The organism is Streptomyces sp. NPDC030991 (assembly GCF_055571235.1).
Genome location: NZ_JBVIFR010000017.1, coordinates 56535 through 110800 on the forward strand (window position 1 = coordinate 56535; position 54266 = coordinate 110800).

55 protein-coding genes (2 of these 55 cut by a window edge) are annotated in these 54266 nt (G+C 72.6%); 17 read left to right on the plus strand and 38 right to left on the minus strand.

The genetic code is table 11. The features are described from left to right. Window positions 1–2022, minus strand: the 5' portion of a protein-coding gene (locus ACZ45E_RS28360) for a penicillin acylase family protein (RefSeq protein ID WP_468225657.1). The gene continues 855 nt to the left of window position 1, outside the view; only the first 2022 of its 2877 coding nucleotides appear in the window; the start codon lies at window positions 2020–2022; its stop codon lies beyond the left edge, outside the window. A 267-nt stretch (window positions 2023–2289) separates the two neighbouring features. On the opposite strand from ACZ45E_RS28360, the gene ACZ45E_RS28365 reads away from it, so the two are divergent. After that, a complete protein-coding gene (locus ACZ45E_RS28365) occupies window positions 2290–2892 on the plus strand; it encodes a hypothetical protein (protein WP_468225658.1) in 603 nt (200 codons plus the stop codon). A gap of 184 nt (window positions 2893–3076) precedes the next feature. On the opposite strand, the gene ACZ45E_RS28370 is transcribed toward ACZ45E_RS28365, so the two are convergent. Next, window positions 3077–3487, minus strand: coding sequence for a DUF4180 domain-containing protein (locus ACZ45E_RS28370; RefSeq protein WP_468225660.1), 411 nt, complete (start codon window positions 3485–3487; stop codon window positions 3077–3079). Between the two features lie 40 nt (window positions 3488–3527). After that, window positions 3528–4040: a hypothetical protein gene (locus ACZ45E_RS28375; protein WP_468225662.1), complete on the minus strand. Its 513-nt coding sequence runs from the start codon at window positions 4038–4040 to the stop codon at window positions 3528–3530. A 92-nt stretch (window positions 4041–4132) separates the two neighbouring features. Here ACZ45E_RS28375 and ACZ45E_RS28380 point away from each other — a divergent pair, with 92 nt between their 5' ends. Further along, window positions 4133–4843: a 3-keto-5-aminohexanoate cleavage protein gene (locus tag ACZ45E_RS28380; protein WP_468225664.1), complete on the plus strand. Its 711-nt coding sequence runs from the start codon at window positions 4133–4135 to the stop codon at window positions 4841–4843. 75 nt (window positions 4844–4918) lie between these two features. Here ACZ45E_RS28380 and ACZ45E_RS28385 read toward each other — a convergent pair whose 3' ends face one another. Continuing rightward, window positions 4919–5176, minus strand: a complete 258-nt coding sequence (locus ACZ45E_RS28385) for a cupin domain-containing protein (protein WP_468225666.1) — start codon at window positions 5174–5176, stop codon at window positions 4919–4921. 119 nt (window positions 5177–5295) lie between these two features. Further along, window positions 5296–5769, minus strand: coding sequence for a redox-sensitive transcriptional activator SoxR (gene soxR / locus ACZ45E_RS28390; RefSeq protein WP_468225667.1), 474 nt, complete (start codon window positions 5767–5769; stop codon window positions 5296–5298). A 92-nt stretch (window positions 5770–5861) separates the two neighbouring features. Between soxR and ACZ45E_RS28395 the strand changes: the two genes are divergently transcribed. After that, window positions 5862–6323, plus strand: coding sequence for a MaoC family dehydratase (locus ACZ45E_RS28395; RefSeq protein WP_468225670.1), 462 nt, complete (start codon window positions 5862–5864; stop codon window positions 6321–6323). Here the strand turns inward: ACZ45E_RS28395 and ACZ45E_RS28400 are convergent. The 3 genes from ACZ45E_RS28400 to ACZ45E_RS28410 all read right to left on the minus strand — a co-directional run bounded on the left by ACZ45E_RS28400 (window position 6314) and on the right by ACZ45E_RS28410 (window position 8621). After that, window positions 6314–6961 carry a TetR/AcrR family transcriptional regulator gene (locus ACZ45E_RS28400; protein ID WP_468225673.1) on the minus strand — a complete coding sequence of 216 codons (648 nt, stop codon included), beginning with the start codon at window positions 6959–6961 and terminating at the stop codon, window positions 6314–6316. The two genes, ACZ45E_RS28395 and ACZ45E_RS28400, sit on opposite strands and share 10 nt — an antisense overlap. Before the next feature lie 88 nt (window positions 6962–7049). Then, window positions 7050–7340 carry a YiaA/YiaB family inner membrane protein gene (locus ACZ45E_RS28405; RefSeq protein WP_468225676.1) on the minus strand — a complete coding sequence of 97 codons (291 nt, stop codon included), beginning with the start codon at window positions 7338–7340 and terminating at the stop codon, window positions 7050–7052. 129 nt (window positions 7341–7469) lie between these two features. Further along, a complete protein-coding gene (locus ACZ45E_RS28410) occupies window positions 7470–8621 on the minus strand; it encodes an acyl-CoA dehydrogenase family protein (protein WP_468225679.1) in 1152 nt (383 codons plus the stop codon). Between the two features lie 81 nt (window positions 8622–8702). Here ACZ45E_RS28410 and ACZ45E_RS28415 point away from each other — a divergent pair, with 81 nt between their 5' ends. Then, window positions 8703–9353: a TetR/AcrR family transcriptional regulator gene (locus ACZ45E_RS28415; RefSeq protein WP_468225682.1), complete on the plus strand. Its 651-nt coding sequence runs from the start codon at window positions 8703–8705 to the stop codon at window positions 9351–9353. Window positions 9354–9751: 398 nt separating this feature from the next. Here ACZ45E_RS28415 and ACZ45E_RS28420 read toward each other — a convergent pair whose 3' ends face one another. The 7 genes from ACZ45E_RS28420 to ACZ45E_RS28450 form a co-directional block, all read right to left on the minus strand. Next, complete coding sequence (locus tag ACZ45E_RS28420) at window positions 9752–10834, minus strand: Zn-dependent alcohol dehydrogenase (RefSeq protein ID WP_468225684.1); 1083 nt, start codon at window positions 10832–10834, stop codon at window positions 9752–9754. Between the two features lie 25 nt (window positions 10835–10859). Then, a complete protein-coding gene (locus ACZ45E_RS28425; RefSeq protein WP_468225687.1) occupies window positions 10860–12248 on the minus strand; it encodes an aldehyde dehydrogenase family protein in 1389 nt (462 codons plus the stop codon). A 141-nt stretch (window positions 12249–12389) separates the two neighbouring features. Further along, a complete protein-coding gene (locus tag ACZ45E_RS28430) occupies window positions 12390–13610 on the minus strand; it encodes an MFS transporter (protein WP_468225690.1) in 1221 nt (406 codons plus the stop codon). Window positions 13611–13614: 4 nt separating this feature from the next. Continuing rightward, window positions 13615–15030, minus strand: a complete 1416-nt coding sequence (locus ACZ45E_RS28435; RefSeq protein WP_468225694.1) for a CitMHS family transporter — start codon at window positions 15028–15030, stop codon at window positions 13615–13617. 123 nt (window positions 15031–15153) lie between these two features. Further along, window positions 15154–17367 (minus strand): molybdopterin oxidoreductase family protein, encoded by a 2214-nt coding sequence (locus ACZ45E_RS28440; RefSeq protein WP_468225697.1) that lies wholly within the window; start codon window positions 17365–17367, stop codon window positions 15154–15156. Between the two features lie 126 nt (window positions 17368–17493). After that, the gene (locus ACZ45E_RS28445; protein WP_468225700.1) at window positions 17494–18102 is read right to left on the minus strand and encodes a TetR/AcrR family transcriptional regulator; all 609 of its coding nucleotides are present in this window, start codon (window positions 18100–18102) and stop codon (window positions 17494–17496) included. A gap of 10 nt (window positions 18103–18112) precedes the next feature. After that, window positions 18113–18619, minus strand: a complete 507-nt coding sequence (locus tag ACZ45E_RS28450) for a hypothetical protein (protein WP_468225703.1) — start codon at window positions 18617–18619, stop codon at window positions 18113–18115. 190 nt (window positions 18620–18809) lie between these two features. Between ACZ45E_RS28450 and hmgA the strand changes: the two genes are divergently transcribed. The 3 genes from hmgA (at window position 18810) to ACZ45E_RS28465 (ending at window position 22180) form a co-directional block, all read left to right on the plus strand. Beyond that, the gene (hmgA, locus tag ACZ45E_RS28455) at window positions 18810–20132 is read left to right on the plus strand and encodes a homogentisate 1,2-dioxygenase (RefSeq protein WP_468225706.1); all 1323 of its coding nucleotides are present in this window, start codon (window positions 18810–18812) and stop codon (window positions 20130–20132) included. Between the two features lie 62 nt (window positions 20133–20194). Next, window positions 20195–20944: a GntR family transcriptional regulator gene (locus ACZ45E_RS28460; protein ID WP_468225709.1), complete on the plus strand. Its 750-nt coding sequence runs from the start codon at window positions 20195–20197 to the stop codon at window positions 20942–20944. A 21-nt stretch (window positions 20945–20965) separates the two neighbouring features. After that, window positions 20966–22180, plus strand: a complete 1215-nt coding sequence (locus tag ACZ45E_RS28465) for a type ISP restriction/modification enzyme (RefSeq protein WP_468225712.1) — start codon at window positions 20966–20968, stop codon at window positions 22178–22180. A gap of 33 nt (window positions 22181–22213) precedes the next feature. On the opposite strand, the gene ACZ45E_RS28470 is transcribed toward ACZ45E_RS28465, so the two are convergent. Next, window positions 22214–22924, minus strand: a complete 711-nt coding sequence (locus tag ACZ45E_RS28470; protein ID WP_468225715.1) for a TetR/AcrR family transcriptional regulator — start codon at window positions 22922–22924, stop codon at window positions 22214–22216. Window positions 22925–22986: 62 nt separating this feature from the next. Between ACZ45E_RS28470 and ACZ45E_RS28475 the strand changes: the two genes are divergently transcribed. Together ACZ45E_RS28475 and ACZ45E_RS28480 are read left to right on the plus strand one after the other, a co-directional pair. After that, entirely contained in the window at window positions 22987–23958 is a 972-nt protein-coding gene (locus ACZ45E_RS28475; RefSeq protein ID WP_468225717.1) for an ATP-binding cassette domain-containing protein, read from the plus strand. Then, a complete protein-coding gene (locus tag ACZ45E_RS28480; protein ID WP_468225719.1) occupies window positions 23955–24740 on the plus strand; it encodes an ABC transporter permease in 786 nt (261 codons plus the stop codon). The genes ACZ45E_RS28475 and ACZ45E_RS28480 overlap by 4 nt, the downstream gene beginning before the upstream one ends. Before the next feature lie 155 nt (window positions 24741–24895). Here ACZ45E_RS28480 and ACZ45E_RS28485 read toward each other — a convergent pair whose 3' ends face one another. After that, a complete protein-coding gene (locus ACZ45E_RS28485; RefSeq protein WP_468225722.1) occupies window positions 24896–25165 on the minus strand; it encodes a hypothetical protein in 270 nt (89 codons plus the stop codon). Between the two features lie 419 nt (window positions 25166–25584). On the opposite strand from ACZ45E_RS28485, the gene ACZ45E_RS28490 reads away from it, so the two are divergent. Both ACZ45E_RS28490 and ACZ45E_RS28495 read left to right on the plus strand, forming a co-directional pair. Beyond that, window positions 25585–25917, plus strand: a complete 333-nt coding sequence (locus ACZ45E_RS28490; protein ID WP_468225725.1) for a hypothetical protein — start codon at window positions 25585–25587, stop codon at window positions 25915–25917. Continuing rightward, the gene (locus ACZ45E_RS28495) at window positions 25902–27599 is read left to right on the plus strand and encodes a serine/threonine-protein kinase (protein ID WP_468225728.1); all 1698 of its coding nucleotides are present in this window, start codon (window positions 25902–25904) and stop codon (window positions 27597–27599) included. Before ACZ45E_RS28490 ends, ACZ45E_RS28495 begins: the two co-directional genes overlap by 16 nt. A gap of 34 nt (window positions 27600–27633) precedes the next feature. On the opposite strand, the gene ACZ45E_RS28500 is transcribed toward ACZ45E_RS28495, so the two are convergent. Continuing rightward, window positions 27634–28443 (minus strand): SGNH/GDSL hydrolase family protein, encoded by an 810-nt coding sequence (locus ACZ45E_RS28500; protein WP_468225730.1) that lies wholly within the window; start codon window positions 28441–28443, stop codon window positions 27634–27636. A gap of 285 nt (window positions 28444–28728) precedes the next feature. Between ACZ45E_RS28500 and ACZ45E_RS28505 the strand changes: the two genes are divergently transcribed. Next, window positions 28729–29823, plus strand: a complete 1095-nt coding sequence (locus ACZ45E_RS28505; protein WP_468225732.1) for a DUF5925 domain-containing protein — start codon at window positions 28729–28731, stop codon at window positions 29821–29823. A 25-nt stretch (window positions 29824–29848) separates the two neighbouring features. Here the strand turns inward: ACZ45E_RS28505 and ACZ45E_RS28510 are convergent, their stop codons facing one another. Then, window positions 29849–30214, minus strand: a complete 366-nt coding sequence (locus tag ACZ45E_RS28510; protein ID WP_468225735.1) for a GntR family transcriptional regulator — start codon at window positions 30212–30214, stop codon at window positions 29849–29851. Window positions 30215–30420: 206 nt separating this feature from the next. On the opposite strand from ACZ45E_RS28510, the gene ACZ45E_RS28515 reads away from it, so the two are divergent. Beyond that, on the plus strand, window positions 30421–30915 hold the full coding sequence (locus ACZ45E_RS28515) for a ribonuclease FAU-1 family protein (protein WP_468225737.1): 495 nt from the start codon (window positions 30421–30423) through the stop codon (window positions 30913–30915). A 39-nt stretch (window positions 30916–30954) separates the two neighbouring features. Here the strand turns inward: ACZ45E_RS28515 and ACZ45E_RS28520 are convergent, their stop codons facing one another. Beyond that, on the minus strand, window positions 30955–31557 hold the full coding sequence (locus tag ACZ45E_RS28520) for a class I SAM-dependent methyltransferase (protein ID WP_468225739.1): 603 nt from the start codon (window positions 31555–31557) through the stop codon (window positions 30955–30957). 107 nt (window positions 31558–31664) lie between these two features. On the opposite strand from ACZ45E_RS28520, the gene ACZ45E_RS28525 reads away from it, so the two are divergent. Continuing rightward, window positions 31665–31802, plus strand: a complete 138-nt coding sequence (locus ACZ45E_RS28525) for a hypothetical protein (RefSeq protein WP_468225742.1) — start codon at window positions 31665–31667, stop codon at window positions 31800–31802. A gap of 8 nt (window positions 31803–31810) precedes the next feature. Here the strand turns inward: ACZ45E_RS28525 and ACZ45E_RS28530 are convergent, their stop codons facing one another. The 4 genes from ACZ45E_RS28530 to ACZ45E_RS28545 are packed head-to-tail and all read right to left on the minus strand — an operon-like array spanning window position 31811 to window position 35295. Next, window positions 31811–32275: a GNAT family N-acetyltransferase gene (locus ACZ45E_RS28530; protein ID WP_468225744.1), complete on the minus strand. Its 465-nt coding sequence runs from the start codon at window positions 32273–32275 to the stop codon at window positions 31811–31813. Next, window positions 32272–33780 (minus strand): tripartite tricarboxylate transporter permease, encoded by a 1509-nt coding sequence (locus ACZ45E_RS28535; RefSeq protein WP_468225747.1) that lies wholly within the window; start codon window positions 33778–33780, stop codon window positions 32272–32274. Before ACZ45E_RS28535 ends, ACZ45E_RS28530 begins: the two co-directional genes overlap by 4 nt. Window positions 33781–33784: 4 nt before the next feature. Then, window positions 33785–34315 (minus strand): tripartite tricarboxylate transporter TctB family protein, encoded by a 531-nt coding sequence (locus ACZ45E_RS28540; protein WP_468225749.1) that lies wholly within the window; start codon window positions 34313–34315, stop codon window positions 33785–33787. Further along, window positions 34312–35295 (minus strand): Bug family tripartite tricarboxylate transporter substrate binding protein, encoded by a 984-nt coding sequence (locus ACZ45E_RS28545; RefSeq protein WP_468225751.1) that lies wholly within the window; start codon window positions 35293–35295, stop codon window positions 34312–34314. Before ACZ45E_RS28545 ends, ACZ45E_RS28540 begins: the two co-directional genes overlap by 4 nt. 138 nt (window positions 35296–35433) lie before the next feature. Between ACZ45E_RS28545 and ACZ45E_RS28550 the strand changes: the two genes are divergently transcribed. Both ACZ45E_RS28550 and ACZ45E_RS28555 read left to right on the plus strand, forming a co-directional pair. After that, the gene (locus tag ACZ45E_RS28550) at window positions 35434–36123 is read left to right on the plus strand and encodes a response regulator (protein ID WP_468225753.1); all 690 of its coding nucleotides are present in this window, start codon (window positions 35434–35436) and stop codon (window positions 36121–36123) included. Window positions 36124–36339: 216 nt separating this feature from the next. Then, a complete protein-coding gene (locus ACZ45E_RS28555) occupies window positions 36340–37377 on the plus strand; it encodes a lytic polysaccharide monooxygenase auxiliary activity family 9 protein (protein WP_468225755.1) in 1038 nt (345 codons plus the stop codon). A gap of 79 nt (window positions 37378–37456) precedes the next feature. On the opposite strand, the gene ACZ45E_RS28560 is transcribed toward ACZ45E_RS28555, so the two are convergent. From ACZ45E_RS28560 to ACZ45E_RS28575, 4 genes are all read right to left on the minus strand, one after another. Next, the gene (locus tag ACZ45E_RS28560) at window positions 37457–38320 is read right to left on the minus strand and encodes an esterase/lipase family protein (RefSeq protein ID WP_468225931.1); all 864 of its coding nucleotides are present in this window, start codon (window positions 38318–38320) and stop codon (window positions 37457–37459) included. Window positions 38321–38459: 139 nt separating this feature from the next. Further along, window positions 38460–38654, minus strand: coding sequence for a hypothetical protein (locus ACZ45E_RS28565; RefSeq protein ID WP_468225758.1), 195 nt, complete (start codon window positions 38652–38654; stop codon window positions 38460–38462). Beyond that, window positions 38651–39646, minus strand: coding sequence for a DNA polymerase Y family protein (locus ACZ45E_RS28570; protein ID WP_468225761.1), 996 nt, complete (start codon window positions 39644–39646; stop codon window positions 38651–38653). The genes ACZ45E_RS28565 and ACZ45E_RS28570 overlap by 4 nt, the downstream gene beginning before the upstream one ends. A gap of 7 nt (window positions 39647–39653) precedes the next feature. Beyond that, a complete protein-coding gene (locus ACZ45E_RS28575) occupies window positions 39654–43115 on the minus strand; it encodes a DNA polymerase III subunit alpha (protein WP_468225763.1) in 3462 nt (1153 codons plus the stop codon). A 137-nt stretch (window positions 43116–43252) separates the two neighbouring features. Between ACZ45E_RS28575 and ACZ45E_RS28580 the strand changes: the two genes are divergently transcribed. After that, a complete protein-coding gene (locus tag ACZ45E_RS28580) occupies window positions 43253–44317 on the plus strand; it encodes a DUF3533 domain-containing protein (RefSeq protein ID WP_468225765.1) in 1065 nt (354 codons plus the stop codon). Between the two features lie 84 nt (window positions 44318–44401). Here ACZ45E_RS28580 and ACZ45E_RS28585 read toward each other — a convergent pair whose 3' ends face one another. The 10 genes from ACZ45E_RS28585 to ACZ45E_RS28630 all read right to left on the minus strand — a co-directional run. Beyond that, the gene (locus tag ACZ45E_RS28585) at window positions 44402–45484 is read right to left on the minus strand and encodes a S1 family peptidase (RefSeq protein ID WP_468225767.1); all 1083 of its coding nucleotides are present in this window, start codon (window positions 45482–45484) and stop codon (window positions 44402–44404) included. Window positions 45485–45763: 279 nt separating this feature from the next. Further along, window positions 45764–46666 (minus strand): slipin family protein, encoded by a 903-nt coding sequence (locus ACZ45E_RS28590; RefSeq protein ID WP_468225770.1) that lies wholly within the window; start codon window positions 46664–46666, stop codon window positions 45764–45766. 184 nt (window positions 46667–46850) lie between these two features. Beyond that, the gene (locus ACZ45E_RS28595; RefSeq protein ID WP_468225773.1) at window positions 46851–47753 is read right to left on the minus strand and encodes a S1 family peptidase; all 903 of its coding nucleotides are present in this window, start codon (window positions 47751–47753) and stop codon (window positions 46851–46853) included. A 251-nt stretch (window positions 47754–48004) separates the two neighbouring features. Then, entirely contained in the window at window positions 48005–48787 is a 783-nt protein-coding gene (locus tag ACZ45E_RS28600; RefSeq protein ID WP_468225776.1) for a DUF1684 domain-containing protein, read from the minus strand. Continuing rightward, entirely contained in the window at window positions 48784–50097 is a 1314-nt protein-coding gene (locus ACZ45E_RS28605) for an LLM class flavin-dependent oxidoreductase (RefSeq protein ID WP_468225778.1), read from the minus strand. The genes ACZ45E_RS28600 and ACZ45E_RS28605 overlap by 4 nt, the downstream gene beginning before the upstream one ends. Then, complete coding sequence (locus ACZ45E_RS28610; protein WP_468225780.1) at window positions 50094–51173, minus strand: LLM class flavin-dependent oxidoreductase; 1080 nt, start codon at window positions 51171–51173, stop codon at window positions 50094–50096. Before ACZ45E_RS28610 ends, ACZ45E_RS28605 begins: the two co-directional genes overlap by 4 nt. A gap of 56 nt (window positions 51174–51229) precedes the next feature. Beyond that, window positions 51230–52201: an ABC transporter substrate-binding protein gene (locus ACZ45E_RS28615; protein ID WP_468225783.1), complete on the minus strand. Its 972-nt coding sequence runs from the start codon at window positions 52199–52201 to the stop codon at window positions 51230–51232. Between the two features lie 84 nt (window positions 52202–52285). Next, window positions 52286–53065: an amino acid ABC transporter ATP-binding protein gene (locus ACZ45E_RS28620; protein WP_468225784.1), complete on the minus strand. Its 780-nt coding sequence runs from the start codon at window positions 53063–53065 to the stop codon at window positions 52286–52288. Next, on the minus strand, window positions 53062–53976 hold the full coding sequence (locus ACZ45E_RS28625) for an amino acid ABC transporter permease (protein WP_468225786.1): 915 nt from the start codon (window positions 53974–53976) through the stop codon (window positions 53062–53064). The genes ACZ45E_RS28620 and ACZ45E_RS28625 overlap by 4 nt, the downstream gene beginning before the upstream one ends. A 45-nt stretch (window positions 53977–54021) precedes the next feature. Next, a protein-coding gene (locus ACZ45E_RS28630) for an FAD/NAD(P)-binding protein (protein WP_468225788.1) crosses the window boundary here: on the minus strand, window positions 54022–54266 show its end. Its footprint extends 1546 nt past the window's final position; 245 of the gene's 1791 nt are visible here — the last part of the coding sequence; its start codon lies beyond the right edge, outside the window; the stop codon is at window positions 54022–54024.

Below are 54266 nucleotides of genomic sequence, written 5' to 3' on the forward strand. Positions count from 1 at the left end.
CGTCTGGGCCGCCGTGTTGTCGGCCGGGTCGAAGTCCTGCCATTCATAGGCCTGTTCGCCCTTGATCGGCAGCGACATGTCCACGTCCTTGGCGCGCACCGGGTTGTCGCCGCTGTTGTAGTACGCGATGGAGTGCGAGTCGGCGTAGAACCAGTTGAAGGCGTAGCTGATGTGCTCCGCCGCCTTCTCGAACGTCGCGGCGTCCTTGACGTACGACGGGTCGTTCAGCATCTGGAAACCGATGATCGAGTCGGCCTCGTGGCGGTACGTCGAGCGCAGCGACGTGTAGGCGACGGGTTTGCCGTCGACCGTCGCGCGGTGGGTGACGACGCCGTACTTGGTGCGCAGGACCTGCATCCGGTAGGAGCCCGCGGCGGTCGAGTCGGCGACCGTCGGTTTCCAGGCGTTCTTCTTCTCCAGCTTCTCCATCGGGGTGCAGGTGCCGCGGTAGAGGTAGGAGGTCGAGTCCTTGGTGGGCGTGGCCCCGCCCGGCTCGCACAGCGGTACCGCGTACGTGTCGGTGATGTCCTGGCCCGCGGAGGTCGCCGACCACGCGTAGTCCTGGCCGCGGCCGAGCTGGATGTACATGCCGACGCCCGCGAAGGAGACGCCGCGCGCGCTGATCCCGGGGCCCTGCAACTCCTGCATCATCAGCAGCTGTGGCGCGAAGTAGCCGGTCTGGGGTCCGAACACGGCGACCGGGTGGCCGGACGCGGTGTGCTTGCCGGAGACGAGGAGGGCGTTCGACATGCCCTTCTTGGAGGCCGGGTCCCGGAACATGTCGGCGGGCAGCACCCCATCGTCGTACATGCCCTGGAGCGGTTTCAGCTTCGCGGGGGCCTTCACCGGGTCCTTGGCCACGGTGCCGGACTTCGCGGCGGTCGCCGCGGAGCCCGTCCGGTCGTACACGAGCGGCTCCCTGGCGACGGAGCCCTTGTCGGGGAGGGCCTGGCCGCGCGCGTTCTGCGGCTTGGTGCCGTACGGGAAGCTCGTGCCGTCGTGGATGGTGGTGACGGCCTCGGGGTCGTTGCGGCCGCGGAAGGACTCCCAGACCTGGGTGCCCTTCTCGACGCCGTACTTCTCCTGGGACTTCATGAGGGAGAGGGCCGCGTCGACCTCTCCCCCGCCGCCGTTGCCGAAGAGGCCGCCGACCACCGAGGCCAGCGCGATCATGTCGGTCACCTTGAACGGCTGTATCTCGCCGATGTTGGTGATGGCGTCGATCTTGCCGGTGAGGACGTACTCGCCCGGGAAGTAGCGGCCGTTCTTGGACTTCTCGCGGTAGGCGTTGAGGCCGTCGATGTACGCCTGCGCGTCGGCCATGGCCTGTGCGCCGCGCTCGCCGCCGGAGCCCTTGATGAAGTCGACCTGCTTCTGCAGATCCGCCTCGGTGTACGGCGCCTGCGGCCAGAACTCCTGCTCGAGTCCCTGGTTCGCGAGGGCGCCGCCGGCGAACGACGTGAGCTCGCCGCGGCCGATGTGACGGAACAGGTCGATCAGCCAGAGGCGGTCCTGACCTGCGGCGAAGCCGGCGCCGAACTCGGTTCCGTAGCGCGTGGAACCTTTGATGTGGGGTACGCCGTTCTTCTTGTCACGGGTGATGGTCACGTCGTCGCGGGGACGGGTGACCGAGCTCACCTGATCGCCGGGGACCCCGAAGGAGGAATCGTTGAAGAAGTTCGTGAGCGTGTCATCCGTGAGTGAGGGGTAGCCGGACGAAAGGGCGTCATAGGGGCCGAGTTGATCGTCGGCGTGTGCGGGCTGGGTACCGAGCAGCTTGTTGGCGAGGATCTCGGCGAGCGTGGCGTTGCCGTTCGCTCCGGGCGGCAGGATGTCCGCGCACTGCCCCTTGCAGTAGTCGCTGACGGGTGCGGGTTCGTCGGCGGCCGTGGCCGTCGAGAGAGGGGAGAGCAGTCCCGCGGTGAGCACGAGCGCCGCGGCGGCCGTAAGTCTCCGCAAGGAGCCGCTGGACTTGTCGCTGGACTGTCGGTGCTGGGTGGTTCGTGGGATGCGTCGTCGCATGCCTGGTCCTCCCGACGATGGTGAGCCGGAGGTTACCGGCGGTTAGCCGACGACAGAAGATGAACATGCGTCACGTTTTCGGAATCATCACAGGGAACACTCGACGACTCCCCGGCCTCGGAAGGTGCCGGTGATGGGCCCCATCGGAAATCGAATGGGACCGACCGCCCCGAAGAGGGATCCGAATCGCGTGTCGATACGTCTACTCGGCGACGTCGCTTCATTGCTGCGGCGACGCCGACGTACGTGTGACGGAGGTGCAGGGCGATGGCTGGATTCCGGAGTCTGGCAAGACAGGTGCGCGACCCCATGAGCGACCTGGCACTGCGGCGCTACTCACTGCGCAAGTGCCTGGAGAGATTCGCTCCCTACGGCCACCGGGCCACCTGGGACCACCTGTGCTCCCGGGCCGGGTTCGGCCCCGAGGACCGCTCCCCCGACCCGGCCCGCCTGGTGGCGGCCCTGGAGGAGCTGGAGGAGGCGCGGGCCGTGTGGCTCGCGTACGAAGTCGCCTTCGCACAGCGTCGGCGCAAGGAGAAGCACGACGGGCTGCGCCGCCCGGGCAGCGTCGATGACTGGCACCGGCTGACCTGGGGCGGCTTCGGGGTCGCCTGGTGCGACGACCCGTCGGTGCACCCCGCCGGACCGCTCGCCGACGTGCTCCGCCGGCTGATAGCCGCCCTGGAGCGCGAACCCGGCGGGTGCTGCCCCGTGTGCATGGACACGGCGCTCGTCTGGAGGCACGACCTGGCGCACGAACCGTCGTCGGGCCCCGTCTGTTCCCACTGCGGCATCGTGGTGCCGCGCCCCGTCCTCACCTCCACCGCCCTGGCATCGGCCAGGCGCGCGCGGCTGCTGGTCACGGCATAGGGCGACGTACAGCGCGACGGGGGTGCGGGCCGGACACCGGGGCACCCCCGGATTCACCACTGTCCGGGAATCGCCTCAGGCGCTGCCGGTCGAGCAGCGCGCGACGCGGCACAGGCGCCCCAGTAGGTCCCGTGCTGCTCCAGAGCCCCGTCGGCGCGCGGCGGTGAGCGGGGACAGATGCGGGTCAGGCGCGTCGGGTGGTGTCACGCTCCGACTCTGCGAGGCGTGCGAGGCGTGCCTCCAACGCGGCGGTGTCGGGCAGGAACCAGAGCTGGCGGCCCCGGTTGCTCTCCCGCACGAAGTCGCCGAGTGCCGTACTGGCGGCGGTCCGCGTCCCGATGTCACCGATGATGGCGAGGCGCATCCGGTAGTTGACGAACTTCTGCACCACGTCGCCCGCGACGCGCGTGCGCAGCCGGAAGAAGTCCGCTCCGCACCGCGCGGCCGGGACGGCCACCCAGGCGGCGCCGCGGTATCCGGCGTCGCCGATCAGGTCGAGCGCGGCGCGCTCGCCGTCGAGGGGCGGGCCGTCGGGGGCACACACGAACACGGGAACGCCCGCCAACTCCATTAGTTCGTCGGTCGGTTCGGCCATCGGACGCCCTCCACCAGCGGATCGGACCGCCAGGGTAACCTCAGGGACTGAGCACGTCCGTCTGGATGGCCAGCTTGAGCTCGGCCAGGGTGAGCGCCACCGCGATCCCCCGGCCCCCGGCGCGCGCCGAGACCTTCAGGCCGACCGGCGTGCCCGGGTGCACGAACATCTGCCAGGTGTAGGAGCGGTACTGGCCGCCGCCGGTGGCCGAGATGTCCGTGGTGGCCGTCGAGTCGTAGCGGGTGGACAGGCTCAGCGGGTCGCGCACGAAGCGGGCGCGGTACTCGGTGGCCCGGCTGTCCGGGGCCCAGAAGACGAGCGCCGACAGGGTGCCCCAGCCGTCGTGGCTCGGCCAGATCAGCCCGGAGCGGGCGTCCGGGTAGGCGGAGGTGCCGCTGCCTGCGGCCGGGTCGTGCATGCGCCACGGGTCGTACGACTCCTCGGCCGCCTGGTACGGGAAGCGCACGAGGTGGTAGCCGTCGCTGTCGTAGGTGATCTTCTGCTTGCCGGAGTGCGCGGACTCGTACTTGAGTGAGCTGATCGCTACTGGCATGTCGTTCCCGGCCTCCCGGGGTGAGTGGCTGCGTGTCGGTGGCTCCGAGTGCCGGTGGCCGCTTGTCGGTGGCTGCTGGCACCATCGCGTCCATGGTCTTCGTGCAGGTATGTCTGAACGGTGCGCGTGGCGCGGACGACGGCGCGGTGGTTCCGCTGTCGCCCGGCGCGCTGGCCGAAGCCGCCGGGGCGGCGGTCGCGGCAGGCGCGTCGGATGTGCATGTTCACCCCAAGTCCCCATGTGGGCAAGACACGTTGTCGCCACGTTCGGTCGCGGCCACGCTCACGGCCGTCCGTTCCCGGGTCTCCGTGCCGGTCGGCGTGACCACGGGCGCGTGGGCCGAGCCCGACCCCGGGGCGCGGGTGGCCCGGATCCGGACGTGGACCACGCTGCCGGACCACGCGTCGGTGAACTGGCACGAGGCGGGCGCGGAGGCGGTGGCCGCCGCGCTGCTGGAGCGGGGCGTCGGGGTGGAGGCGGGGATCTGGTCGGGCACGGACGGGGCGGAGCGGTTCGCGGCGTCGCCGCTCGCGCCGCGGGTCCTGCGGGTACTCGCCGAGGTGACCGAGCCCGACCCCGGCCCGGCCGAGGAGGCGGCCCGCTCGCTGCTGGGCGAACTCGGCTCCGCGCACGGGCTCCCCGTGCTGCTGCACGGGGAGGAGGGCGGGGCGTGGCCGGTGCTGCGGCTCGCGCTGCGGCTCGGGCTCGCGACGCGGATCGGCCTGGAGGACACGCTGGTCCTGCCGGACGGGGTGCGGGCCCGGAGCAACGCGGAGCTGGTGGAGCGCGCCGTCGCTCCGTGAGGCGCCGCCCGGGCGGCGCCGGGTCCTCGTCGTGGCACGGCCGCGGGCCGGGGCGGTCACTCGCCCGCCCGCCCCCTACGGGCTCGCCACCCCTGCCACCAGGACTCCCGTCCCCGGCCGCGACGGGCGCCGGCGGTGCGGCAGTCGCGCTGTGCAGTAGAGCGCGTCGCCGCGCTCCAGGACGTAGCGCGTGCCGTCCACCTCCACCTCGGCCGAGCCGTCGGCCACGTAGAGGATCTCGCCACCGGCGTGCCGGTACTCGCGGTCCCGGTCGCGGTCGCCGGTGAACTCCAGGGCGTGCGGGCGCTGTTGCCCGCGCACGAACGGACGCACCCCGCCTTCCGTCGCGGCCGGGTCCGTGCCCCTGGCGGTGGCGGTCTTCCTCCGGATCGCGCGGGAGTACGGTCCGGCGACGGCGTCCGGCTCGGTCCTGGTCTCGGCCGCGCCGGCCGTCAGCGCGTCGGAGGGTCCCGGCGCTCCGCCATCAGACGCGAGCCGGTGAGGCGCTCACCGAAGACGTCGTCCGGGTTGGACAGCACGCAGGTCTCCAGGGAGAGGCAGCCGCAGCCGATGCAGTCGGTGAGGTGATCGCGCAGGCGGCCCAACTGCTTGATGCGCTCGTCCAGTTCGGCCCGCCACGCCTCCGAGAGGTGCGCCCAGTCCTCGCGGGTCGGGGTGCGCTCCTCGGGGAGTTCGGCGAGGGCGTCGCGGATCGTGGCGAGCGGGATCCCGACGCGCTGGGCGGCGCGGATGAAGGCGACCCGGCGCAGGGTGTCGCGGGTGTAGCGGCGCTGGTTGCCGGAGGTGCGGCTGCTGGCGATCAGGCCCTTGGACTCGTAGAAGTGCAGCGCCGAGACGGCGGCGCCGCTGCGCGCCGACACCTGGCCGACGGTGAGCTCATGGACCTTCTCCGGAATCTGCGGCACCCGGCCGAGCCTAGTGCCCCGGCATCCCGGGTTGTTAGCATGCCAGGAGTTCTGAGCAAGCGCTTAGACATGGGACTGGGAGGTCACTGGAGATGGCGGAGCCGCGGGTTTTCAAGGATGCCGACGAGCTGAAGGCCGCAGTCGGTGAGCAGCTGGGCCACACGGACTGGGTCACGGTCGAGCAGGAGCGGATCGACCGGTTCGCCGAGGCGACCGGTGACCACCAGTGGATCCACGTCGACCCGGAGCGCGCCAAGGAGGGCCCGTTCGGCACCACCATCGCGCACGGCTACCTGACGCTGTCGCTGCTGCCGCTGTTCGGGCCGCAGCTGATCGCGGTCGAGGGCGTGAAGATGGGCGTCAACTACGGCACGAACAAGGTGCGCTTCCCCGCGCCGGTGCCGGTCGGCTCGCGGCTGCGGGCGACGGCGAGGATCACGTCCGTGGAGGACGTGCCGGGCGGGGTGCAGGTGGCGGTGGCGTTCACCGTGGAGCGCGAGGGCGGGGAGAAGCCGGTCTGCGTCGCCGAGTCGGTCTCCCGCTACTACTTCTGAGCGTCCGCTCCCACCATCCTGAGCACGAGGTCGGCGTAGAGCGCGCCGACCTCGTCGGGGGTGCGGCGGCCCTCCGTGTTGAACCAGCGGGCCACGTCGATGCAGAGGGAGAGCACGGCGAGCGTCGTGCCGGGGACGTCCGGGACGTCGAACTCGCCCGCCTTCACCCCGTCGTTGATGATCTCGCGCACCGCGGCGTCGCTGCGGCGGCGCAGGGCCACGATGGCGGGGCGGTGCTCCTCGCCGAGCGAGTCCAGTTCGTACTGGACGACGCGGGCGGTCGTGTGGTGCCCGGCGTGCCAGCGCACGAAGGAGCGGACCGCCTCGGTCAGCCGGTCGGCGGCGCTGCCCTCCCCGTCGGCCGCGCGGCGCAGGATCCGCAGCGCCTTCTCGTGGCCGATGGTGCTGATCCGCAGGAGGAGCTCCTCCTTGGTCTTGTAGTGGATGTAGAGCGCGGCCGGGCTCATGCCGGCGCGGCTCGCGATGTCGCGGGTCGTGGTGGCGTGGTAGCCGCGCTCGGCGAACGCCTCGACCGCGGCGACCAGCAGTCGCCGGGCTGCGTCGGGGGTGACCTCGGCCCACGGCATCGCGTCGATGTCCTGGTCTGCCTGGTCAGGGGCCCGCTCGTGCTGCGTCATCGGTCCGCTCACATCCTCCCGGGTACGTGCGCCCACACCATACCCTCCGGGGTGAGCGGGCGCTTAGGCCAGGCGGCGGGACGGTGGCTCAGGCCACCGGCCTGAACGGGTCGTGCTCGGCCAGGATCTTCTCCAGGCGGGCCTGGTCCACCCGGCTGACGATCTGGCCGGCCTCCTGGCGGTCCCTGATCACCTTGGAGAGGGTGAAGGCCGACGTCGTGAGGTACAGGACCGAGATGGCGAGGAAGGCGCGGATCCAGCCGCTCGCGTCGAGGCTGTAGATGCCGATGCCCACCGCCGCGAGCGCCACCGCGAAGGAGGCGAGCGCCTGGCCGTAGAAGGCTGTGGTGTTCTGCTGCTTGACCGGTGTCTCACTCATACCGCACAGCATGGAGCGCATGTGGCCGCCGTCACCTCCGCTCCCCTACTCAGGTACGTACTCAGACCGGCGGTCGCGCGCCCCGGCGGGGGCCGGGGCTCGTCCGGGGATTCTCGGGCGGAGGCGGTCTCAGAACGCCGAGACCCCCGTGAGGGCGCGGCCGATGATGAGCTTCTGGATCTGGCTGGTGCCCTCGTACAGGGTCATGACGCGGGCGTCGCGGAGCAGCTTGCCGACCGGGTACTCGTCGATGTAGCCGTAGCCGCCGAAGACCTGGAGGGCGTTGTTGGCGGCGCGGACCGCGGCCTCGGACGCGAAGAGTTTCGCCTGCGACGCGGCGGTGGCGAAGGGTTCACCGCGGTCGATGAGGTCGGCGACGCTCCAGGTCAGCAAGCGGGCCGCGGCCACGTCGACCGAGATGTCGCTGATCAGTTCCTGGACGAGCTGGTACGAGGCGATCGGCTTGCCGAACTGCTCGCGCTCGCCCGCGTAGCCGACCGCCGCGTCGAGCGCGGCCTGGGCGATGCCGACGCAGCCTGCGGCCACCGACATCCTCCCCTTGGCCAGGGCGGACATGGCGATGGAGAAGCCCTTGCCCTCGGGGCCGAGCAGCGCGGCGGCGGGGACGCGGACGTCCTCCAGGACCAGTTCGGCCGTGGCCTGGCCGCGCAGGCCGAGCTTGCCGTGGATGGTGCGGCGGGTCAGGCCGGGGGTGTCGGTGGGGACCAGGAAGGCGGAGACACCCTTGTGGCCCGGCGCGTCGGTGGAGCGGGCGAAGAGGAGGACGACGTCGGCCCAGGTGCCGTTCGTGATGAACATCTTCGAGCCGTTGATCACGTACTCGTCGCCGTCGCGCACGGCCCGCGTCGTCAGGCTGCCCGCGTCGGAGCCGGTGCCGGGCTCGGTGAGACCGAAGCAGCCGAGCGCGTCGCCCGCCGTGAGCCTCGGCAGCCAGTGCCGCTTCTGCTCCTCGGTGCCGTACGACTGGATCGTCTTCGTCACCAGGCCGAGGGAGACCGAGACGATGCCGCGCACGGAGGAGTCGCCGCGCCCGAGCTCCTCGGTGACCAGGCAGTACGCGAGGTGGTCGCCGCCCGAGCCGCCGTACTCCTCGTCGATCGTCAGGCCGAGGAAGCCGACCTCGCCGAGCTTCTTGACGATCCCGCGGTCCACCTCTTCGGCCCGGTCCCACGCCACCACGTTCGGCGCGATCTCGCGGTCCACGAAGTCCTTGGCCAACCGCCGGACGGCCGTCTGCTCCTCGCTCAGCTCCAGATTCATGGACGACTCCCCAGGCACGCGCGGCAGATGCTCGTAAATTAGCACTGCTAGTTTTTGGCTGACAGCCCTACTATGTGCCGCATGGCCCGACCGCGCAAGCCCCTGCTGAGCACCGACCGCATCGTCGACGCGGCCCGCGCCCTCGTCGACGCCGAGGGGCTCGCGGCCGTCTCCACCCGGCGGCTCGCGGCCGAACTCGGCGTGAGCGGGCCCTCCCTCTACAACCACTTCCGCACGAAGGACCAGATCCTGGAGGCGGTCGCCGACTCGGTGAGCGCACAGGTCGATCTGTCGATGTTCGACGCCGGGGACTCGCGGGGCTGGCGGACCGCGCTGCACGACTGGGCCGTCTCGTACCGGGCCGCCCTGCGCGAGCATCCGAACATCGTGCCCGTGCTGGCCCAGGGCCCCGGACGGCGCCCGGCGGGGTTGCGGCTCGCCGACGCCGTGTTCGGCTCGATGGTCGACGCCGGGTGGCCGCCCGCGCAGGCCACCTCCATCGGGGCGCTCATGCGGTACTTCGTGATGGGCTCGGCGCTCGGCTCGTTCGCCGGCGGGTTCGTCGACGACGAGACGGCGTACGACCCGGCCGACTATCCGCACCTCGGACAGGCGCATCTGCTCGCGGAGCATCAGGATGTTGTGGACGACCGGGCGTTCGAGACGGGGCTTGCTGCGCTGCTCGATGGGTTGTCCGTGCAGTACGAGCGGGTCGTGGCCACGTCCCACTGAGCCCGGGCCGGGCCGGCGTGTGCGGGGTGCGTCCCTGGGACCCGGTGTCTGGTGTCGGCGCGGCTCACGTCGTGGCTGGTCGCGCAGTTCCCCGCGCCCCTGGGGGATTCGTCGAGCGCGGCTCACGTCGTGGCTGGTCGCGCCGTTCCCCGCACCCCCAGGGCTTGCGGCTTCGCCGCTGCCCCAGGGGGTGCTGAGATGGCGCACGTAGTGCGCATCTCAGGGGCGCGGGGAACTGCGCGAGCAACCACGACGGTGCCGCAGTCGACCAACGACCCAGGGGCGCGGGGAACTGCGCGACCAGCCACCACGGTGCCGCAGTCGGCGTACCGCCCAGGGGCGCGGGGAACTGCGTGGACGGCCTCCAGAGGGCAGCCGTGGTGATGGCGGGGCGGGGGTCAGAAGATGACCAGGGCCCGGCCGCCCTTGCCGGCCACCATGTTGTCGAACGCCGCCGGGATGTCGTCCAGGGTGATGTGCTCCGTCACCAGCGCACTCAGGTCCAGGCGCCCCGCACGGATGTGGTCCGCGAGGACCGGGAGGTCCCTGGCCGGGTCGGAGTTGCCGTAGACGCAGCCGGCGAGGGTGCGGCCCCAGTGGAAGATCTCCAGGGCGTTGAAGGTGACCTGCTGGTCCTTGCCGCCGATGCCGACGACCGTGGTGCGGCCACCGCGGCGGGTCGACTCCCAGGCCGTACGGATCGTCACCGCGCGGCCGACGCACTCGACGGCCACGTCCACGCCCTGCTTGCCGGTGAGGGCACGGATCTCGCGGGCCGTGTTCTCGGAGGCGACCACGTACTCCGTGGCGCCGGCCCGGCGGGCCAGCTCCTCCTTCGCCGGGGAGACGTCGACCGCGATGATCTTCGAGGCGCCCGCGATGCGCGCGGCCTGGAGGGTGGCGAGACCGACGCCGCCGACGCCGAACACCGCGACGGTCTCGCCCTCGCGGACCCGCGCGGAGTGGTGGACCGCGCCGTAGCCCGTGAGCACGGCGCAGCCGAGCAGCGCGGCGTCCGTGAGCGGGACGCCGGCCGGGGCGGGCAGGACGCAGTTGGCGGCGACGACGGTCTCCTCGGCGAACGCGGCGACGTTCAGGCCGGGGTGCAGGTCGGAGCCGTCGGAGGAGCGGTGCGCGTACACGTTCGCCGCGCCGGCCAGCGCGTCGACGCACAGCCAGACCTCGCCGAGCGAACACGGGTGACACCGTCCGCACGAGGGCGCCCAGTTGAGGACGGCCTCGTCGCCGGGCGCGATGTGCGTGACGCCCTCGCCGACGGAGACGACGGTGCCCGCGCCCTCGTGGCCGAGGACGGCGGGGACCGGCAGGCGCATGGTCCCGTCGGTCAGGGAGAGGTCGGAGTGGCAGACCCCGGCGGCGGCGAGCTTGATACGGACCTGGCCGGGCCCCGGCTCGGGCAGGTCGATGTCGGCGATCTCCAGCGGGGAGCCGACGGCGGGCAGTACTGCGGCGCGGACCATGATGGCGGAACTCCCTGGACTGGGCTCAGAACTGAAGGGACTTGGTCTGGAGGTACTCGGACAGGCCGTGCGAGCCCAGCTCCCGGCCGACGCCCGACTGCTTGTAGCCGCCGAACGGGGCGAGGGGGTTGAAGCGGCCGCCGTTGATGTCGACCTGTCCGGTGTCCATACGGCGCGCGAAGGCGACGGCCTCCGCCTCGTCCCCGGCCCAGACGGCGCCGGCGAGCCCGTACACGGTGCCGTTGGCGATCCGGACGGCGTCGGCCTCGTCCTCGTAGCGGATGAGCGAGACGACCGGGCCGAAGATCTCCTCCTGGGCGATGGCCATGTCGGGTGTGACGTCGGCGAAGACGGTGGGCTGCACGAAGTAGCCCTGCTCGCGCGGGGAGTCGGGGCCGCCCGCCACGATGCGGGCGCCCTGGGCGACGCCCTTCTCGATGTAACCGCGCACGCGCGCCTGCTGCTTGGCGTTGACGAGCGGGCCGATGCGGTCGCCGTACTTGGCGGCGGCCGCCGCGGCCAGCTCGACGGCCTCGTCGTACTGCGAGGTGTGGACGAGCATGCGGGTCCAGGCGCTGCACGTCTGGCCGGAGTTGCCCATCACGTTGGCGACGCCGACGTTGACGGCCTTGCCGAGGTCGGCGGAGGGCAGGATGACGTTGGCCGACTTGCCGCCGAGTTCGAGGGCGACACGCTTGACGGCCGCGCCGGCCGTCGCGCCGATCTGGCGCCCGACCGCGGTGGAGCCGGTGAAGGAGACCAGGTCGACGTCGGCGTGCTCGGCGAGGGCCTGGCCGGCGACCGCGCCGATGCCGGTGACGAGGTTGAAGACGCCCGCGGGGATGCCCGCCTCGTCGACCGCCTCCGCGAAGAGCTGGGCGGTGAGAGGGGTGTCCTCGGCGGGCTTGAGGACGACGGTGCAGCCCGCGGCGAGCGCCGGGGCGACCTTCGCGACGATCTGGTGGAGCGGGTAGTTCCAGGGCGTGATGGCGCCGACGACACCGACCGGCTCGGAGTAGACCGTGGAGTTGCCGACCTTCTCCTCGAAGGGGTACGTCGCGGCCAGTTCGGCGTACGAACCCGCGACCAGGACCGGTACGCCCGCGTGCACCGTCTGCGAGAACTTCAGCGGGGCGCCCAGCTCGGCGGTGACCGTCTCGGCGATCTCGTCCTTGCGGGCCACCAGCACGTCCCGCAGCGCGGCGATCCTCGCGGCACGCTCGGCGGGCGGGGTCGTGGCCCAGCCGGGGAAAGCGGCCCTGGCGGCGCGCACGGCGGTGTCGACGTCCTCGGCGGTGCCCGCGGGGACATGGCCGATCACCTGCTCGTCGGCCGGGTTGACGACGGCGATCGTCGCGCTGGTCGCGGCGGCTCGCCACTCTCCGCCGATGTACATCCCGTCGTGGGCCTTCATGGGTCTCCTCCCGGTGCTGCCGTGCCTACTGCGCGGTAATCCCGGGACCCAAACTAGCGGTGATAGTTTTCGGGCGCCAGAGACCTCGGTCACGTGGCCGGTAATTCCCCGGCGACGGCGCCCCGGACACCCGCCACGCGTTCACGGCCGGCAGCGGTGCGGGCGGGGCGACCTGTTCCGCCGCGCACGTTCCCGGCTCTCGGGCTCCGGCCCGCCGCGCACCCCCATGCCCGCCGCCGCCAGCAGCAGGCCCCCCAGCATCACGAACGGGGCCGCCGTGCCCGCCACCCCGGCGACCAGGCCCGCCGACGCGGGGGCCGCCACCTGACCGAGCCGGTTGCCGGTCAGCCGCAGCGCCAGCGCGGTGGAGCGGGCGCCGGGCGGGGCCGCCCGCACCACGGTCGTCATGGACAGCGGCTGGCCCACACCCAGGCAGAAGCCGAGCAGCACCAGCATCACGCCGAGGGCCCACACCGGCACGGGAAGCGCGATGCCCGCGCAGAGCACCGCCGCCAGCAGGCAGGTCGTGGTGATCAGGGCGGTGCGGCCGAGCCAGTCGATGAGCGGGGTCATGACGAGCCGGCAGGCGATCGTCGCGCCCGCGCGCAGGCTCAGCAGGACGCCGACGACGGACGGGGCGATACCCCGGTGCTCGCCGACGACCGGGAGGTACGCGGTGAGGATGTCGGTCGCGGAGAGCACGGCGAGGCTGATGAAGATGCCGCCCGGGACGCCGCGCGTGCGCAGGATGCGGTGGACAGGGACGCGGGGTGCCCCCGGGGCCGTGGGCGAACTCGTCGGCGCGGAACGGGACTCGATGCGCCACAGCGACGTGCACGCGACCGCGCACACACCCGCCGACACCAGCAGCGCGAGGGCGCTCGTGCCGGCCATGTCCGGGCCGCCGATCAGAGCGCCCGCCGCGACCGGGCCGATGAGCTGGCCGAGGGAGGCGCCGATGGTGAAGTGGCCGAAGTTGCGGTCCTGCTGGTCCGGGGCGGACTGCCGGGCCACGATCGACTGGGCGCCGATGACGAAGCAGAGGTGGCCGAGGCCCATCACGCCGCTCCAGGCGGCCATCGCCGCGAGGGAGTCCGCGAGGCCGCTGAGCGCGCAGCCGCCGGAGATCAGCACGACACCGGCCGGCAGCAGCGGGGCGCAGCGGCCGTGGTCCGTGCGCCGGCCCAGGGGGACCGCGGCGAACAGCGGCAGCAGCGCGTAGACCCCGGCGATGACGCCGACAGCCCGCTCGTCGGCGCCGAGGGCGAGCGCCCGGTAGGAGACGGCGGGGCGCGCCATCGACACCGCCGCCTGCGCGAAGGAGAAGGCGATGACGAGGCGCAGCAGCCACGTACGGTTCACGCGGTCACACGATTCCGAAGAGGAGGCCCGCGCCGAGGACCACCAGGGCGGTCAGCGCGGCCCATTTGACGGTGAATTTGGTGTGGTCGCCGAACTCGACCTTGGCCATGCCGACGAGCACGTACACGGCGGGCACCAGCGGACTCGACATGTGCAGCGGCTGGCCGACGAGAGAGGCGCGGGCGATCTCCAGGGTGGAGACGCCGTGCGCGTTCCCGGCCTCGGCGAGGACCGGCACGATACCGAAGTAGAAGCCGTCGTTGGACATGAAGTACGTGAAGGGGATCGAGAGGACGCCGGTGACCAGGGCCATGTGCGGGCCCATCCAGTCGGGGATGCCGTTCACGACCCACTCGGCCATGTGGTCGACCATGCCGGTGCCTTGCAGGACGCCGGTGAAGACGGCGGCGGCGAAGACCATGCCGGAGACGTTGAGGACGTTCTCGGCGTGCGCGCCGATGCGGGCCTTCTGCTCCTGCATGTGCGGGAAGTTGACGGAGAGGGCGAGCGCGGCACCGAGCATGAAGAGGACCGGGATCGGCAGCAGCTCCATGATCATCGCGGTGAGCAGGGCGACCGTGAGGAGCGCGTTGAACCAGTACAGCTTCGGACGCAGGGTGGCGCGGTGCGGGTCGAGGCCGGAGAAGGTCTCGCCGTCCTCGTTCGCGTACGCGGAGGCGTGGTCGCCGCCGGTGGCCGCCCTGCCGGTGCCGTCGCCCGCGCTGTCGCCGTGGCCCGCACGGACCAGGACCTTCTCGTCGGCGGTCTCGGTGACGGTCTCCTCGACCACGGAGTCCAGGGAGAGGTAGCCGATCCGCTTGCGCTCGCGGCGTCCGAGGACGTAGGCGAGGACGAGGACGAAGACGAGTCCGGCGCCGAGCGCCGGGATCATCGGTACGAAGATGTCGCTCGCGTCGACCTTGAGGGCCGTGGCGGCGCGGGCCGTCGGGCCGCCCCAGGGCAGGGTGTTCATGACGCCGTTGGCGGTCGCGGCGACGCCGGTCATCACGACGAGGCTCATCTTCAGGCGCTTGTACAGGGGGTACATCGCCGAGACGGTGATCATGAAGGTGGTGGAGCCGTCGCCGTCCAGGGAGACGATCGCGGCGAGCACGGCGGTGCCGACGACGATACGGACCGGGTCGGCCTTCGCGAAGCGCAGGATGGCCCGCACGATCGGGTCGAAGAGGCCGACGTCGATCATCACGCCGAAGTAGACGATCGCGAACATCAGCATCGCCGCGGTGGGCGCCAGGTCGCCGATGCCGGCGATGACGTAGTCACCGAGGTGGGCGCCCTTGCCCACCAGGACGCAGAAGAGCGCCGGGATGAGCACGAGCGCCGCGATCGGCGACACCTTCTTCATCATGATCAGCACCAGGAAGGTGGCGATCATGACGAATCCGAGGATTGTCAGCATGGAGAGGGTCCCTACGTTCGCCGTTGAACTGCCGCCCGGGGGTGGCGGTCAGCGCGACGTTAGGGGCGTTCCAATTGCGTTAACAAGATGTTGACGCGCGAGCAATAAGCGCAAAACTCCAGGTCACGACGGTACGGGTGCGACGGCTGTCACCTCGACGGGGACGGCGTTGAGGACGGCGGTGCCGGAGAGCGGGTCGAGGAGGCTGCCGTCGAGCAGCTGGTTCACGTTCACCCCGGGGTCCTGCGCGGCGACCCTGAGCCGGGTCCCGGGGCGGTCGTGGCCCCAGCCGTGCGGCAGGCTGACGACGCCGGGCCGCACCCCGTCCGTCACCTCCACCGGCGCCACGACCTCGCCGCCCGCCGCCTTCACGCGCGCGGGCAGCCCGTCGCGCAGGCCGAGCCGGGCCGCGTCGTCGGGGTGGACCTGCAGGGTGCAGCGGTTGGAGCCGCCGACGAGGGCGGGGATGTTGTGCATCCAGCTGTTGTTGGAGCGCAGATGGCGCCGTCCGACGAGGACGAGCCCCTCGTCCCGGTCCGTCAGGGCGCGGCGCAGGCGCGGCAGGTCGTCGGCGATCGGCCGCGGCAGGAGCTCGATCCGGCCGCCGCGGGTCTTCAGGAGGCCGGGCAGGCGCGGCTCCAGCGGGCCCAGGTCGATGCCGTGCGGGTGGGCGAGCAGCTGGTCGAGGGTGAGGTCGTAGGGGCCGAGGCGCAGCAGCATGTCGAGGCGCCGCTCGGGTCCGGTGCGGCCGGTGAGCTCGCGGGCGAGCTGCTCGGGGTCGGCGCCGAAGACGGGTGAGTGCGGGGTGGCGACGGCCTTGGCGAGGGCGGCGCGGACGACCGCCTCGTCCACGGAGTCGGCCGGCGCGCCGTGCTGCCCGCCCGCCGCGAGGACGAGGCGGGCGTGGACGGCGCACTCGTCGGGCCGGCCGTCCTCCAGGGGGACGGCGGCGGGGGTGTAGCGGGCCTGGTTGCGGACGGCGAAGCCGTTGAACGCGAAGTCGAAGTGGCCGCTGCGCGACGGCGGGGGCGGTGGCAGCACGACGTGCGCGTGTCGGGACGTCTCGTTCAGGTAGGGGTCGACGCTGACCATGAAGTCGAGGGAGTCCAGCGCCTTGTCGAGGCGGTCGCCGTCGGGGGCGGAGAGGACCGGGTTGGCGGCGATGGCGATGACGGCGCGGATCGCGCCCTCGCCCGGGGTGTCGATCTCCTCGGCGAGCGCGGCGAGCGGCAGCTCTCCCTTGGCCTCGGGGTGCCCGGAGACGCGGCTGCTCCAGCGGCCGAGCGCGAAGCCCTTGCCGGGGCCCGCGGGGCGCGGCGCCGGCGCGGTGGCGGAGAGCGGGAAGAGGGCGCCGCCGGGCCTGTCGAGGTTCCCGGTGAGGATGTTCAGGACGTCGACGAGCCAGCTGGCCTCGGTGCCGAAGGCGACGGTGGTGGAGCCGACGCGGCCGTAGACGGCGGCGGTGGGTGCCGCGGCGAGTTCCCGGGCGAGGACGCGGATGTCACCGGCGGGGACGTCGCAGCGCCCGGCGACGGCCTCGGGTGTGAAGTCCCGCAGGGCGTCGGCCAGTTCGTCCGTCCCGTGCAGGTGCTCCGCGAGGTGCGGTCCTACGTCGACGAGCTTCTCCTCGAAGAGGACGTGCGCGAGTGCGGCGAGCAGCAGGGCGTCCGTGCCGGGCCGGATCGCGACGTGCCGGTCGGCGAGCTTGGCGGTGCGGGTGCGCCGCGGGTCGATGACGGTGAGGGTGCCGCCGCGGGCGCGCAGCGCCTTCAGCCTGCCGGGGAAGTCCGGGGCGGTGCACAGACTCCCGTTGGACTCCAGGGGGTTGGCGCCGATGAGCAGGAGGTGGTCGGTGCGGTCGAGGTCGGGCACCGGGATGGCGTTCGCGTCGCCGAAGAGCAGCCCGCTGGAGACGTGCTTGGGCATCTGGTCGACGGTGGAGGCGGTGAAGACGTTGCGGGTGCGCAGGGTGGAGAGGAGGACCGGCGGGTAGAGGGCGCCGGCCATGGTGTGCACGTTGGGGTTGCCGAGGACGACGCCGACGGAGTTCGGCCCGTACGCCTCGATGGCGGTCCGCAGCCCGGCGGCGACGGCGTCGAACGCCTCGTCCCAGCCGGTCTCCTGGAGCCGTCCGTCCTTGCGCACGAGGGGCCGGTCGAGCCGGTCGGGGTCGGTGTCGACGGCGCCGAAGGAGGCGCCCTTGGGGCAGATGAAACCGTTGCTGAAGACGTCGTCGCGGTCGCCTCGGGCGCCGGTGACGCGGCTTCCCTCGATGGTGAGGCTGAGCCCGCAGGTCGCTTCGCAGAGCGGGCAGATACGCAGGGCGGTGCGGGGCATGTTCGTCTCCCGGGGCGGTGGCGTGGCGCGCAGGCGAGTCGAGCATACCGAGCGGTATGGAGCAGGGGGAGGTGGCCGCCCGAAGAGATCGGTCCGTCCGGGCGCCGGTGGCGCGGGCGCCGCCGGTCAGTCCAACACCCGTGCCAGATAGGCCCGGAGCAACTCCCTCGTCTCCTCGATGATCCGTTCGTCGCCCGCCGGGTCGGTCCGGAACGCCAGGCGGACCAGGGCGTCGGCGGTCTCGACCGCGACGAGGAAGGTGCGGCGCAGGGCGGCGTCGGCGGTCCGGCCCAGGTGCGGGGCGAGGAGGTCGGTGAGGGTGTCGGCGACGCGGTGGTTGGGGCCGGCGTCGGGGTCGCCGACGGGGATCTGCGTGCCGAAGTCGACGAGGGAGAAGCCGGGCGCGGTGCGCTTCATCGCGAGGTACTCGTCGAGGATGGCGTCCATCGCGCCGCGCCAGTCGTCCGCCGGGATGGCGCCGAGCCGCTCGGCGACGCGCTCGGCGTACCGCTCCAGGTTCCGCTGGGCCAGGGCGTCGACCATGGCCCGCTTGTTGCTGAAGAAGCGGTACACGGAGCCGATGGGCACGTCGGCGCGGACCGCGACGGCCCGGGTGCTCACCTCGTCGTAGCCCCCTTCGTCGAGGAGCCGCGCGCAGGCGTCGAGGATCCGGGTCAGCCGCTCGGCGCTGCGCCGCTGGACGGGCGTGCGGCGCAAGGACGTGGGGTGGGACATGCCGGTCACCCTACGGGGGCGGCGCCGTCTCGGTGCCGGAGGCGGTGAGGTCGGCGGTGGCCTCGACCGGTTCGCCCTCGACCGCCCAGACCGTGTGGTCGTCGGCGTAGAGGCGGGCGGTGACGTGGTGCGTGCCGCGGGTGACGCGGGCGGCGGGGAGCCGGTAGTCGTCGGCGCGGAGCCGGGCGAGGCGGTGGCCGTCCAGGTAGAGCTGGGCGTAGCCGCGGCCGTGTGCGGCGTCGGCGGGGGTGCCCGGCGGGCTGAGGCGGAAGTGGCGTACCCGGATGCGGATGTCCCAGCCGCCGGCCCCGCCGGTGTCCGGCTGGACGACGAGGCCGACCTCCGGGGCCTCCTTCCCGGCGATCCGCCGGTACGGGTGCCCCTCGGTGTCGGTGCGGTCGAGGACCTCGCCGACCCGGCGCGGGCCGCCGTCGTCGCTCCCGCACCCGGCGAGCCCCGTCAGCACGGCGCACGCCAGGAGGGCGGCGGTGGCGCGGGTCTGCGGCGTCCTGGGCATGAACGGGACAGTAGAGGAATGCTCATGTTCCCGGATCCCTCTCGGGGAGGAGGCTTCCGGGGCGGGCCCGACCCCAGGGCGGAGGCCCCGGGACGGATGCCTGGGGTGGATGCCGCGGGGCGGGCGCTCTTGCGCGGGGTGGTGCTGAATCCTACGGTTGGGCATAGGAATCAGGGACGAGGGAGCGATGATGAGCGGGGACGTCCGCAAGGCGGCCGAGGGTCTGGCCTATCTGACCGGTTTCGGGAACGAGCACAGTTCGCAGGCGGTGCCGGGCGCCCTGCCCGAGGGCCGCAACTCTCCGCAGCGCGCCCCCCTCGGCCTCTACGCGGAGCAGCTCAGCGGTACGGCCTTCACCGAGCCCCGTGCGCACAACCGCCGTTCGTGGCTGTACCGGATCCGCCCGTCGGCGGCGCACCCGGAGTTCACCCGGGCGGAGAACGGAGCGCTGCGCACCGCGCCCTTCACGGAGGCCGTCGCCGACCCCAACCGCCGCCGCTGGGACCCGCTGCCCGCGCCCGCGCCGGGCACGGACTGGCTGGCCGGGCTGTGGACCCTCGGTGGCAACGGTGACGCGGCGCAGCGCACCGGCATGGCGGTGCACCTGTACCACGCCAACTCCCCCATGACGGGGCGGGTGTTCAGCGACGCCGACGGTGAGCTGCTGATCGTGCCGGAGCACGGCGGGCTGCTGCTGCGCACCGAGTTCGGCCTGCTCGCCGCCGGGCCGGGCGAGGTCGCGCTGATCCCGCGCGGGGTGCGCTTTCGCGTCGAGCTCCTGGACGAGAGCGCCCGCGGCTATGTGTGCGAGAACTACGGCGCCCCGTTCCGCCTGCCGGACCTCGGCCCGATCGGCGCCAACGGCCTGGCCAACGCACGGGACTTCAGGGCGCCGGTCGCCGCCTACGAGGACACCGAGGAGGCCGTGGAGGTCGTCAACAAGTTCTGCGGCAACCTCTGGACGGCCACCTACGACCACTCCCCGCTCGACGTCGTCGCCTGGCACGGCAACCACGTCCCGTACGTGTACGACCTGCACCGCTTCAACGTCATCGGCACCATCTCCTACGACCACCCGGACCCGTCGATCTTCACGGTGCTCACGTCGCCGTCGGACACCCCCGGCCTCGCGGGCGTGGACTTCGTGGTCTTCGCGCCGCGCTGGCTGGTCGGCGAGGACACGTTCCGGCCGCCGTACTTCCACCGGAACGTGATGAGCGAGTACATGGGGCTGATCGACGGCGCGTACGACGCGAAGACCGCGGGGAAGGGGGGCTTCGTCCCCGGGGGCGGCTCGCTGCACAACATGATGTCGGCGCACGGCCCCGACCGGGAGACGTTCGACCGGGCGAGCGCGGCCGAGCTGACGCCGCAGAAGGTGGACGACGGGCTGGCGTTCATGTTCGAGACGCGGTGGCCGATCACCGCGACCGGTCAGGCCGCGCGCGCGGAGCACCTGCAGCGCTCCTACGACGACGTGTGGCGCGGCCTCGAACGTCACTTCAGGCCGTGAGGGCGGGTGCCGCGTCCGGGCAGCGCATTGCGTCGCGCGCCCACGACCGGTACGGATAGGCCGTGACGTCATTCGCCCCGGACTCGATCGTCCTGAACCGTAAACTGCCGCTCTGGTACCAGGTGTCGCAGTCCCTGCGCGCCTCCATACTCGGCCGGTCGCCGCGGGATCCGCTCCGGCTGCCCACCGAGGAGCAGTTGGCGGGGCACTACGGGGTGTCCGTCCTCACCATGCGGCAGGCCCTGAAGGAGCTGGAGGACGAGGGGCTCATCACCCGGCACCGGCGCCGTGGCACGTTCATCGAGCCGTCGGCCCGGCAGAGCGCGCCGGTCCGTCTGCTGGGCTCCGTCGACGCCATCGTGGCGCAGCAGTCCGGGATGACGACCGAGGTGCTCGGGCACGGCACGGCGCCGGTTCCGGTGGCGTACGCCGACCTGTTCCCGGGGACGGCCTCCGTCGCGACGTACCACCGGCTGCGCAGCGACGAGAAGACGGGTGAGCCGACCAACCACGCCCGCAACTATCTGCGGCCGGAGCTGGCCGGGCAGGTCGACGTGGCGGATCTGGCCCGCTGGCCGATGACGAAGGTGCTGCGGGACGTGGTCGGCGTGCGGATCAGCCGGATCACGGACTCGGTGGAGGCGCGGCTCGCGGACCCGGAGACGGCCCGTCTGCTCCAGGTCCCGCTGCTCAGCCCGATCCTGCACTACACCGGCATCACCTACGACGAGGAGGGGCAGGTACTCGACGTGGCGGTCATCCATTACCGCGGGGACCGCTTCTCGTTCACGGTGACGCTGGATGCCCATTGAGCTGCGCGGAGGCGACGTACCATGCCGGGCGTGACGAACGACGGGCCGCTCACCGACGCCATGCCGCTCGCGGACCTCATGCCGTGGTCCGTCGCGCCCCTGCGCCTGGGCCGCGGCTGGCCGCTGGCGCCGGACGCGGCGTCCCTCAAGGCCCGCTGGAAGGCGTTCGTCACCGCCCCTGAGGACCGGCGCGAGGCGCTGCTCGAACCGACGCGGGCCAGGACCCTGCGGGCGGGCGCCGCCCAGCTGCCCGGTCAGCGCGCGGGGACCGAGCCGCTGGCGCGGGCCGAGGGGCCGTGCCCTGAGCCGGTGCGGGTGCTGCACGGGCCGTTCGACGAGCAGTGGCTCATCCCTGACCAGCGGCTGATCGACGCGGCCAGGCCCGAGCTGTGGCGGGTCGCGGACGAGCGCCAGCTGTTCCTCGTGGAGCAGGGGCACGTGCCGGGCGCGGACGGCCCCGCGCTGCTGGCCTGCGCCGTGCTGCCCGAGGGCCGCTCCCCCGCCGGGCGGCCCGGCCGGATCCGCCCGCTGTACCGCCGCCCGGGCGGCGCCGAGCCCAATGTCGCCCCGGGCCTGCTGACGCACCTGTCGGGCACGTACGACGAGGAGGTGCGGCCCGAGGATCTGCTGGCCTGGGTGCTGGCGGCGGGCGTCCAGGACGCCAGGGAGTGCCGGGTGCCGCTGCCCGCGGACCCGGCGGTGTGGGCGCGCGGGGTCGAACTCGGGCGCCGCCTCCTGTGGTTGCACCGCCGCGGGGCCGGCGCCGACCGGCCGAGGCTGCCCGGCGGGCGCCGCCCCTACGTCCGCGCTCCGCTGCCGGCCCGCCCCGCCGAGCTGTGCTACGACCGCGAGGAGGAGGCCCTGCTCGTCGGCGACGGCCGTATCTCGCCGGTCCCGGCCGCCGCCTGGGACTTCCACGTCAGCGGGGTCCGGGTCCTGGAGCGGTGGTTCGCGCGCCGCACCGAGCCGGCGGAGCCGGGCACCCTGGCGGCCGTGCGCCCGGCGACGTGGCCGCAGCCGTGGACGTCGGAGCTGCTCGAACTCGTCACGGTGCTGACCTTGCTGGCCGAACTGGAGCCGCTCCAGCGGGAGTTGCGCGGCGCACTCGGAAAGCTCGTCGGCCCCTACGAGCTGCGGCGCGCGCGGGTGCTGCCGGTGCCGGGCGGCGCACGCCGCCCGGCGTCCGTCCTCGACCAGCCCGAGGAGGGGCCGGGCGGCCAGTTCGCGATCCTCTGACGGCGGCGCCGGGCGCTGCCCGGCGAGGGGATCTCAGCCGGCCACGAACCCTTCCAGGGTCCTGCGCAGCGCCCGCTCGAACACCGCCTCCAGATCGATCGGCCCGGAGTCCTCGCCGAACGCGGCGGCGAGGCGCGGATAACGGCCCGACGCCACCTGCCCGCCCAGGTAGGCGATGCGCACCGCCTGCTCCTGCTCGGCGCTCCACGGCAGCGACCGCGTCCGCTCGACGCCGAAGATCTCGCTGGAGACGTAGGTCGTCACCACCCCCGTCACCGCCGCGATCAGCTCCATCTTCGTGCCGTACGGGAGCTCCAGCGGCTCCAGGCAGCGCAGGCAGTACTCCAGGTACGTCAGCGCGTTCGGGCTGAAGCCGTAGACCGGGGACATCAGCCGCGGCAGCCAGGGATGCCGGTGTATCAGCGCCCGCGTCTGCCGCGCCAGGGAGACGACGTCCGCGCGCCAGTCGCCGGTCGGCTCCGGGTAGGTGTACTCGGCGCTGACCGCGTCGACCATCAGCTCGTACAGGTCCTCCTTGCGCGGCACGTAGTTGTAGAGCGACATCGTGCCCATGCCGAGCTCGGCGGCGACCCTGCGCATGGAGACCGCGTCGATGCCTTCCGCGTCGGCCACGCGCACGGCCGCGGCCGCGATGTCGGTCCTGCTGTGCGCGGGCCGGGGGCCGCGTCCGGTGCGCTCGGGGCGCGCCCAGATCACTTCGGGTACGGCCGGTCGGACCGCCATGGTTCATCACCTCGCCACCATCGTAGTTACGTACGGCGTACGTAGTGCGCTATGGTGCGGCCATGACTTCTACGTACGCTGTACTTAGTGAAGGTCTGGAGAAGCGATTCGGCTCGGGCGCGAAAGCCGTGCACGCGGTGCGCGGCCTGGATCTGGCGGTGCGCGAGGGCACGGTCTGTGGACTGCTCGGGCCGAACGGGGCGGGGAAGACGACAGCGACCCGGCTGCTCACCACGCTGTTGCGGCCCGACGCCGGCACGGCGCGGGTGGCCGGGCACGACGTCGTCGGCGCGCCGGACGCCGTCCGCCGGAGCATCGGCGTCACCGGGCAGTACGCGTCGGTCGACGGCGACCTGACCGGCCGGGAGAACCTGCGCCTGTTCGCCCGGCTGCTGCGCGCGCCCCGGTCGCGCGCCGACGAGCTGATCGAGCGGTTCGCGCTCACCGACGCCGCCGACCGGGTCGCGCGCACGTACTCCGGTGGGATGCGCCGCCGCCTCGACCTCGCGTCGAGCCTGCTCACCCGGCCCGCCGTCCTCTTCCTCGACGAGCCGACGACCGGCCTCGACCCGCACAGCAGGAACGCGATCTGGGACGCCGTCCGCGAGCTGGCCCGCGCGGGCACGACCGTCCTGCTGACCACGCAGTACCTGGAGGAGGCCGACCGGCTCGCCGACGAGATCGTGCTGATCGACGAGGGCCGCGCCGCGCACACGGGCACACCCGCCGAGCTCAAGGCGCGGATCGGCCACTACGCGGAGATCGTCGTCCCGGACGACGCGGGCGAGCAGGCGCTGCACGCCGCCGCCGTGGTCCTCGACCAACTCACCGGCGCCCGGCCCCGGCTGGACCCCGAGCGGCGCACGGTCGGCGTGGTCGTCCTCGACTCTGCCGTCACGCTCCCCCGCCTCGTACGCGAACTCGACGCGGCCGGCGTGCCGTTGATGGACGCCACCTTGCGGCCGCCGACGCTGGACGAGGTGTTCCTGCGCCTCACCCGCACCCACCAGGAGACCAGGGAGGTCGCCGCATGAGCACCGCGATCCTGTACGACGGCACGGCGATGCTGGGCCGCCACCTCCAGCGCGTCAGACACGCGCCGGCCATCACGGTCATGACGCAGACGATGCCGATCGTCTTCCTGCTCTTCTTCGGGTACGTCTTCGGCAGCGCCCTGGCCATGCCGGGCACCGACTACCGGTCCTACCTGGTGCCGGGCATGCTGGTTGCGACGGCGGCCAACGGGATCATGACGGGGATGTTCACCTCGGCGCAGGACGCGCACCGGGGCGTCATGGACCGGTTCCGCACCCTGCCGATGAGCCGGGCCGCGGTCCCGCTCGGGCAGGCCGCCGCCGATCTGGTGATGACCGCGGCCGGCCTGGTGCCGCTCGTGCTGGTGGGGCTGGCGATGGGGTGGCGGATCGAGGGCGGGGTGCCGGACGCGCTGGCCGCGTTCGGGCTGCTGCTGCTCTTCCGGTCCGCGACGACCTGGGTGGGCATCCTGCTCGGCCTCATCTCGCAGAGCGAGGAGGCGGCGGGGCAGTTGGGCGCTGCGACGTTCATGCTGCCGCTGCTGTCGAACGCGTACATCCCGACCGAGGGGATGCCCGGCTGGGTCCGCACGCTCGCCGAGTGGAATCCGATCAGCGCCGTGTGCACGGCTGTTCGCGAGCTGTTCGGCAACGCGCCCGTCCCTGGCGGCGCCGCCTGGCCGGTGGCGCACCCGGTGGCCGGATCGCTCGCCTGGTGCGCGGTCCTGCTCCTGCTCTGTGTGCCGCTCGCCGTGCGCCGCTGCACACACGGCGGCCGGTGACAGGGCCCGCATCAGCACAGGAGAAGGCCCGCACCCGACCCCCTCACCGGGGCGTCCGCCGCATGCCGTGGGGATGACGGTCGCGATGATGCGCGGCGACGCCGGACGGCGCGGAAGTCGGATGCGGGCCTGAACCCTGCTGGTCGGACGGCCTGTCAGTGGCCGCCGAACAGCGTGCGGCGCAGTCGCCGCAGTGGTGCGAAGAGCGAGACCCGTCGCATTCGCACGGCGGCGTCGCCGCGCTTGTGCGCGGTGTCACGCGCGGTCAGCTCACGCATCAGTGTCGTCGCTTCCGCCACCTCACGCTGCGGGACGGCGGGACCGCCGAGCACCGAGAGATGGCGGTCGAGACGCGAACTGGTCGCGCTGCTCCCGCACGTGATCGCAGGCACACGAGGCCTGCTGCGCACTGTTATCTGTTCCATGTCACTCCCCACCCATACGAGGGCACCCGGCCCGGGCAGGTTAACCCTATCGCCCCATCGGGACACTCGTGTATCCCGGTCGCACGATTCACCTGCCTCGTAGGCAGGTTGACGCACCTTTGCTGATTACTCTCCGAATACGACTGAATTCAGGGTGAGTTGGACAAGCAGGGCACTGGCGGGGCGTTCGGAGCCGCCGTCCGGCTCGGCGGTGACAGCCAGTGAAGACGCACCCCGCGTCAAGCCGGTGGCCGGTACCGGCGTGTCGGAGCCCCGGCCGGGCAGCGCTCCCCAAGGAACGCGGCAGCCCCGGCCCGGACGTCACCCGGAGTCGGTGGCCCCGGCCGAGGCGAGGACCGCCGGCCCCACGGCGTGCGCCGCGCGGGTATCCGGCGCGGCGAGAACGTGGGCGATCTCACGTGCGGCCCTCCCCTGGGCGCGGGGCGAGCGGACCACCCTCGCGCGCAGCGACGGCCCGCGGCCGGGCGCGGCTGCGCGACGTCCTGCCGCCGGCCGCCTCGGTCACGGTGACGCACACCCTCGGCGTGGTCGCGCTCGGCGCCCTGGCCGTCGGCGGTTCGGCGGCGGCTCCCTCGGTCATGGCCTGGCTCGGGGTGGCCGGCGGCGTGCTGGGGTTCGGCCTGCGCCGGCCTGGCGCTCGGCTGCGGATCGGTCTTCAAGGGGGCTGCAACGGCGCTCGGTTGAGCTACTTTTGGTCCTACTTGTCTTGCCGCGAATGGGGGCGCCCGTGAGTGAGCGTGTGATCGCGGGGCGGTACCGGCTGCTCGACCCGCTCGGCGAGGGCGGCATGGGCACCGTGTGGCGGGCCCGCGACGAGGTGCTCGGACGTGAGGTCGCCGTCAAGGAGGTCCGGGCCCCGGCAGGGCTGCCGACGGCCGACGTCGAGCGGATGTACGCACGCCTCGAACGGGAGGCGTGGGCCGCCGCCCGCGTCGCGCACCGCAACGTGGTGACGCTGTACGACGTCGCCACCGACGAGCAACGGCCGTGGATCGTCATGGAGTTGGTGCGCGGGCTCACCCTCGCCGAGCAGCTCGACGCCGAGGGCCCCCTGGACCCGCGGCGCGCCGCGCACATCGGCGCCGAGGTCCTGGCCGCGCTGCGCGCCGCGCACGGGGCGGGCGTGCTGCACCGCGACGTGAAGCCCGGGAACGTCCTGCTGTCGAACGACGGCCGGGTCGTGCTCACCGACTTCGGCATCGCCACCGTCGAGGGCACCCAGGCGCTGACCATGACCGGGGAGATCATCGGCTCGCCCGAATTCCTCGCTCCGGAGCGGGCGTTGGGGCGGGCGCCCGGGCCGCAGTCCGACCTGTGGTCCCTCGGGGTGCTGCTCTACGCGGCGGTGGAGGGGCACTCGCCGTTCCGGCAGAACACCCCGCTGAGCACGCTCAGGGCGGTCGTCGACGAGGAGCTGCCGCCGCCGCGCCGGGCCGGCGCGCTCGCCCCGGTCATCGAGGGGCTGCTGCGCAAGGACCCGGCCGCGCGGACGTCGGCGGCCGACGCCGAGCACGACCTGCGGATCATCGGCGCGGGCGGGACCCTGCGCGCGGATCCCCCGCAGGCGTCCCCGGCCGCCGCCATGCCGACCGCGACCTCGCGGCGGCCACCGGACGGGCCCACGCCCCCGTTGCCCACACCGTTCCCGGCCCCGCCCGGCTCCGGCCCGGCGGCGACCACCTCGGCCACGCGCCCCGCGGACACGGGCCACCGTTCCGCGCGCCGCGCCTCCCTCGCCCTGATGGCCGGGATCGTCGTTCTGCTGCTCGCCATCGGCGGCCTCACCTACGCGCTGCTCAACCGGGACGACGGCGGCAACAGCGGCGGCGGGTCGTCGGGTGAGGGCAGCGGCTCGGGCGGCGGTGGTTCGAGCGGCGGCGCGGGGAGCGGCTCGGGCAGCAGTACCAGCTCCACGGACGGCAGCGGCGGCTCGGACAGCGGCGACAACAGCGGTTCGGGGAGCGGAAGTTCCAGCGGCGGCGGATCCGGTGGCGGCGGTTCGAGCGGCGGCGGGCACACCACCACCCCGGCCCAGTCCGTGCGGGTCAGTGTGAGCGCCGTGCGGGGCAGCTACTCCGGGGTGTGCCCGCCGCCCGCCGCCCGGGCCCCCGCGTTCACGGCGACGATCACCGTGGGCCGCACCCCGGCCGAGGTCGAGTACCGCTGGGTCACCGGGAGCGGCGCGCCGTCCGACCCGGGCTGGAAGACCCTGAGCTTCGACTCGGGCGGCACGCGCAGCCGGACGGTCCACGCCACGCAGACGGCGTACACGGAGGGCGGGACCCTGCGCAACCGGATCGCGGTCGAGGTGCGCGACCCGGTCGCGGTGACCTCCAACTCCGTGGCGTACGCGACCACGTGCAAGGTGGTGACCCCGTCGAGCGGGACCACCACCGGTTCACCTACCTACTAGTACACCGGCCTACCAGTGCACCGGCCTGTCGGCGTCAGGCCGCGGACGTGAACACGGGCAGGTAGCCGCCCGACTGTCCGGCGGCGGTGGGGTGGTACGACTCGCCGATGTTCGCGAGGTTCAGGCTGTGCAGCCAGGAGCTGCCGGAGCAGATCTCGTGGCCGCTGAACGCGCTGGTCACGTCGGCGAAGGCGAAGCCGTGGTCGGCGGCGCGCTTGGCGGTGGTGGCGTTGAGGAAGTCGGCGGCCGAGTTGATCGCCGCTCGCTCGTTCTCGGACAGGCCCGCAATGCAGGAGCCGTTGAGCTTGTAGAAGCGGGGGTAGCCGACCACCACCACGTGGGCGGCGGGCGCCTTCGCGCTGATCGCCGAGTACACCTTGTCGAGGTTGGCGGGGAGGGTCGAGGTCACGTACGCGCGGGCCTCGTTGACGCGGTTGACGCAGGTGGACTCGGAGTAGAGGACGCAGGTCGTCATGACGTCGGCGAAGCCGGCGTCGTTGCCTCCGATGCTGAGGGAGACAAGGCCGGTGCCGGAGCCGAGCGGGCCGAGCTGGTTGGCGAGGACATCACCCGTCCGGGCGCCCGAACACGCGGTGAAGTTGAAGCTCGATGGGGAGTGGGCCGCCGCCCACAGGGCGGGATACGCCTTGGTGGAGCGCTTGCAGTTGCCGCTGGCGCTGTCGTAGCTGCCGGACCCGACCCCGGAGGAGTACGAGTCACCGAGGGCCACATAGCCGGTGGCGGCGGCGTTTTCGGTCGCCTGTGCCGCGCTCGCCCCGGTGAGGGCGACGGCGGATGCGAAGAGGAACGAGGTCACGTATGCCGCAAGCCGGAAACGTCTCATGGAACCTCCTTTAGCAGGATTTCTGCCACAACTGTGGTAGCACGCCTCACGGTTACCGGGAAGTACCTCGGACGGACCTTCGCCTCGCGTTCAACGGCAGGTTCATGTCAGGTTTATGACATACCCTCATCTCGGCCGCGCTACGCCCGTAGACCCGGACTTCGTCTTCAACTCCGTCCCGAGGTACGGGAGTTCGCGGACGCCCCCGACACCGCAGGGAATCCGTGGTGGGGCGCGCTGCGGAAATCCCGTGCGGGCGGCCCGTTCCTGCCGGATCATGGCCCCATGTCCGCGAACCCCTTCGACGCGCTGCCGGTCCGGCTGGGCGTCGACGACAGTGACTCACCCTCCGATGTCGTCGACGCGCTGTTCCTGGGCCGTTTCGCCACGGGCGAGCAGCCGCACTCACGCGCCCTGAACATCGAGCGCGTCCGCTCCGGGGCCACCCTGCTGCCGCCGGACGCGCGCGTACTGCGCTCCGCGAGCGACGACGACCGCAACGCGACGCTCGCCGACGGCGACGGCTGGACCGTGCTGGTCTCCCGGTGGAACCGGAGCGCGGACGTCACGGTGACGGCGACCACGCCCGAGCTGGCGGAGAAGGTGCTCGGGCAGGCCACCGACGGCGCCGCCGACGAGCCGGAACCGCAGCCGGAGAACGTGACGATGGGGTTCTGGTACGTGTCGCCGCGGCGCGGCCCGCACCGTACGACGCGGCAGATCTCGGCGGGCACGTGGGACGAGGTCCGGCCCAACTACACGCGGCCGGTCGCCGAGGCCATGGACCAGCTCATGAGGACACGCCCCGAGAACATCGCGGGCCGGCTCCTGCTGCTGCACGGCCCGCCCGGGACCGGCAAGACGTCGGCGCTGCGCACCCTGGCCCGATCCTGGCGGGACTGGTGCCAGGTCGACTGTGTGCTCGACCCGGAGCGGCTCTTCTCCGACGTCGGGTACCTGATGGACATCGCGATCGGCGAGGACGAGGGCTCGGCGAAGGGGCGCTGGCGGCTGCTGCTCCTGGAGGACTGCGACGAGCTGATCCGCGGCGAGGCGAAGCACACCGCGGGCCAGGCGCTCTCCCGGCTGCTGAACCTGACGGACGGCCTGCTCGGCCAGGGCCGCAACGTGCTGGTGGGGGTCACCACCAACGAGGACCTGGAGCGCCTGCACCCCGCGGTGGTCCGGCCCGGCCGCTGCCTGGCCCGGATCGAGGTGGGCTCGCTGACCCGCCGCGAGGCGATCGACTGGCTCGGCACCGAGGAGGGCCTGGGCCGCGAGGGCGCGACACTGGCCGAGCTGTACGCGCTGCGCCGCGGCATCTCCCCGACAGCGGTCCCGGACCAGCGGGGCGGGGCCGAGGCGGGCCTGTACTTGTGACGGCCGGTTCGCGGGTCCCGCTGCTCTACGCGTAGGCCGCGCGCACCGCGTCCCGGGCCGCCGAGAGCGCCGCCTCCTCGGAGAGGCCGAGGCGGCGGGCCCGGTCCGCGAACGCCTGCGCCGCGCCGGCCGCCTCCCGCGCGGCGGCGTCCCCGGCCGCGGCGACGAACGTGCCGTTGCGCCCGCGCGTCTCGATCACCCCGTCCGCCTCCAGGGCCCGGTACGCCTTGGCCACGGTGTTCGCGGCGAGCCCGAGCTCCTCGGCGAGGCCGCGCACGGTGGGCAGCTTGTGGCCGACGGGCAGCGCCCCGGCCCTGGCCTGCTCGGAGATCTGGGCCCGCACCTGCTCGTAGGGCGCGGCACTGTCGTCAATACGGATCTTCAAGGTCACGCGCCGATTGTCCCGCAGCCCCCGGAAAATGGGAGGCACCCCTGCCCCCGCGCCCCGTACCGTGCGGGCCATGTCCGTGATCGTCCGGGATCCGCGGCGCGACGACCCGGCGTCACGCGCGTCCTGACGCCCACGACCGACAGCCGAGCCGATGCTCGCGATCGACAGACCGCCCGGCTACCGCATCGAGGCGACGGAGGCCCGCCATGTCCGCACTCTCATCCCCTGACGCGGTGAGGGTCACGCTCGTCAAGGCGGGCCGCACGAAGATCGGTTACCCGGCGCGGCTGCTCCGCGACGACGGCACGCACATCATCGTGCGCGCCGACTGGGCGGGCGAGGGCGTCCGCGACTTCGGCTTCGTGCGCTTCGAGCCGGGCGACGTCTTCACGGAGCACTACTGGCGCGACCGCTGGTACGCGGTCAAGGAGGTCCGGGCGGGCGACGGAGTGCTCAAGGGCTGGTACTGCGACATCACGCGCCCCACGCTCCGCGACGGCGACGACCTCCGCTGCGAGGACCTCGATCTCGACCTGTGGGTGTCGGCCGACGGTACGCGGGTGATCCGCCTGGACGAGGACGAGTTCGCGCAGAGCGGCCTCGCCGAGCGGGACCCCGCCGCGGCCGAGGCGGCGACGCGGGCCCTGGACGAGCTGGAACTCCTGGCGCGGAGCGGGGAGTTCACGGCGCTGCTGAGCTGAGCGGCCCTTCGGTAGCGAGCCGGGCGGCTCGGGTGCTGGTCAGTGGCGCGTGGCGACCACCACGTACCGCTCGTCCCGTACCTCTTTGCCCCACAGCCGCGCGTCCGAGGACAGCTCCTCGTGCCGTACGTCGGCGGCCGGTCCGGTCAGCAGCTCGACCACCCGGGCCGCCGGGATCCCGGCCGGGCTCACCTCTCCCCACACGCCCTCCACCAGCACCAGCCGCCCCCGGGGCCGCAGCAGGGAGGCCCAGGTCAGCAGGGCGGCCGCCGGGTCGGGCAGTGCCCACAGCACATGCCGGGCGAGCACCACGTCGTACGAGCCCGCGGGCACCGGCGGCGCCGCCGCGTCGCCGATCAGGAACGCGGCGCCGTACCCGGCCGCCTTCCGGCGGGCCCGCTCGACCATGCCCGGAGCGAAGTCGACACCGGTCACGCGGTGGCCCCGCTCGGCCGCGAGGAGCGAGAGGGATCCGGTGCCGCAGCCGAGGTCGAGGAGGTCGCCGGGGTGCTCGGGCAGCCACTCCCCGAGCCGCTCCGCCCAGGCGGCGCGGACGTCGGGGTCCCGCAGGCCGTGGTCGGGTTCGTCGTCGAAATCGGCTGCCGCCGCGTCCCATTCCAGCCTGCTCGGTGAGTACGTCATCCCCACATCGTGACAACCGCCACTGACAATTGCGCTTCGATGAGCAAGCCTCCGGGAACAGGTCTACAACGGCATCACGTGGAAACCGTGTAGGTACAGGAGGCACGATGCGCCGAGTGACCATGCACAAACCCACCGGGGCGAGCACCATCACGCGCCGGTTGCGGGAAGAGGCGGCGGAGACGGTGCGCGAGCGCCCCGAAGTGCGCAAGGACGTGCGCAAGACGTGGTGGCCCGACGAGTAGGCGGCCGCTCACCTGCCGGTGAGACGCTTGCGGTAGTGGATGCGGTCGTAGGGCCCGTCGGTCCTGCGCTCCAGGACCTCGTACCCGTACCGCGGATAGATCTTCTGGTTCTCCCACATCAACGCGTTGGTGTAGAGCCTCACTTCGCGCAGTCCGATGTCGCGCGCATGCTCGTCGACGAAGCCGAGCAGGCCGCGGCCCACGCCCCGCCCGTGGGCGTCGGGGTGGACCGCGATGCTGTCGAGGAAGAGGTGGCCGGGGCGCGCCTCGACGACGACCAGGCCGATCACCTCCGGGTTTCCCGTGATGTACACCCGGCCCGCCGCCACGTTCGCCGCGTGGTCGGCCTCCATGGGCTGCGGCACGACGCCGATGCGGGCGATGTAGGGGCGGTACGCCGCGTCGGTGACGGCCTCGACGGCCGGTACGTCGGCGGCGGTGGCGCGGCGGATCGCGAGAGGTTCGCTGCTCATGCCGTCCTGTCTACGCCACGGCCCCTCCCTCGCACCACCAGCTTGCGCACCAGCGGCCAGGCCACGATGAGCAGGACGAGTGCGTACACGGTCACGGAGAAGGGCGTGTCGACGAGGCCGCTGACGCTGCCGTCGCTGATCTGCAGGGCGCGGCGCAGCTGTTGTTCGGCGTTCGGGCCGAGGATGACGCTGATGACGGCGGGCAGGACGGGCAGTCCGTAGCGGCGCATGCCGAAGCCGATGAGGCCGATGACGAGCAGGATGACGAGGTCCAGGGACTCGCCGCCGACCGCGTACGCGCCGACCGCGGCGAAGAAGAGGATGCCCGCGTAGAGGTAGGGGCGCGGGATGCGGAGCAGTTTCGCCCAGAGCGGGGCCAGCGGCAGGTTCAGGGCGAGGAGCAGCACCATGCCGACGAAGAGGGACGCGATGAGGCCCCAGACCAGGTCGGGCTCGCGTTCGAAGAGGAGCGGGCCCGGCTGGATGCCGTACTGCTGGAACGCGGCGAGCATGACCGCGGCGACCGCTGTCGTGGGCAGGCCGAGGGTCAGCATGGAGACGAGGGTGCCGGCGGCGGACGCGGAGGAGGCGGACTCGGGGCCCGCGACGCCCTCGATGGCGCCCTTGCCCCACTCGTCCTTGTGCCGGGAGAGGCGTTTTTCGGTGACGTAGGAGAGGAAGGTCGGGATCTCGGCGCCGCCGGCGGGGATCGCGCCGAAGGGGAAACCGATGAGCGGGCCGCGCAGCCAGGACTTCCAGGTGCGGCGCAGGTCCTCCTTGCCGAGCCAGGGGCGGCCGACGGGGATGGCCTCCGCGCTGGTGCGGCGCAGGTGCGCGGCGACCCACAGGGCCTCGCCGATGGCGAAGAGGCCGACCGCGACGATGACGACGTCGACGCCGTCGGCGAGCTGCAACGAGCCGAAGGTGAGCCGTTGCTGGCCGGTCATCTGGTCCAGGCCGACCAGGCCGATGGTGAGCCCGATGAGGAGCGAGGCGAGGCCGCGGATGCGTGAGGAGCCGAGGACGGAGGTCACGGCGATGAACGCGAGGACCATGATCGCGAAGTAGTCGGGGGCGCCGATGTCGACGGCGAGCGAGGCGACCTTCGGGGCGAGCGCGACGAGCAGGATCGTGCCGATCATGCCGCCGGCGAAGTGCCCGATGGCGGCCGCGGCCAGGGCCTGCGCCCCGCGGCCGGCCTTGGCCATCGGGTTGCCCTCCATGGCGGCGACGACGGCGGCGCTCTCTCCTGGGGTGTTGAGCAGGATGGAGGTCGTGGAGCCGCCGAACATGGCGCCGTAGTAGATGCCCGCGAACATGATGAACGCGCCGGTGGGTTCGAGTCCGTACGTCACCGGCAGGAGCAGGGCGACGGCCATGGCGGGGCCGATGCCGGGCAGGACGCCGATGGCGGTGCCGAGGAGGACACCGAGGGCGGCCCAGAGCAGGTTGACGGGGGTGAGGGCGGTACCGAAGCCGTCCATGAGGGAGTTGAGGGCGTTCATGGCGTCACACCGCTCCCATCAGGGGGCCGCCCGGCAGGGGGACGCCGAGCAGGTTGTTGAAGACGGCGTAGGTGAGGAGGGAGAGACCGGCGGCGATCAGCGGGTCCCGCTGGAGGTGGCGGCTGCCGAGTGCGTAGGCGGCGCCCCAGAAGAGGAGGGCGCCCGCGACGGGGAAGCCGAGCGGTTCGATGAGGACGGCGGTGGCGAGGAAGACCCCGGCGAGGAGGAGGACGGTGCGCCAGTCGGCGGGTTCGGAGAGGTCGATGTCCTCGCCTCCCTCGGCCTCGCCGCGGCCGCCGCGCAGGACGTCGACGGCGAGGAGGACGGCGACGACGAGGAGTCCGGCGCCGACGGCGAGCGGGACGGTCCTGGGGCCGACGGGGCCGCGCTGGGTGAGGTCGACGTCCATGGTGAGGGCGTCGGTGAGGACGAGGGCGCCGAGCGCCAGGAGCAGGACGCAGACGCCGAGTTCGGAGTGGTCGCGCAGCCAGGAGCGCCGGGGTGCCTCGGCCGCGGGGGTGTCGGTGGTGGTCACAGGCCCAGCTCCTTCAGTACGGACACGACGTTCTTGTCCTGGGCGGCGAGGAACGTCCCGAAGTCGTCGCCGACGAGGAACGCGTCGTCCCAGCCGTTCTTCCTCAGGGACTGCTTCCATGCGTCGGAGGCGTGCAACTTCCGTATCAGCGCGGTGAGTTTGGTGCGCTCCGCGTCGGAGAGGCCGGGCGGGGCGACGATGCCGCGCCAGTTGGTGAAGTCGACGTCGTAGCCGGATTCCCTGAGCGTGGGGCCGTCGAGGCCGGGGACACGGTCGGGTCCCGTGACGGCGAGGAGGCGCAGTTCACCGCTCTTGATCTGGTCGAGGTACTCGCCGACGCCGGAGACGCCGAAGGCGACCTTGCTGCCGAGGATGGAGGCGAGGAGTTCACCGCCGCCGTCGAAGGGGATGTAGTTGACCTTCTTGGGCGCGATTCCGGCGGCCCGCGCCATGAGCATCGGCGCGAGGTGGTCGGGGCCGCCGGGTGACGAGCCGCCGCCGACGGGCAGTTTGCCGGGGTTCTTCTTCCAGGCGTCGACGAGTTGCCCGATGTCCTTGTACGGGGAGTTCTTGGCGACCACGACGACGTCCGCCTCCTCGGTGAGGCGGGCGATGGGGGTGGTGTCGGCGAGGGTCTTGGGGGCGTGGTTGGAGCGGGCCGCGCCGACGACGCCGAGCCCCATGGACATGGCGAGCTTGCCGTTGCCGTGTTCGCCGACGAGCCGGGTGAGACCGACGGTGCCACCGGCGCCCGGCAGGTTGAACACCTCGATGTTGTGGGTGAGCCCGGCGTCCTCGGCGTTCTTCGCGGCGGTGCGTGCGGTGATGTCGTAGCCGCCGCCGGGCGTGTTGGGGACCATCAGGCGCAGGCCGGGGATCTGGGTGCCGGTGTCGGCGCCACCGTCCGGGGTGAGCAGCGGCGGCCCCACCAGGACGAGAGCTGCGGCGCCGAGCAGGGCGAGGGGTGTGCGCAGGCGCACGGGTGCCACCACCTGTCGGATTACGGGGGTCACGGGGTTGTGAGGTGGCCCACATGTTGCCCACGCGTCGACAGACTGTCTCTCTTGCGCGCTTAAGAAACGTTGTGGTCCTTGTGGTCGCGCACCTACCCTGCGCCAGTGACAAAAGTGCTGGTCGTGGACGACGACTTCATGGTCGCCAAGCTGCACAGCCGGTATGTGTCCGCGCTGGACGGTTTCGTGGTGGCCGGGGTGGCGCACAGCGGCGCCGAGGCGTTGCGCGCCGCCGAGGCGGTACGTCCCGATCTGGTGCTCCTCGATGTGTACCTGCCCGACATGGACGGCATCGACGTGCTGCGGGAGTTGCGGGCGGCGGAGGAGCGGGACCCCTCGCGGGCGCCGGTGGACGCGCTGTTCATCACGGCGGCGCGGGACGCGGAGATCGTACGGGCGGCGCTGCGGGCCGGCGCCCTGCATTACCTGATCAAGCCGTTCAACCAGGCGGCGCTGCGGGAGCAGTTGCGGCACGTGGCGGCGGTGCGGGCCCGGCTCGACGGGCTCGACGAGGCGCGGCAGGAGGACGTCGACCAGATCTTCGGGGCGCGGCCGCCGGGCTCGCGGGAGCTGCCGAAGGGCCTCGCCGCGCACACGGCGGATCTGGTGGAGCGCACCTTGCGGGCCCATCCGGAGGGGTTGTCGGCGACGGAGTGCGCGCGGGAGGCGGGCTCCTTGTCGCGGGTGAGCGCGCGCCGGTACCTGGAGTTCTTCGCGGGGACGGGGCGGGCCCGGGTGTCGCTGCGCTATGGGGGCACGGGGCGGCCGGAGCGCCGGTACCGGTGGACCGCGTGAGCCGGTCGGGGCCGGTCAGGGCTGGTCCGGGCCCGGTGCGGGGCCCAGCCTGAGCACAGTCTGAGCCCGGCCTTAAGCACGCCATAAAGATCCACTCGGGTGGGCCCGACGGGCTCTCCCGCACGGTTTCCCGGGCTAACTTCGCTGTCACCGGGGGCCGTTCACCGCAGCGAACGGCGCCTGGGCCCCCTGTGCCACCGATCAAGGAGTACCCCCATGCCCGCACGCCGCCGCACGGTCGCCGCCCTCGCCGCCACCGGCGTCGTCCCGCTCGCCCTGACCGCCCTGTCGGCCACGCCCGCGGCCGCGCACGGCACGCTCGGCGACCCGGTCAGCCGGGTCGCGGCCTGCTACGCCGAGGGCGCCGAGAACCCCACGTCGGCGGCGTGCAAGGCGGCGGTCGCCGCGGGTGGCCCGCAGGCCCTGTACGACTGGAACGGCATCCGGGACGGCGCGGCCGGCGGCAAGTCCCAGGAACGCATCCCGGACGGCAAGCTGTGCTCGGCGAACTCCGAGGAGTTCAAGGGCATGGACCTGGCCCGCGCCGACTGGCCGGCGACGAAGGTCTCGGCGGGCTCGTACACCTTCAAGTACAAGGTGACCGCGCAGCACAAGGGCACCTTCACCCTGTATCCGACGAAGCAGGGCTACGACGCGTCGAAGCCGCTGGCCTGGTCGGACCTGGACCTGGCGCACCCGGTCGCGACGAAGACGGACCCGACGGCCGAGGGCGGCTACTACACCTTCTCCGGCTCGCTGCCCGAGCGCACGGGCCGTCAGCTGATCTACGGCGTCTGGCAGCGTTCGGACAGCCCGGAGGCGTTCTACTCCTGCTCGGACGTGACGTATGGCGGCGGCTCCACGAGCGCTTCCGCGGCCCCGGCGGCGTCCGCGCCCTCCGACGAGCAGATCGCGCAGGACGCCGACAAGTCGACGGTCGACCACAGCGGCATGGACATGGGGGACGACTCCACGGTGACGCACGGGTCGCACGAGACGCACGAGTCGGCGTCCCCGGTGGCGGGCGACGGGTCGCAGGGCGGCTCGGACGGCTCGGACGGCTCCGGCACGAGCGGCGGTGCGCAGGAGCGGCTCGCCGCGCAGGGCGGCTCGGAGAATCTCGCGGAGACCGGCGGTGACTCCACCACCCCGTACCTCGCGATGGGGGGTGCGGCCGCTCTGGCGGTCGGCGCGGCGGGCCTGTTCGCCTCGGTGCGCCGCCGCGCGGTGACGGGCGGCCGGCACAGCCGCTGACCCGTCGCCCTCGGGAGCGACGGCCGCCGCCTGTCCGCGCCACGGACGGCGGCGGCTGTCAACTGCTCGCGTACGCGCGTCAGTTGACGCAGTGGGTGGGCTCGGCGTGCGCGGGGTCCAGGGCGTTGGCGACCTCGTGGTACGCGACGAGGTCGACGGTGCCGATCGTCACGTGCTCGGAGAGGTCGACCGGGCACAGGTCCTGCACCACGACGTTGCGCACGCCGGGTCCGTCGAGGAACTGGGTCCGGTAGGGGGTGACGACCTCGTCGTACCTGGTGGCGATGACGGTGTACTGGACGCCGGGCACGGTGTCGCCGCCCGCGTTGAGTTTCCTGACGAAGTCCGATCCGGCGATCTGGTCGGCGAGGGACGGCGTGGCGAGCGTCAACAGCGGTTCGATGCCCGGGAAGTAGGGCAGCAGCTTCGTCAGCCCGCTGAGGGTCGTCCCGTGGTTGTCGGGGGCGATGCCGACGAGCGCGTTCACCTCGGCGGCGCCGCCGAGGAACTTCAGGTAGTAGCGCGGCATCATGCCGCCCTGCGAGTGGCCGACGAGGTCGACCTTCGTGACGCCGGTGGCGCCGCGCACCTTGTCGACGAAGGTGTCCAGCTGCTCGGCGGACTTCGCGATCGGCCCGAGCCCGTTGAAGAAGGGCACGCCCGGCAGTTGGCCGTAGTCCAGGGAGAAGACGCAGTAACCGCGCTTGACCAGGTAGGGCGCGAGGACGAGCCAGTTGTCGACGGAGTTGCCGAACGTGCCGTGGACGAGGACGACGGGTCGCGGGTGCGTGGCCGACGGCTTGCAGGTGTAGTCGTTCCAGCCGCTGTGCGTGGCGGCGGGCGCCGCGTGGGCGACGGCGGCGGGGGCCGCGGTGGCGGCGAAGAGGGTGGCGACGACGGCGAGGGCGCGCATGGCCCGCCGCCATCTGTTTCCGGGCAGCATCATGAATCTCCTTGCGGCTCAAGGGAGTTGCAGGTGCTTGCCGTGCGCACGTCAAGTTACGCGCGAGTAGTGCAGACGTGAAGTTACGCGTCGGCAAAAACTTCCCGACGGGGTTGCGGGAACGCCCCCTGACGCCCTGTCACCAGACGGGCTTGCCGGGCCCGTTGGGCGCTGTGGCCGCCAGCTGCTCGAACAGCGCATGGGCCCCGCGCTCCCCCAGCCGCCGCGCCCAGGGCCGCACCGCGTCGGCCGCGGCCTCCTCCGCGGCCCGGGTGCGGGCCCACCCGCGGCCCTCGGCGCGGAGAACCCGGCGGCCAACACCTGGGCGCCTCACGCCGCCAGCGAGGCCGGCACGATCGCCCCGGGCCCGAATTTGGCCCTGGCCCGGTCGGCCACCGCCTCCAGGACCCGGGCCCGCTCGTCCACCGGGTCGAAGGTCAACTGCCGGGACGCCGCGCCGGCGGGCCCGAGCCCCTCCGCCCGCAAGGAGATCCCCCGCACCCGGGCCCGCTGGAGCCCCAGCGCCTCGTACATCCGGTACGCGGCCGCGGCCAGGGCGACGGAGTGCGCGGTCGGCTCGGCGAGCACCCGGCCGCGTACGGTCGACGACCGGTCGGCGTAGCGCACCGTCAGGGTCAGCGAGCGGCACACCTGCCCCTCGTCCCGCATCCGGGCGCCCACCTCGTCGGCCGCGGCGAGCAGGGCGCGCCGATGCCGGTACGGGTCCAACTCGTCGCGGACGAAGCCGCGTTCGGCGGCGAGGGAGCGGGCGGCGGCGTTCGGGGTGACCCGGGTACGGTCGATGCCGTGCGCCTTGTCGTGCAGGTCCCGTCCGAGCCGCGCCGTGGTGAGGCGTTGCAGCGTGGACAGCGGTGCGGCGGCGAGCCGGCCGACCGTGTCGAGCCCGTACTCGCACAGGGTCCGCGCGGTGGCGGCGCCGACGCCGGGGAGCGCGCCGACGGGCTGCCCGGCGAGGAACCCGGTCACGCCCCTGACCACTTCGGTCACCCCGACACCGGCTTCGCGCGCCGCCATCCGCGCGGTCATCGGCCCGGGCCCGGCGCCGATCACGCACTCCACGCCGTGCAGGGCGACGGCCCGCACCCGGATGACGGACGCGATCTGCCGCGCGTCCCACCCGAAGTACCGTACGGCGCCGCGCAGGTCGACCAGTGCGGAGTCGGGCGGCAGCGCCTCGACGGCCGGGCTGAACCCGCCGAGCAAGGACAGCAGTCGGGGCAGGGCCGCCTCGTCCGCGGGCCGCAGCAGGAACCGCACGCACAACACCCCGGCCGGCTCGTCACGGCCGTGTTCCGGCACGCTCATCCCCCGCTCACCCCGCGCTTCCCTGGCTCCGGTGCCACAGCCTGCGCCGGTTGCCCGGCACCCCGTCACCGGCCGGCTTCAGGTCGGACCACGGGTTCATCTCGAACCCGTTGGCCAGCTTGATCCGCCGGCCGGACCCGTCCGGGGCGCCGTCCTGCGCACCGTCCGCGCCGGGCGCCGGCTCGGCCATCCGCCGCGCCACCTCGTCGAGCCCCTTCTCCCGGTACACCTCCGTCAACTCCGCCAGGTTCCAGGCCGCTTCACCCACCACGCTCAGACTGCGCGGCCCGCGCCGCTGCACCGTGCCGCGCACCAGCAGCAGCCACGAATGGAAGACGGTGTGCGCGCACGCGGCGTGCGCGTCGTCGAAGAACGCGAGGTCGGCCAGGCCCGTACCGTCGTCGAGGGTGGTGAAGACGACCCGCTTCCCGGACCGGATCGGCGGGGTCTGGGTGGCCGCCTTGGCCCCGGCCACCAGCACGGTCCGGCCGTGCTCCGCGTCCCGCAGCCGCCGCGCCGACACGACCCCCAGCTCCCGCAGGAACTGCTCGTAGTCGCCCATGAGATGCCGGGAGGCGTCCATCCCGAGCACGCCCAGCTCGGCGCTGATCCGTTCCGCGTCGCCGAGGTCGGGCAGCCCGGCCGGGGCCGTGCGCCGCCCCCCGGTCAGGGGCAGCTGCTCGCCGCTCGCGCCCCGCCCGGAGCGCTGAAGTTCCGTCAGGTGCAGTTGCAGGTCACGGCGGTTGGCGCCGAACGCGTCGAGCGCGCCGACCTGGGCGAGCCGGGTGGCGAGCGGCCGGCTCGGCCGGGCCCGTTCCCAGAAGTCGAGCAGCGAGGCGTACGGCTGCCCCTCCTCGATCCGGGCGGCCTCCGCCTCGCTGATGCCGTACACGTCGGCGAGTGCGAGGCGGACCCCCCACTTCTCGCCGCCGCGCCCGGAGCCCTCCGTATCAGACACCAGTTCGATACGGTGAGCGACCGCGGACCGGTTCACGTCCAGCGGCAGCACCGGCACCCCCCGCCGCCGCGCGTCGGCGAGCAGCAGCCGTTTCGGGTACATCCCGGGGTCGTGCGTGAGCAGCCCCGCGTAGAACGCCGCCGGATGGTGGGCCTTCAGCCACGCCGACTGGTACGTGGGGACGGCGAAGGCCACGGCGTGCGCCTTGCAGAACCCGTACGAACCGAACGCCTCCACGATCTCCCAGGTCCGCGCGATGGAGTCGGCGTCGTAGCCGCGCGCCGCCGCGGCCTGCGCGAACCAGAACCGGACCCGCCCCTGCGACTCGGGGTCGGACAGACCGCGCCGCGCCCGGTCCGCCTCGTCGCGCCCGCAGCCGGTCATGGTGTCGATGATCTTGATGACCTGCTCGTGGAAGACGACGACGCCGTACGTCTCCTTGAGCGCGTCGGCCAGGTCCGGGTGCGGGTAGCGGACGGGCGCCCGGCCGTGCCGCGCCTCGATGAAGGGCCGCACCATGTCGGCGGCGACCGGCCCGGGGCGGAACAGGGAGATGTCCACGACCAGATCGTGGAAGGTGGCGGGCTGCAACCGGCCCACCAGGTCCCGCTGGCCCGGCGACTCGATCTGGAAGCACCCCAGGGTCTCGGTGGACTGGATGAGCCGGTACGTCGCCGGGTCGTCGTGCTCCAGCGCGTCGAGGTCCACGCGGGCGCCGGTGGCCCGCTCGATCTCCCCGGTGGCGTGCGCCAGCGCGGACTGCATCCGCACCCCGAGCACGTCCAGCTTGAGCAGCCCGAGATCCTCCACGTCCTCCTTGTCGAACTGGGACATGGGCAGCCCCTCGCCGCTGGTCGGCACCACCGGCGTACGGGCGAGCAGGGAGGCGTCGGAGAGCAGCACCCCGCACGGGTGCATGGCGACGCCGCGGGGCAGTGCGTCGAGCGCCTCGACCAGCTCCCACAGCCGGTCCTTGGCGCCGAACTCCCCGGCGATCTCCTTGAGTTCGGGCAGCTCCGCCATGGCCGTGCGGGCGTCGCGCGCCCGGACGTGCGGGAACGCCTTGGCGATCCGGTCGATGTCGGCGGGGTCCATGGACAGGGCCGCGCCGACGTCCCGGATCGCGTGCCGCACCCGGTACGTCTCCGGCATCGCGACGGTGGTGACGCGCTCGGCGCCGAACCGGCCGAGGATCGCGCGGTAGACCTCCAGGCGGCGCGCGGACTCCACGTCGATGTCGATGTCGGGCAGGACGTAGCGCCGCTTGGACAGGAAGCGCTCCATGAGCAGCCCGTGCTCGACGGGGTCGGCGTTGGCGATGCCGAGCAGGTAGTTGACCAGCGCCCCGGCGCCCGAACCGCGCGCCGCGACCCGGATGCCCATGCCCCGTACGTTGTCCACGACTTGAGCGACCGTCAGGAAGTAGGTGGCGAAGTCGTGGTGCGCGATGATGTCCAGCTCGCGGTGGAGCCGCTCCCAGTAGTCACGGTCGCCGGCGTGGCCGAGGCGGACCATGCCGGCCGTCGCGCGCGAGGCGAGGACGCGCTGCGCGGTGCGCCGCCCGGCGCCCACGAGGTGCGGTTCGGGGAAGCGTACGGAGCCGATGCCGAGATCGTCCTCGGGGTCGACGAGGCAGGCGGCGGCCGTGTCCCGGGTCTGTTCGAGCAGCCGGTACGCGGTGCCCCGCTGGAAGCCGGCCGCCTCCACGATCCGCTCGGCCTCGCGCAGCATGGCGTCGGCGCCCTTCAGCCACCGCTCACCGCTGTCGAGCCCCTTGGCCGGGTCGACCGGCACGAGGCGGCGCGCGGCGTCCAGGACGTCGGCGACGGGGCCCGCGCCCGGATCCGCGTACCGGACGTCGTTGCTGAGGACGGGGCGCACCCCCTGCTCGGCGGCGAAGCCGACGGTGCGGGCGGCGAGGCGCAGCGAGCCGGGCCCGGTCCCCTTCCTCCCGTGATGGACGGCTTCGAGGCGCAGGGCGTCGCCGTAGATCTCGCGCCAGGGGGCGAGCAGCGTGGCCGCCTTGTCGGGGCGCCCCGCGGCGAGCGCGCGGCCCACGTCGGAGGCGGGCCCGAGCAGCACGGTGAGGCCGTCGCCGTGGTTCTCCTCCCAGGGCAGCCGGGGGTCCTGGGCGCCGTCGGCGTGCGCGGCGGTGATCATGCGGCACAGCTCGGCCCAGCCGCGGGCGCCGTCCCGGGCGAGGAAGGTGGCCCGGGGTGTCGACTCGTCGATGAAGGCGCCGCCGCGCACGGGCGGCCTGCGCCGGGCGCCGCGCACCGGGGTGCCCACCGCCAGCTCGGCGCCGAACAGCGGACGCACCCCGTGCTTCGCGCACGCCTTGGCGAACCGGACGGCGCCGGCGACGGTGTCCCGGTCGGTGAGGGCCACGGCGTCCATGCCCCGCTCGGCGGCGCGCTCGGCCAGCCGCTCCGGGTGGGAGGCGCCGTAGCGCACGGAGTACCCGGACACGGTGTGCAGATGCGTGAAGTCCACCGCACGCACCTCCAGCACACCTCGAGCCGATCGGATCTCACCTCCCCCACCTCCACCATAGACCAACTTTCGAACGCGTGTACGAGAGTGATCGCGGGGCACTCGTTCGGCCCACCCCGCCTGCGGGACGAGAGGCCCCGTCGGAGCGTGGGGGGATGAGGTTCGCCGATGAGTTCAAGAACGCCGTCACCCCACGCGCCGCGCTGCTGGTCATCGGCGTACTCGCCCTCCAGCTGCTGTTCATCGCCTCCTACGTGGGCGCGCTGCACGATCCGAAACCGAAGGACGTGCCGTTCGGCGTTGTCGCCCCCGCGCCCGCGGCCGCGCAGCAGACCGAGCGGCAGCTGGCGAAACTGCCGGGTTCACCACTGGACCCGCGAGTGGTCACCGACGAGCGGACCGCGCGGCGGCAGATCATGGACAGGAAGATCGACGGCGCCCTCGTCATCGACCCGCGGGGCAGCACCGACACCCTGCTCGTCGCGTCCGGCGGCGGGACCGTGCTGGCCAGCACGCTGGAGACGCTCGCCACCAAGGTCGACGGCGCCGAGCAGCGGAAGGTGCGGACCCTCGACGTGGCGCCCGCCTCCACCCACGACTTCGACGGGCTCTCCGCCTTCTACCTTGTCGTCGGCTGGTGCGTCGGCGGCTATCTGTGCGCCTCGATCATGTCGATCAGCGCCGGTTCCCGGCCCACGAGCCCGCAGCGCGCGGCGATCCGGCTCGCCGCCATGGCGCTCGTGGCGATCGTCGGCGGCATCGGCGGCTCGCTCATCATCGGCGACTCGATCCTCGGCGCGCTGCCCGGCTCCTTCTGGGGCCTGGCCGGGCTCGGCGCGCTGGTCACCTTCGCGGTCGGCGCGATCACGCTCGCCCTGGAGGAGCTGACCGGCATCGTCGGCATCGGCCTGGCCGTGCTGCTGATCGTCGTCGCGGGCAACCCGAGCGCGGGCGGCGCGTTCCCGCTGCCGATGCTGCCGCCGTTCTGGCGGGCGATCGGGCCCTGGCTGCCGCCCGGCGCGGGCACCTGGGCGGCGCGCTCCATCGCGTACTTCGAGGGCAACGACATCACGCGGTCACTGCTGGTCCTGTCGGCGTGGGCGGTGGTCGGCGTCGTGGTGACGCTGCTGGTGGCGGTCCTGCGCGAGCGCAGGCGCGGCGGCGCCCACCGCCCCGGGGCGGCGGAGGGCGGCTCGACACACGTCGGAGTGGCCTCCTGAGCCTGCCCGGCCGCTCCGTCCCGGACCACGGGAGGACCCCGTCACCGCTGTCGCGGGGGCGGGGTCCGGTGCTGGTGCGGGTGGTCAGCCGATCTGCGCGCCGAAGGTGGACAGCGCCTCCGTCACCGGCTGGAAGAACGTCTCGCCGCCCGACGTGCAGTCGCCGCTGCCGCCCGAGGTGAGGCCGATCGCCGTGTCGCCGGAGAAGAGGGAACCGCCGCTGTCGCCCGGCTCGGCGCAGACGTCGGTCTGGATGAGACCGTTGACGATGTCCCCGTTGCCGTAGTTCACGGTGGCGTCCAGGCCGGTCACCGTGCCGTCGTGGACCTGGGTGGTGGAGCCGGAGCGGGTCACCTGCTGGCCGACGGTCGCGTCACCGGCCTTGGTGATCTGCTGCGCGGAGCCGTTGTAGAGGTTCACCTCACTGGGGTGCGGCACGTCCGCGGTGTACTTCACGAGGCCGAAGTCGTTGTCCGGGAAGCTGGACTGCTCGTTCGTGCCGATCTGCTGCCCGCTGGAGTCGGACCAGGTGGAGATCGCCTCGGTGCAGTGACCGGCCGTGATGAAGTACGGCTGGCCGCCCTTGACCACGTTGAAGCCGAGGGAGCACCGGCCGCCGCCTCCGGAGATGGCGTCGCCGCCCGCGACGAAGGGCTTGAACTCCCCCTGGGTGCGCTTGAGTTCGGCCTTGTTCCCGAGTCCGTCGACGACCTTGTCCAGTTTCTCCCAGGCCGCGCCCTTCACCGTGCGGTCGGCGGTGACGACGACCTTGTTGGTGGCGGGGTCGGTGGCCCAGGAGGTGCCCGGGATGGTGGCGTCGCTCTTCAGCGTCGTACGGGCGCTCTTGAGCGCGGCGAGGGAGTTCTCCACCACTCTGGCCTGGGCGCCGGCCGCCCGCACGGCCTGCGCGGCGTCCTGGTTCAGCACGTTGACGACGAGGTGCCTGGCCCCGGCGTCGTAGTAGCTGCCCGCCGCGTCCGCGCCGAGGTCCTTCGTCAGGGTCGAGGCGATATTTCCGGCCTTCGCGACGGAGAGTGTCCGGGGCGCGTTGTCCGGCGTGTCGGTGCTGGCGTTCGCAGTCTGGAAGGTGATGCCCGCGGCGGCCAGGGCGGCGATTCCCGCTCCGGCCACGGCGACGCGCCGCTTGGGTATGCGTCGGTGCTTCAACTCAGCGCCTCCTGTGGGGGGTCGACGAACAGGCCCGATGTGGGGGTGGGCCGGGTTCGTGAGGTAGACGCGCCCACTATCCCGAGGGTCACAGGGAGCACACAAGGTCGACTTCAGGACGCGCGTACGGCAACCGCCGCGCGGCGCCGACCCTTCGCGCGCCCCGGCCCCTCGCACGTCGGTCCCCATCGCAAACACCCTGTGCACGGGCCGGTGGGCGGAGGGTGAGGCCCGGCCCTGGCCTGAAATCGCCGGTGCGGCGCGATCCTTACGGGTGCGTCACTCGCTCCCGTGGTGTCTGTCGCTCCCGTCGAGTCCGTCGCTTCCGTCGCGCCCGTTCTCGGGACGGGACTCCTTCGCCGCCTTCGGTCCCAGCTCCGTCACGTGCTGGACGGCGGCCTGCGTGGCGCGCCCCGCGTCACCGGGGGTCGCCCGCTCCAGGAATCTCAGCAACTCCACCGGGAACGGCAGCACCAGCGTCGAGTTCTTCTCGGCTGCGACCGCCACCACGGTCTGGAGCAGCCGGAGTTGGAGCGCGGCGGGCTGCTCCGACATCTGCTCCGCCGCCTCGGCGAGCTTCTTCGACGCCTGCAACTCCGCGTCGGCGTTGATGATCCGGGCGCGCCGCTCCCGCTCCGCCTCGGCCTGCCGGGACATCGAGCGCTTCATGGTCTCGGGCAGCGACACGTCCTTGATCTCGACGCGGTCGATCTGCACGCCCCACCCGATGGCCGGGCTGTCGATCATCAACTCAAGGCCCTGGTTGAGCTTCTCGCGGTTGGAGAGCAGATCGTCGAGGTCGCTCTTGCCGATGATGGAGCGCAGCGAGGTCTGCGCCATCTGCGAGACGGCGAAGCGGTAGTCCTCCACCTGCACCACGGCCTCGGCGGCGTCGACGACCTTGAAGTAGATGACGGCGTCCACCCGCACCGTCACGTTGTCCCGCGTGATGCCGTCCTGCGCGGGCACGGGCATCGTCACGATCTGCATGTTGACCTTGCGAAGCTTGTCCACGAACGGCACGATCATCGTGAACCCGGGCCCGCGCACGGACGACTTGAGCTTTCCGAGGCGGAAGACCACCCCGCGCTCGTACTGTTTGACGACGCGCGCCGCCGACATCCCGTACACCGCTCCGGCGCAGACGGCGGCCGCTGCGGCCGCCACCAGTTCCTCGACCATCTCACGGCCCCCCAGGGTCCGAAGTGGGCACGACAGACCTCTGTCTCGACGGTAACCCCGCCGGGGGCGCAGCGGGAGAGCCGCGTGACAAGGAGAAGCCCCCGCCGGGCCGGATCGGCCGGACGGGGGCTCCCACTGCTGGCTGCGGTTCAAGAACGCCGTCGAGGAAGCACGGGCGCGGGGGTCAGAAGACGTGCACCCCGTACGCGCTGAGCGCCTCGGTGACCGGCTGGAAGAACGTGGTGCCGCCGGAGGAGCAGTTGCCGCTGCCGCCGGAGGTCAGACCGTAGGCGGTGGTGCCGCCGTACAGCGGACCGCCGGAGTCGCCGGGCTCCGCGCAGACCGTGGTCTGGATGAGGCCGGAGACGACGTCGCCGCCGCCGTAGTTGACGGTGGCGTTCAGCGCGGTGACCCGGCCGCTGTGGATACCGGTGGTGGAGCCGCGCCGGGTGACCGTGGTGCCCACGGACGGCGTGGCCGCACGCGTGATGTCCTGGCTGCCGACGGTGCCGGAGGGGGTCACCGAACCGGTGTAGCGGATGAGACCGTAGTCGTTGCCCGGGAAGCTGGACCCGGCGGTGGAGCCCAGGACCGTGGTGTGCCCGGAGTTGGTCCACCAGGTGCCCGCGCCGTCGGTGCAGTGGCCGGCCGTCACGGCGTAGTACGCGCCGCTGCTGTTCTGGACGTTGAAGCCGAGCGAGCAGCGCCAGCTACTCGCATAGATGGCGTCGCCACCGGAGATCAGCTTCTTGAAGGTGCCGGCCGTGTGCTCGATCTTGAGCGCTCCCGCGGTGGCGCCGGCCTCCTTCTTGATCCGGGCGATCTCGGCCTGTGAGACCGTGCTGTCCACGGTCACGACGACCTGCTTGGTCTTGGCGTCGACGGCCCACGCCGTACCGGCGATGTCGGCGCCGCGCACCGCGTCACTGGTCTGCGTGAGTTCGGCGGCGCTGAAGGCCTGGGGTGCTTCGGCCGCGTGCGCCGAGGGTACGGCGAAGGCGGCCGCGGCGAGGAAGCCGGTACCCGCGGCGATCAGCCGGGTCCGTCTTGCCGTGCCACTGCGAGGGGTGGTGCGCTTGATCCTCACTGCTCGTTCCTCCCGAGGGGAAGTCGGGGGCCCGCGTGGGGTCGGGGCCCGTGAGGCGCAGCCAGGGGGTCGGGTGCCCGGATTCCGAACACGCCGTGCCCCTGACAAGCGCTGTTCGGGAGTATTCGGGGAGTCAACTGCTCGGCACAAGGGCGCCTTTCGGACTTCCACCGGTTCTCCGCATGCACGACGGCATGCCCCGACGGCTTCCCTCGTACGTCCCGTACGCCGCCGGGGCTCGGCTCGCTCTGTCAGACGGTCCGGGCGGCCGTCAGGTTCCGCTCCCCCGCCTCGACGCCGACGGAGAGGGTGTTGCCCGGGGGCGGGAAGGGGCAGATGAAGTGGTCGGCGAAGGCACAGTTGGGCAGCACCGCGCGGTTGAGGTCGACGAGCGTCCTGCCCTGCTCGTCGGGTGCCCGCGGATACAGGAAGCGGAACCGGAACGAGCCGCTCCCGCTGGTGGCGTCGGCGAACACGGCCCACAGCCCGCCGTCCCCCTGCCGCGCCACCAGCAGCGTGTGTTCCCACCCGTCGAGCGTGAAGGACAGTTCCCCGGCGAGGCCGAGTCCGCGCTCCTTGCCGTCGGCGTTCTCGACACGGATCTCGCGCGCGGCCCCGTACGGCGTGAAGCGGCCCTCGACCGACCAGCGCGGGTCGTAGGGGCTGGTGTCGATGCCGCGGAAGGCCGTGCGGGCGGGTGCGGCCGGGTCGAAGTCCCGCAGTGCCCACAGCCCTTCGCGCACGACGGCGACGAGTCGCCGCTCGCCGAGCGTCACGGTGGCGTCGGCGACGATCCGGGTCTCCCCGTCGACCGGCTGCCCGTCCACGGTGAGCCCCTCGGCGGCGCGCGCGGTGAGGACGATCGCGTCACCGTCCGCGTGCCACAGGCCGGGGATGGCCGGAAGTCGGCCCTCCGGATGGCCGTCGAGCCAGTGCGTACCGGTGAGCGCGAGCGGCCCGTACGGCGCGAGGACGGCGGCGATCCGCTCCTCGTGCCACTGCTTCCACAGGTCGGCGGCGTCGGTGCTGGTCATACGGCGGTCCTTTCGCGGAGCGGCGCGGGGGTGCGCAGCCCCAGATGGGAGCGGAGCGTGGAGCCCTCGTACCCCGTACGGAACGCGCCCCGCTCCTGGAGCAGCGGCACGACCCGGTCGACGAACTCGTCGAGCCCGCCGGGCGTCAGATGCGGTACGAGGATGAATCCGTCGGCGGCGTCGCCCCGCACGAACGCGTCGAGTTCGGCGGCCACCGCGTCGGGTGTCCCGATGAACGACTGCCGGCCGCTCGTCTCGATCACGGTCTGCCGGATGGAGAGCCCCTTGGCGTGGGAGAGCGCGCGCCATTTCCCGGCGAGGTCGAACACGTCGCCGCGGTGCGTACGCCCCTGGGAGAGCCCCGAGCCGACGACCGGGTCGATGTCGGGCAGCGGCCCGTCCGGATCGTACGAGGACAGGTCGACGCCCCAGACCTGCTCCAGCGCGAGGATCGCGTTCTGCGGGGAGACCTGCTGCCGGCGGATCTCGGCGGCCTTCTCCTGCGCCTCGGCGGCGGTGTCGCCGAGCACGACCGTCACCCCGGGCATGATCTTCAGGTCGTCGGCCTCGCGCCCGTATACGGCGAGCCGCGCCTTCACGTCGGCGTAGAAGACCTGGCCGGCCTCCAGGGTGCCGTGCCGGGTGAAGATGACGTCGGCGGTGGACGCGGCGAACTCGCGGCCCTCGTCGGAGTCGCCCGCCTGGATGACGACGGGGTGGCCCTGGGGCGGGCGCGGGACGGTGAACTCCCCCTCGACCGTGAAGTGCTGCCCGTGGTGGCGGAACGGCCGCTCGGTGCCCGCGTCCCACAACTCCCGTGCTACGGCCACGAATTCGGCGGCCCGGGTGTAGCGGTCGGCCCGGTCGAGGTAGCCGCCGCGGCGGAAGTTCTCGCCGGTGAAGGCGTCGGAGGAGGTGACCACGTTCCAGGCGGCGCGGCCGTCGCTGAGGTGGTCGAGGGTGGCGAACCGGCGGGCGGTCTCGTACGGCTCGTTGAAGGTGGCGTTGACGGTGGCGGCGAGGCCGAGCCGGTCGGTGACGGCGGCGAGCGCGTTCAGGACGGTGAGGGACTCGGGCCGGCCGACCACGTCCAGGTCGTGGACGCGGCCCTTGTGCTCGCGCAGCCGCAGCCCCTCCGCGAGGAAGAAGAAGTCGAACAGGCCGCGCTCCGCGGTGCGGGCGAGGTGCTCGAAGGAGGTGAAGTCGATCTGGGATCTCGACCGGGGATCCGCCCAGACGGTGGTGTTGTTGACGCCCGGGAAGTGGGCGGCGAGGTGGATCTGCTTGCGTACGGGCCTGGTCGGTGTCATGACGGGTCCCCCGCGAGGGCTGCGTACCGGTTGGCGGGCCGGGCCAGGCCCAGGTGCTCCCTGAGGGTGCTGCCCGGGTAGAAGGTGCGGAACAGGGCGCGGTGCTGGAGGAGCGGCACGGTCCCGTTGACCAGGCGCTCCAGGTCGCGGCGTGGGTCGAGCGGCGTCAGGTGGAAGCCGTCGGCGGCGCCCGCCCGGTGCCAGTCGGTGATGAGGTCGGCGAGGTCGACGGGGCCGCCCCGGTACAGGGGCCCGTCCTCGGTGGGCAGGGGGCCGCCGCCGTGGCCCGGCCGGGCGGCGCGTTCACCGGAGCCCAGGTCGATCCGGAGTGCGGCGAGGACGCGCAGGGCCCCGGGGTCACGTCCGTGCTCGGCGGCGCGGCGACGCAACCCGGCCCGGACGGCGCTGAGTTGGGCGGGCTCAGCGCTGCCGACGAGGGCGACGTCGGCGTGCCGGGCCGCGACGTCGTACGCGTACGGCTGGGTGGCGTCGACCACGACGACGGGGTTGCCCTGGGGCGGGCGCGGCACGATGGAGGGGCCGCGCACGGAGAACGTACGCCCTTCGAAGTCGACGTGGTGCAGCTTGTCGCGGTCGACGAACCGTCCGGTGGCGGTGTCCCTGATCTCGGCGCCGTCCTCCCAGCTGTCCCACAACCGCCGTGCCACGTCGACGACTTCACCGGCCTCGTGCCACAGGTCGGTGGGGGCGGCGGCCTCCCTGCGCCCGAAGAGCCGTGCCTCGTCGTCGCCGGGCGAGACGTCGGGCCGCCAGCCGGCCCGGCCGTGGCTCACCCAGTCCAGGGTGGCGACGGCGGCCTGCACGTGGAAGGGCTCGGTGTGGGTGGTGGTGACGGTCGGCACGAGTCCGACGCGCGAGGTGCGCGGGGCGATCCTGGAGAGCACCGAGAGGCTGTCCGGGCCCGCCGCGGCGAAGCTGTCGTGGAGCGTGACGAAGTCGAGGGCGCCGTGCTCGGCGAGCCGGGCGAGCCGGAGGTAGGGCTCCGCGTCGTAGGTGCCGGGCAGGTCGAGGGCCGCGGCGAGGTGCAGCAGGCCCCGGCCCGGTGGGCTGGTCATGAGTGGTGAACCTTTCGGCAGGTCAGGGGGGTCGAGGGGCGGCCGTGCACGCCCTGTCACGGCTTGGGCAGGCCCTTCGGGTTGATCTCGGACTTCGGGACGGCCTCGCTCGACAGGCCCCATCGCTTCAGCACGCGCCCGTACGATCCGTCCTCGATCACGTGGTTCAGGGCGGCCGCGTACGCGTCGACGAGCCCGCTGCCCTTCTTCGTGGTGGCCGCGATCTTGCCCTGGACGAGGTCGCCGCCGCCCGAGATGGTGCCGATGATCTGCGACTGCCCGGCCGAGGCCACGTGGTAGGCGGCGGACGGGTTCGGGCCGAGATAGGCGTCGATGCGGCCCGACTGGAGCGCCAGGTAGTAGTCCGTGTCCTTCTGGAAGTACTTGATGGAGACGGGCTTCAGACCGGCCTTCTCGTCCTGCTTGCTCCAGTCGACGAGTATCTTCTCCTGGTTGGTGCCGGAGGACACGGCGATGGTCCTGCCCGCGACGTCCTTGGGCCCCTTGACCCGCCAGTCCGTGCCCTTCTTCGCCTCGAAGGCGATGTTGTCGAGCCGGTAGGTCGCGAAGTCGTACTTCTCCTTGCGCTCCTCGGTGACGGTCACGTTCGAGAAGACGGCGTCGAACTTCCCGCTGTCGAGGCCGACGAACAGGTTCTCCCAACTCACCTGCTGCTGCTCGGGCTTGAGCCCCAGCGTGTCGGCGACGAGCGTGGCGATGTCGAGTTCGGAGCCGATCCGCGTCCTGTCGTCGGTGGCGAAGAAGCCGAGCGGTGGCGAGGCGTCGGCGCTGCCGCCGAGCCGCAGCGTGCCGCGCTCGCGGACCGCCGCGGGCACCAGGGCCGCGATCTTGTCGACCTTCTTGCCGCGGACGCGGTTCTGGTCGGGTCCGATGTTGATGCTGCCGACCTTCTTCGTGCCACCGCTGCCGGTGGTCGTGGCGGCGTCGCTGTCACCTCCGCAGGCGGCGAGCAGCGGGGCGACGGCGAGCGCGGCGACGGAGGCGGTGAGGGTGCGACGGGACAGCATGGGCGTACTCCTTGGAGAGGTGGACCGGTGAGGTGGGAAGTGGGGCGGGTTCAGAGGACCTTGGCGTTCAGAGGACCGTCGCGTTCAAAGGACCTTCGACAGGAACGCCCTGGTGCGTTCCTCGCGCGGCGCGTCCAGTACGTCGCCGGGGGCGCCCTGTTCGACGATGCGGCCCTCGTCCATGAAGACGACGGTGTCGGCGACCTCGCGCGCGAAGCCGATCTCGTGCGTGACGACGATCATGGTGGTGCCCTGGTGCGCCAGGTCCTTGATGACGTCGAGCACCTCACCGACCAGCTCCGGGTCGAGCGCGGACGTCGGCTCGTCGAACAGGAGCAGCTTCGGTTCCAGGGCGAGGGCCCGGGCGATGGCGACGCGCTGCTGCTGGCCGCCGGAGAGCTGGCGGGGGTAGGCGTCGGCCTTGTCGGCGAGCCCGACCCGGTCGAGCAGTCGGCGGGCGCTCTCGACGGCCTGGGCGCGGGGCCGCTTGAGCGCGGCGACGGGCGCCTCGATGACGTTCTCCAGAACGGTCAGGTGCGGGAAGAGGTTGAAGTTCTGGAAGACGAAGCCGATGTGGGTGCGCTGCTTGAGGACGTCGCGCTCGCGCAGCTCGTACAGCTTGTCCCCGGAGCGGCGGTAGCCGACGAGCGCCCCGTCGACGCTGATCCACCCGCTGTCGACCTTCTCCAGGTGGTTGATGGTGCGCAGCAGCGTCGACTTGCCCGAGCCGGACGGGCCGAGCACGACGGTGACCTCGCCGGCCCGCACCTCCAGGTCGATGCCGCGCAGTACTTCCAGCGTGCCGAAACTCTTGTGGACGGCCTTGATGTCGACCATGGCGGGGGCGGTGGCAGGGGCGCTCATCGGGTCGTGCCTTTCGCGAAGTGGCGCTCCACGTAGTACTGGAGTACGGAGAGCGCGCTGGTCAGGAGGATGTACCAGGCGGTGGCGACCATGAGGAGGGGCACCACACGGCCGTTGCGGCCGTAGATCACCTGCACTTGGTAGAAGAGTTCGCCGATCGCCATGACGGAGACGATCGAGGTCCCCTTGAAGAGGGAGATGACCTCGTTGGCGGCGTTCGGCAGGATCGAGCACATCGCCTGCGGCAGCACGATCCGGCGGATCTGCCGAAGGCGTGGGATGCCGAGCGCGGCGGCGGCCTCCAACTGACCGCTGTCGACGGCGAGTACACCGCCGCGCACGATCTCCGCGGCGTACGCGGCCTGGTGCAGGGCGAGACCGAGGACGGCGGCGCTCATCGCCCCGACCAGGCCCATCGTGTCGAAGGAGAAGAAACCGGGCCCGAAGGGGATGCCGAACTGCAACTCCTTGTACAGATAGGCCAGGTTGAACCAGAAGAGCAGCTGCACGATCAGCGGGATCGAGCGGAACGCCCAGATGTAGCCGAACGCCACCGTCTTCAGGAACCGGCTCCGCGACAGCCGCATGAAGGCGAGCACGATGCCGAGGGCGAAGCCGAGCGCCGTGCCGTAGAAGGTGAGCTGAAGGGTCGTCCAGACGGCCTTGAGGATGACGTCCGCGGTGAAGAAATCCGCGAACACCTCCCATTCCCAGCCGGAGTTGGTGACCAGCCCGTGGATGAACTGGGCGAGCAGCACCGCGGTCGCGGCGATGGCGACCCAGCGCCAGGGGTGGCGTACGGGGACGACTTTGAGCTGGGCGTAGTCGGTGCCGGGCGGGGCCGGCACGGTCTCCGCGGCTTCGACGGCTCTCGCCGCTTTTCCGAGAGGGGGGTCACTGGTCAGGGACATGGGGATACCTCAAGAGCTGAAGAGGGATGCGGGGACGGGCGCCGCTCAGGCGGCGGTGGCGCGACAGGACAGGTCGCGCAGGAACGCGAGCACCGCGCGCGCGGTGGCGTCGTTCTGCCGGAACGAGGGGCTGTTCGTGCGCGGCCGGGTGAAGGCACCGGCCCCGCGCGCGTTGGTGTGCGGGCCGAGTGCGAAACGGCGCGGGTGGGCGCTGCCGTCCCGGTACAGGACGCGCCCGTCGTCCGGGTCGACGGCCAGCAGCCCCGCCGGGGTCGACAGCGCCCCGTCCT

Excerpts from the sequence above, each read along its gene's own strand:
- ACZ45E_RS28365 (WP_468225658.1), top strand. The coding sequence starts at position 2,290 with ATGGCTGGATTCCGGAGTCTGGCAAGACAGGTGCGCGACCCCATGAGC.
- ACZ45E_RS28370 (WP_468225660.1), bottom strand. The coding sequence starts at position 3,487 with ATGGCCGAACCGACCGACGAACTAATGGAGTTGGCGGGCGTTCCCGTG.
- ACZ45E_RS28375 (WP_468225662.1), bottom strand. The coding sequence starts at position 4,040 with ATGCCAGTAGCGATCAGCTCACTCAAGTACGAGTCCGCGCACTCCGGC.
- ACZ45E_RS28380 (WP_468225664.1), top strand. The coding sequence starts at position 4,133 with ATGGTCTTCGTGCAGGTATGTCTGAACGGTGCGCGTGGCGCGGACGAC.
- ACZ45E_RS28395 (WP_468225670.1), top strand. The coding sequence starts at position 5,862 with ATGGCGGAGCCGCGGGTTTTCAAGGATGCCGACGAGCTGAAGGCCGCA.
- ACZ45E_RS28400 (WP_468225673.1), bottom strand. The coding sequence starts at position 6,961 with ATGACGCAGCACGAGCGGGCCCCTGACCAGGCAGACCAGGACATCGAC.
- ACZ45E_RS28405 (WP_468225676.1), bottom strand. The coding sequence starts at position 7,340 with ATGAGTGAGACACCGGTCAAGCAGCAGAACACCACAGCCTTCTACGGC.
- ACZ45E_RS28410 (WP_468225679.1), bottom strand. The coding sequence starts at position 8,621 with ATGAATCTGGAGCTGAGCGAGGAGCAGACGGCCGTCCGGCGGTTGGCC.
- ACZ45E_RS28415 (WP_468225682.1), top strand. The coding sequence starts at position 8,703 with ATGGCCCGACCGCGCAAGCCCCTGCTGAGCACCGACCGCATCGTCGAC.
- ACZ45E_RS28420 (WP_468225684.1), bottom strand. The coding sequence starts at position 10,834 with ATGGTCCGCGCCGCAGTACTGCCCGCCGTCGGCTCCCCGCTGGAGATC.
- ACZ45E_RS28425 (WP_468225687.1), bottom strand. The coding sequence starts at position 12,248 with ATGAAGGCCCACGACGGGATGTACATCGGCGGAGAGTGGCGAGCCGCC.
- ACZ45E_RS28435 (WP_468225694.1), bottom strand. The coding sequence starts at position 15,030 with ATGCTGACAATCCTCGGATTCGTCATGATCGCCACCTTCCTGGTGCTG.
- ACZ45E_RS28440 (WP_468225697.1), bottom strand. The coding sequence starts at position 17,367 with ATGCCCCGCACCGCCCTGCGTATCTGCCCGCTCTGCGAAGCGACCTGC.
- ACZ45E_RS28445 (WP_468225700.1), bottom strand. The coding sequence starts at position 18,102 with ATGTCCCACCCCACGTCCTTGCGCCGCACGCCCGTCCAGCGGCGCAGC.
- ACZ45E_RS28450 (WP_468225703.1), bottom strand. The coding sequence starts at position 18,619 with ATGCCCAGGACGCCGCAGACCCGCGCCACCGCCGCCCTCCTGGCGTGC.
- hmgA (WP_468225706.1), top strand. The coding sequence starts at position 18,810 with ATGAGCGGGGACGTCCGCAAGGCGGCCGAGGGTCTGGCCTATCTGACC.
- ACZ45E_RS28465 (WP_468225712.1), top strand. The coding sequence starts at position 20,966 with ATGCCGGGCGTGACGAACGACGGGCCGCTCACCGACGCCATGCCGCTC.
- ACZ45E_RS28470 (WP_468225715.1), bottom strand. The coding sequence starts at position 22,924 with ATGGCGGTCCGACCGGCCGTACCCGAAGTGATCTGGGCGCGCCCCGAG.
- ACZ45E_RS28475 (WP_468225717.1), top strand. The coding sequence starts at position 22,987 with ATGACTTCTACGTACGCTGTACTTAGTGAAGGTCTGGAGAAGCGATTC.
- ACZ45E_RS28480 (WP_468225719.1), top strand. The coding sequence starts at position 23,955 with ATGAGCACCGCGATCCTGTACGACGGCACGGCGATGCTGGGCCGCCAC.
- ACZ45E_RS28485 (WP_468225722.1), bottom strand. The coding sequence starts at position 25,165 with ATGGAACAGATAACAGTGCGCAGCAGGCCTCGTGTGCCTGCGATCACG.
- ACZ45E_RS28495 (WP_468225728.1), top strand. The coding sequence starts at position 25,902 with ATGGGGGCGCCCGTGAGTGAGCGTGTGATCGCGGGGCGGTACCGGCTG.
- ACZ45E_RS28500 (WP_468225730.1), bottom strand. The coding sequence starts at position 28,443 with ATGAGACGTTTCCGGCTTGCGGCATACGTGACCTCGTTCCTCTTCGCA.
- ACZ45E_RS28505 (WP_468225732.1), top strand. The coding sequence starts at position 28,729 with ATGTCCGCGAACCCCTTCGACGCGCTGCCGGTCCGGCTGGGCGTCGAC.
- ACZ45E_RS28515 (WP_468225737.1), top strand. The coding sequence starts at position 30,421 with ATGTCCGCACTCTCATCCCCTGACGCGGTGAGGGTCACGCTCGTCAAG.
- ACZ45E_RS28520 (WP_468225739.1), bottom strand. The coding sequence starts at position 31,557 with ATGACGTACTCACCGAGCAGGCTGGAATGGGACGCGGCGGCAGCCGAT.
- ACZ45E_RS28525 (WP_468225742.1), top strand. The coding sequence starts at position 31,665 with ATGCGCCGAGTGACCATGCACAAACCCACCGGGGCGAGCACCATCACG.
- ACZ45E_RS28530 (WP_468225744.1), bottom strand. The coding sequence starts at position 32,275 with ATGAGCAGCGAACCTCTCGCGATCCGCCGCGCCACCGCCGCCGACGTA.
- ACZ45E_RS28535 (WP_468225747.1), bottom strand. The coding sequence starts at position 33,780 with ATGAACGCCCTCAACTCCCTCATGGACGGCTTCGGTACCGCCCTCACC.
- ACZ45E_RS28555 (WP_468225755.1), top strand. The coding sequence starts at position 36,340 with ATGCCCGCACGCCGCCGCACGGTCGCCGCCCTCGCCGCCACCGGCGTC.
- ACZ45E_RS28560 (WP_468225931.1), bottom strand. The coding sequence starts at position 38,320 with ATGCTGCCCGGAAACAGATGGCGGCGGGCCATGCGCGCCCTCGCCGTC.
- ACZ45E_RS28570 (WP_468225761.1), bottom strand. The coding sequence starts at position 39,646 with ATGAGCGTGCCGGAACACGGCCGTGACGAGCCGGCCGGGGTGTTGTGC.
- ACZ45E_RS28580 (WP_468225765.1), top strand. The coding sequence starts at position 43,253 with ATGAGGTTCGCCGATGAGTTCAAGAACGCCGTCACCCCACGCGCCGCG.
- ACZ45E_RS28590 (WP_468225770.1), bottom strand. The coding sequence starts at position 46,666 with ATGGTCGAGGAACTGGTGGCGGCCGCAGCGGCCGCCGTCTGCGCCGGA.
- ACZ45E_RS28600 (WP_468225776.1), bottom strand. The coding sequence starts at position 48,787 with ATGACCAGCACCGACGCCGCCGACCTGTGGAAGCAGTGGCACGAGGAG.
- ACZ45E_RS28605 (WP_468225778.1), bottom strand. The coding sequence starts at position 50,097 with ATGACACCGACCAGGCCCGTACGCAAGCAGATCCACCTCGCCGCCCAC.
- ACZ45E_RS28610 (WP_468225780.1), bottom strand. The coding sequence starts at position 51,173 with ATGACCAGCCCACCGGGCCGGGGCCTGCTGCACCTCGCCGCGGCCCTC.
- ACZ45E_RS28615 (WP_468225783.1), bottom strand. The coding sequence starts at position 52,201 with ATGCTGTCCCGTCGCACCCTCACCGCCTCCGTCGCCGCGCTCGCCGTC.
- ACZ45E_RS28620 (WP_468225784.1), bottom strand. The coding sequence starts at position 53,065 with ATGAGCGCCCCTGCCACCGCCCCCGCCATGGTCGACATCAAGGCCGTC.
- ACZ45E_RS28625 (WP_468225786.1), bottom strand. The coding sequence starts at position 53,976 with ATGTCCCTGACCAGTGACCCCCCTCTCGGAAAAGCGGCGAGAGCCGTC.